We start from the raw sequence: 57,671 nt of genomic DNA, 5'->3' as shown, positions 1-57,671 counted from the left end.
CATCAGTATGATGGTGTTCTTGTCTAAAGTTTACTAATAATTCTTCTAGATTAGGTGAGGCACTAGAAAGTGAAATAATATCGCTCGCTTGATAGCCGCGGCGCTTAGAAATATCCGTAACTTCTGGTGCAAACACTTCTAAAATTTCATTCTTATTTTCAACAGTTAATGCATAGTTTTCATATAAATGACCAGGAAGTTTTGTAATATCCCATTTTTCATACAAAACACCTTCATTTTTTAAGAACTGCTGTACTTCTATTTCATTTTCAATACGTGTGTTAATTTCATGAATACGTATTTGCGCCATGTTGAACATCTCCTTTAATTGATAAAAGTTTAATATGGAACTGAAATAGAAATTCGTATGCTTCTAATCTTTTTTTTGTATCAAACCCATCTTTTCCCCATACGGTAATGCCGTGATTGCGAATTAAAACAGCACCTGCATCTTCATGAATATGCTTGCGGAATTCTTCACCTAAAGTTGGAATATGTGCATAATTTTCGATAATTGGAATTCGAATAGAGGCTCCTTCTTCCCAAATATTGAGCGCTTTAATAATTTCTTGATTACGGAGTACAACTTCTTGATCGTATACGTTCGTAATGACATTATTATCAGTCGTATGAATGTGTAAGACACACGCAGCATTTGTAAGGTTATAAATGTAGGTGTGCAGCAGTGTTTCGGCAGAAGGGCGTAAATCAGTTTCTAAAACAGGCTTGCTGTTTTGATCAACTAACAAAAAGTCGTCCGGCGTTGTTTTTGTTTTATCTCTTCCGCTTGCTGTAACGAGAAAGGTAAGAGGATTATCACTCACTTTTATTGAAATATTACCGCTTGTTGCTGGGAACCAATTCCGATCAGTTAATTCTTTTTTTAGTTCACTCAGTTCTTGCCACTGACGAAAGAGCTGCCTCACTTTATCACTCCTAACAATTTTTCCACTTCGTTTTGTATATCATGAAATGTTTCAAATGGTACATAAGGAATATGATGTTCTATACATTTAGTAATCAAAAAGTCACGAGCAAATACTTTGTCAGCAAGTTTTGCTGCTTGCAAATCTGTAATAGAATCACCGATTACAATATTAAAACCGCTTTGTGAACTTAAATTGCGAATAAGCGTTGATTTACAGAGACCACATTTATTTTCACAATGCTCATCGCACGAATGCGGCCAATTTACTTGAATTGTGTCGTTGGAAAAATCAGTTGTATTACAGTAAATTTGTTCAAAATCAACTAGTCCTTCGAGAAGAGGATAAACAAAAAAGTCCATTCCTCCTGATATGATATAAAGTGAGATATTATTTTGTCGTAAAAAATGTACAAATTCTGTAAAGCCAGTACGAATGACGGCGGTTTCTTTTATATAGGCTGTAATTTTATTTTGTAAACTTGAAGGCAATAGAGAAAAAAGCATTCCTACGCCTTCTTGAATAGATAGCTCTTGTGATAAAATTTGCTGTTTAATAGCTTCTGCCTCTGGTGGTGCAAATTTTTGTATAATGGCAACAATGTTATCATTATTTGTAATTGTGCCATCGAAGTCACAAAAAATTTGAATGCTCATGCTTTCACCTCTTTAGTAGGATTGCCCCAGAGACGCAAAGCAGCTTGTAAATAAGAATCATCAACCTCATGAAGCGGCGTGTTGGTTAAAGCTGCATCGATAGCAGCTCGAAATGCTTTTCCACCCCCCTGTGCACCGGATGGATGGCCGTGAATACCGCCGCCAGCATTAATGACACATTGCTCACCGAAGTCACGAATCAGTAGTGGGACAAGTCCTGGATGAATACCAGCAGATGGAACCGGAAAGCTACGCTTAAATGGTTCATTTTCATCTGTAAGCGCTTTGGCTAAATGAAGTGCTTCTTCTTGTTGTAAAGCGACATTTCCATAAGGTGATGGAAATAGTGAGAAATCTGCACCAGCATAGCGAAGGAGCTTGCCGAGTAATAAAGAAGAAGATACCCCATATAATTTAGATGTTATGTAAGTTCCACTTACTGCTGGATGTGCCATAATTGGGATAGAAATATTATTATCTTCCGCTAGGGCTTGCAACACATCAAGTCCATATGCGAATACGTTGAAAAGTAAAAGGTCAGCCCCGGCATCAACGGCTTGTTTTGCTTTTTCTTTTAAATCATAAGTCCGTCCTGAAAGATTAACAGCATATAACGTTTTATGACCGTATGTTTCATAAACAGATTGCAATACTTCTTTCCCAGCGTGAATGCGTTCTGATAACGGTGTTAACGGATTATCAAATAAAATCTCATCATCTTTTACAATGTCAACGCCGCCGTTCGCTTGATCGCGGAGCTGTGTTTTTAAATAACCGATATTCCGGCCGATCATTCCTTTGAAAATACTCATGAGCAGGGGGCGATTGTGAACATTCAAATTGTTTCGTATTTTATCAATACCAAATTTAGGACCAGGGAAGCTCTTTTTAATCTCATCAGAAAATGTTAAATCAATTAATTTTATTTCTCCGTCCAAAGATAATTTTCCGAAAACAGTTGTAAAAATTGCTGGTAAGTCGGTTGTGAAGTTAGCGGATGGATAATGAATTTTAATAAATCCGCGTGTTACTTTTTTATTAAGGTATATGTTTGTATTTTCATCAGTTTCTAATTTTTCTACGCTAACGACTGAGCCTTTATGTCGTCTTAATTGTTCTTGTAATAAGTGTGGTAAATGTGTCCACGAACCAACTGTTAAACCGAGAGCAATTTGCTCTGCTTTTTTGATTAAATTATGAGAATCATCGTGAATGAAGTAAGTTGCTGTTATTCCGCTCATTTTCATAACCTCCTAGTTGAATAAAAAAACCTCTCAGCTAAGGAGAGGTTTTTTACAACCAGCTCCTTATCTGTCAGCATAACGCTGCGAGAATTAGCACCGTGCCTACATAAAGTAGATCGGTTGCCGGGTTTCATCGGGCTCGTCCCTCCACCAGCTCTTGATAAGAAGTATTTGGAAATGTTTAAAATTTTTGATAACTGAATTTTGACAGAGAATTTTTACGTTGTCAATTGTTTTTTGAAAATTTTTAATTTAGCGATTCTATGAATTGCTTCTTGAAGGCGTTCCTCTGAATGTAATAAACCGACGCGAATATAACCTTCCCCGTGTTTGCCGAAGCCGATGCCTGGAGCGACAGCAACGTGCGCTTGTTTTAATAGTACATCAGCAAATTCCTCTGACGTATACCCATTTGGAACAGGGAGCCAGGCAAAGAAAGAACCTTTTGGTGAAGTGACATTCCAGCCGATAGAACGACAAGCAGTAATGAAAGCATTTCTTCGAGATTCATAGCGTTCTACGAGTTCATCGACACAAGTTTGCGGGCTTAATAATGCTTCGCGAGCAGCTTCTTGTACAGCACCAAAAATACTAACATACATATGATCTTGTAATAAGTTAATCGTTTCAATAACACTTTCATTTCCGGCGGCAAATGCAATGCGCCAACCTGCCATATTATACGTTTTGGACAACGTATATATTTCAATGCCAACATTTTTTGCTCCATCAGTTTGTAAGAAACTAATTGGTTTTTTAGCGTCAAAACCAATCGCTCCATACGCAAAATCATGACAGACTAAAATGTCATGTTTATTTGCAAACGATACAGTATCCTCAAAGAACTTTGGTGTTGCAACAGCTCCGGTTGGATTGTTCGGATAGTTTAAAAACATTAATTTTGCCTTTTCAACCGCTTGTGCATCAATCTTTGTGTAATCAGGTAAAAATTGATTTTCTGATAATAGTGGCATTGTAGCAATCTTTGTTTTTGCTAAGGCTATCCCTGATAAATAATCTGGATAACCTGGATCAGGAACGAGGATTGTATCACCTGGATTCGTAAAACAAAGTGGTAACTCAACTAAGCCAGCTTTTCCACCAAATAGAATAGCTACTTCTGTTTTGGGATTTAATTGTACACCGTACTCACGCTCATAAAATGTAGCGATAGCCTCTTTTAAACTATCATGTCCTCGAAATGGCGGGTATTTATGATGAATAGGGTGCTTTGCTGCACGTTGTAATGCTATTACGATGTGATCTGGTGTTGGTTGATCAGGATTTCCTTGTCCTAAGTTAATAACATCATGACCAGCTTGCATTACTCCATTTACTTTGGCGACAAGGGAGGCAAAAAATTGTGTTGGTAATGATGTTAATATCTCGGAAGGTTGAAAATGTTTCATACTTTCCACCTCTTTTGAAAGTTGTTACAATTATAGTGACAAATGATATAGTCTTTCCAACTTTTTGTAAAGAAAAAAATAAAAAGGAAGAAGGAAGAGAGTAATGAAAATTGCTTGTGTACAAATGAATATCACTTTTGGCGATGTTGAAAAAAATATAGAACATGCTGAAAAAAAAATAAGCGAAGCGATAAAGGAAAATCCAGATGTTCTTGTATTACCAGAGTTATGGACAACAGGTTATGATTTAGAGCGCCTTCCTGAAATTGCGGATTTAGATGGGAATTATACGAAATGTTTATTATCAAAGTGGAGTAAGCAAAACGACGTAAATATTGTCGGTGGTTCAATCGCTAAACAGACAGAGAATGGTGTTACAAATACGATGTATGTTAGTGATCGAAATGGAAACATTGTAGCTGAATATAGTAAAGTGCATTTGTTTCAACTGATGGATGAGCATAAATACTTAATTGCTGGAAATGAAACGGGGCATTTTCTACTGGAGGATATACCATGCGCAGGAACAATTTGCTATGATATTCGTTTTCCAGAATGGATGCGCGTTCATACCGCGCACGGGGCAACTGTATTATTTGTTGTAGCAGAGTGGCCGCTTGTTCGTTTAGCACATTGGCGGTTATTGCTTCAGGCAAGAGCGATTGAAAATCAATGTTTTGTTGTGGCATGCAATCGTGCTGGGAGTGACCCTAATAATGTATTTGCAGGACATTCTCTTATTATTGATCCTTGGGGAGAAATTGTTACTGAAGCTGATGAAACAGAAACAATTTTGTTTGGAACATTAGATACAAACAAAATCTCAGAAGTGCGAAAGGGGATTCCTGTTTTTTTTGATCGACGTCCAGAATTGTACGCGCAAAAAAAAAGTTGACAAGCCAATTTTATTCTTGATATAGTCAGAACTGAAAATGGAAAATTCGGACAACTATATACTCTTATCAAGAGCAGGTGGAGGGATTTGGCCCGATGAAACCCAGCAACCGACCGTAATACCATTGTGAAATGGGGCGCATAATTGGCGCCTAGTAAGGAACGGTGCTAATTCCAACAGAAAGAGAGACTTTCTGATAGATAAGAGGGGAGAAGTGAATCTTCAAACCTCTTTCGTTGTAGAAAGGGGTTTTCTTATGATGAAAAGCCCTAATATATTAGGGGGGAAACAAAGTGGGATACAAGTAGTTAACAGAAAAAACAGCTGAAATGATTTAGTTTGTTTTTAGTTACCACTTTTTTGTCTCTTCACTTATTTATAATAAGAAGGGAGGAGACAACGATGGAGGAATGGATATCAGTTATTGGCAATGTCGGCTTTCCGATTGTTGTTACACTATACTTACTTCATAGAATTGAAAGTAAGTTAGATAGCGTTATTGTTGCGATTGAGAAGTTACCAAAGCAAATGCAAGGATATGAATCTCCAAAGGAAAATATGTAACGGAAACGGATTGTGCGGAAGAGGCACAATCCGTTTTTGGGTTGGTGAATATATCCAAATTTAAAGAACAACATAAAAACCTCTTTCTTTTTGGGGAGGACAAGAGCATCTGGCCGTGTGTAGAAGCGGTCAGGGCCTATTTTTGCCACATGTGAGATTTCAAACAAAGGGAGGAAGCGAATACAGGTACATATTTTGGTCTGCATAGCGGCGACTTATATATCGGAAAATTAAAGTTGATTTATAGAGAAAGAAAATAGTTTGTTGAATTTTACTGCGCTGTATAACCACCATCAATGACAACAGCTTGTCCTGTAATTCCTTTTGCTTTTTCGCTTGCCAAAAATAAGGCGTAGTTTGAAATTTCTTCTGTATGTAATAATCGTTGTTGTGGTACAAGTGGGTAAATGACTTCTTCTAGTACATGTTCAAGCGGTACGTTTCTTGTTGTAGCTAAATCTTGAAGTTGATTACGAACAAGCGGGGTATCAACATAGCCTGGACAAAGTGCATTTACGGTAATACCGTACTCAGCGCCCTCTAATGCAGCGACTTTTGTAAGCCCAATTACTCCATGCTTGGCGCTATTATATGCAGATTTGCCTGCAAAGCCAACGAGACCATTAATAGAAGCAATGTTCATGATGCGACCGTATCGTTGTTTTTTCATAATAGGAAATGTATGTTTTATTGCAATAAACGGTGCAATTTGCATGATTTTAATCAACATTTCAAACTTTTCGGTTGGGAAATCTTCAATTGGAGAAACGTATTGCATACCTGCATTATTAACTAATACATCAAGTGAACCAAATCGTGTAACAGTTTCAGCGATAGCTCGTTCAATCTCACGTTCTACTGTTACATCACATTGCATTCCAAATACTTTATATCCTTCGTTTTGTAATTGTTGCACTGCCTCTTGTACTCGGTTCTCTAACCGATCCGTAATCATTACAGTTGCACCTTCTTTCGCAAAGGCTTTTCCTATTTCATATCCAATTCCGCTTGCTGCACCTGTTAAAAATACAACGCGATTTTTAAACATGTTTTATTCCATCTCCTCTATGAATATAGTTAGCTCTATTGCTCTATTTATAGAAGCGAAATAGGAAATCCTGCAAGTTTCTAGAGAAGGGGGAAAAGTTTTTAGTTAATACGAAGGTGTATTTATTAACAAAAGGAATAAAAGAAGTTATAAAACCTTTTAGAGTAGAAGAAAGAAATGATTTATATAAATTCATGGTGATTTTTCAACATATAAGTCGCTGCTTTGCAGAATACAACATGGCCGCTACTTGTTTTCTTGTTTTGTTTTCATCCTTGCATGTGGTAGGAAAAGGCCCTGACCGTTTCTATGCGTGGCCAGATGCTCTCGTCCTTCTAAAAAGAAAAGAGTTTTTATATCGGCTCTTTGACTTGTATATATAGAAGTAATTATAATAGTTACTCTTTTTCTATACGCAATAAAGGACTTTGTAAAGATAATTCTCTTTGTGTATTCGTTAATAAGGAATCTATTTTTGATTTATGAGGGGGAGGAATGATGTAATGCATAAGGTTTGTAGGAGAAGGATGGTGCTCGGAACCGTTTGGACACTCGGGATCTGCAATTGTAAGCTTGTCCTGTACACGTCGCGTGAATAAAATGTGGCCAAGTTCGTGTGCAAGTGTGTACATGTTCTGCGAAGCTGATGCGGCATTTGTTAATACAATATAACCTTTAATTTGTGTGTGAACGGCTAAAGAATAGGCGCAAGCGATAATGGAGTTTTCTTGAAAATAATTACTGCCGATATAACAAATATAAATATCACATTGCGGTGCATGATCCCTGCATTCAGCAAATAAAGAAGTCAACTTCGGTTGTGATTTTAACGAAGATACGTAACTAATTTCACCATCATAAAAACGATATGGCTCATCTAGTACATTGACATTCTCAATTTTAAATAGGATAGGATGCCAAATATATTCAGCAATTGCAATGTCTTTAGCAATACGTTCATCATCAATATGAGATCCGGGAGTAATGCAAATACATATGTTAACGTAAGGACACATAGGAAACACCTCAAATATAATGAACTTTTTTATCTGGATAAAGAGGAAATGTACTTAACGATTGAAAAAAGGGGGGATATATGTTTTTAATGTATTTAAATTGTTTTTTTGTCGAACAAAGTAAGGAGAACATTCTTTATTTGATAAGAACTGCGGAAGTATATGATCCTCTTTATTTAATAAGCTATTAAAATTTGTTATCATATGTGTGAACTGTTCATCAGTAATCATACCGCTCGTATGCCAATAACACATCATTGCACAAGCAATGGAACTTGTATCGACGGTGACGTTCACATTAACATTAGAATTTCCGCTATTTGAAATATTAGAGCTATTTCGCCGCATGGTCAATCCTCCTTACAAAAATAGGCTACTTTTAGTAGCCTATTCATCTAAATTGTTTTTGTTTTGGCTTTGGTTACTCTGCTGGGGTTGGGTAGCATTATTTAATGCATTTGTTAAGAATGGAAGCAGGGCTGCTAATAGTTGGTTTGTAACATCTGTGTTCGATTGCCCTTGTGCAGGCCTCTGTGTCTGAGTCTGTTCTTGTTCTACATCATTAGACTGACTATTAGAAGAAGCTGTTTCAGAATCTATATCAGAGTCTACGTTTAAATTTACGTGAGAATTTCCACTATCTGAAATTTGAGCAACGTTGTGATTGTGTGTATGTTCTTTTGGTATTGGGTCTTGGGAATCGGGCTGTTTATAATTATTATTATTATCATTACATTGGAGTTTCTTTCGGCTGCAACCGTGAAAATAATACAAGAGAATCCTCTCCTTTAATAGCTACATAAAATGTCTATAGGATACTTTATGTAAAAAGAGAAAAAGTGTATGGACAAATGAACTATCATTTTGTGTTGTTTTTATCCCGCTATTCGCGGGCGGTAATACTCCCGCCTCAAAATTCAGCGGAAGCATTGTCCAGCTTTAGCGGCTAGAATCTTCGGTCGTTTCGCCCCCTCGGACGAGGCAAAAAGCTCCTCTCCGCCCTGTGCGTGGGCGTCCTGCGATTCTGAGCGAGCCGCTTCCGCTTTTCTTAAGAAGTTAGGCGGGAGATAAACTGCCCGTAAAAGCCCGATTGGTGAGGGCTGATAATCAGTGGGGGGTGAAGAAAACCCCACTGATTAAAGTTTCGCTTTATCCTGTTATAACGTGAGTTAATAATAATTTATTATATTTACATGAATGTGTGAAAAGTTTTAATACAAAAATAGGTGTATTTGTATTAGCGGTTGTATTTCAGATAAAAGATTTGTTCATTTTATCTGAAACTTGAGGATGCGGCTTTACTATTCGTAAATTGCAGAATAAGAAATGATGAAAAGAAGTCAGAAAATAGTCAAACTTCGACATATTTATATACCTATTTTTTGTTATAGTAAAAAGAAAAGGGGGAAAAAACATGTATACACTTAAAATTGTTTCAGATCGTGAAGCTATTTATCAATTTGCGAGTTATGCTCAAGTGGTACAAGGGGTAGAAAATGTATGTGTGGAAGTGCAGGAATCGTTGTATGAGAACCCGCTTATGAAGTTTTATGTTCATATCACTATCAAAGAAGGGTATGAACAAGGAAAAGTATTGCGGGAAATTGCACGTTTAGTAGGGTTAGGACGTTTTACATATGTTCATTACCAGGATGAAGAAATTGAAAAAGCATTTGAGGACGTAAAATACGAAAGTCATATAGGCTAGATAATAAGCAGGGAAGAGGCTAATGTGAGTTAGCCTCTTTTTATGCATCTAAATATTTTATATGTATCAAACAAATAAAGAATTTTGCTATTATAGGAGAGAAAAAGAAAGGAGAGTTACATAATGGGGTATATACAGGAACTAAGGAAATTAATTGGAACAAAACCACTAATAATAGTAGGATCGGCAATTATTGTTTTAAATGAAAAGAATGAAGTGTTATTACAACTTCGATCTGATACATATGATTGGGGATTACCAGGGGGAGCGATGGAATTAGGTGAAACAATTGAAGAGACCGCAGAAAGAGAATTAAGAGAAGAAACAGGGTTACAAACAGATTCCTTACAGTTTCTCGGCGTGCTCTCTGGTCAAGATTTATATTATCGTTTTCCGCATGGAGACGAAATTTATAATGTAATCAATGTATTTCAGGCGCATCGTGTAAGCGGTGAAATACATTGTGATGAAGAAGGATTGGATATACGATATTTTCCAATTGATAAATTGCCAAAATTGAATACAACGACAGAAAAAATCTTTCAAAAATTTTTATTAGCGCTGACAGAATAGGGGCGATTATCTTTTTATTTTATTGAGTATTTTGATTTTTTGATTTCTTCGTAATATAATAGACATAGATATTCATCTTATGGTATTCCATCCGAAGTTTACTAGGATACATAAGAGAGGAGAAAGTACACGATGCGTAATGTAGTCGTAACAGCGGCAGTTCGTTCGCCAATTGGAACGTTTGGAGGAGCCTTCAAAAGTGTAAAACCAACTGAACTTATAGTTCCTGTATTGCAGGAAGTTGTAAAAAGAGGCGGTGTGTCGCCTAGTGAAGTAGATGAAGTGATTTTAGGTCACTGTATTCAGCGAACAGATGAGGCAAATACAGCAAGAACAGCAGCTCTTATGGCGGGATTTCCCGATACGGTTACTGGCTATACAATTCAGCGTCAATGTGCTTCAGGTATGCAGGCGCTAATTTCAGCAGCAATGCAAATTCAATTAGGTGTAAGTGATGTTGTTGTTGCAGGAGGAGTAGAAGCGATGAGCTCTAGTCCGTATGTATTAAAAGAAAACCGCTGGGGACAACGACTACAACATGGAGAAATTCGTGATATGGTATGGGAAGTGTTAGAAGATCCAATCCATCATTTTATGATGGGAGAAACTGCAGAAAATCTTGCCGAGCAATATGAAATTTCTCGCGAAGAACAAGATGAAGTAGCGTTGTTAAGCCATCAACGTGCTCTTCATGCAATCGAAGCGGGCTATTTTGATGAGCAAATTGTTCCGATTACGAAAAAGGAACGGAGAAAAGAGATTGTCATTTCTAAAGATGAACATCCTCGTGCAGATATTACGGCAGAAAAACTTTCGGGTTTAAAAGCAGCTTTTCGCAAAGGTGGAACAGTAACTGCAGGAAACGCATCGGGTATTAATGACGGAAGTGCAGCGTTAGTCTTAATGAGTGAAGAAAAAGCAAAAGAAAAAGGGCTTCAAGCATTAGCAAGAATTGTTGGATACTCTGTAGCGGGTGTTGATCCGAAATTTATGGGGATAGGGCCAGTGCCAGCAATTCAAAAAGGACTGCAAAATGTAAATTGGTCAGTAAATGATGCAGATTTATTTGAAATTAATGAAGCATTTGCTGCACAATATTTAGCGGTAGAGAAAGAATTAGGTTTAAATCGTGAAAAAGTAAATGTAAACGGCAGTGGAATTGGTCTTGGTCATCCAATTGGGTGTACAGGAGCACGGATTACAGTAAGCTTAATTCATGAATTAAGAAGACGGGGATTAGAAAAAGGAATTGCTTCTCTTTGCGTCGGCGGCGGTATGGGAGTAGCGTTATTTATAGAAGCATTATAATAAACAAAACCAGCTAGTAGATACACTAGCTGGTTTTGTTTATGAACGGAATAGATGATGGAGTAGTCTTTCGTAAACTTCAAAAAAAGAGCTTCTAAATATATATAGTATAATAGTACATGAAATGATAGTTTCATAGTATATAGTGACAGGAGAAAGATGATGAAAATCAGGAATGTATTTTATATTTTATGCAGCATTCTTATAATTTTAAGTGGGTGTGCAAAGCAAGAAAAAGTGAAGCAACCGAAGAAACAGGCTATTCCTGAGACAAATGAATATGGCGGTTTACAACTAACAAAAGTAGGGCAAGAGATTAAGCAAAAAAACTGGGGAACTTTAAAATTAGAACAAATAAAACATGTAAATGAAACATTTACAGTTGGAACGATGAAAATCTATGTAGAAAATATCAGAGTGATTACATTATCAAATATGAAAACCGACACAAAAGAGACGCTAAAAATGTATACAAAATTAACTCCAGAAGAAGTACAACGTCGCTTAAATGAGACATTGGAGCAAACGGAAGCAGAATTGTATGCATCATTAAGTGGACAGGATATCGATGCTGCTGCTAAATATATTGAAATTACATATAAGGTTGAAAATGCAAGTGACAAAGAGATGCAGTTTTTTTCTATGAATAATGTAACTGTAAATGAAACGCAATCATTTCATGTACCAACGAAAAACTTTTTATATGCAGAAGATACGCTTATTGGTACAAGAAGTGTATCGAGAGAGGATTATAGTTCTGGTGAAAAAAGGGATGGCTTAATTGGGCTTGTACTAAGTGATCCTAATGAAAAAGTAAAAAAAGTTTCTTTTACAACAGATGTATTGGCGGCAGGAGACACACATGAAAAAATAGCAGAACCACAAACATTTACCATTTCATTATAATAGTGAAATGGTTTTTCGTTGTTATATAAGTTAAAAAGGGTGTAAAGACCATTTTTTGGGGGAGAACGATTATAGGTTATGTTGTATCGCTACAAAGTATCGACCTAAATGTCGTAGAGGAGATATGTCGTTTTATAGAGAATTTATATTTATATAGTAATTTGCAGGGAGATGAAAAAATGTATATTGTCAAAGCGAATGTAAATGATGCAACAGAACTCGCGCGTGTTCATGTTGATAGTTGGAGAGAGACATATGAAGGGATTATGCCAAAAGAAGTGCTAGATAAAAAATCATATAAGAAGCGAGAAGGATTATGGAGAAAAATATTACAGGAACAGCATTCACATGTTTATGTTGCTAAAACAGTTGACGGAAAAATAATCGGTTTTGCAGATGGAGGGAAAGAAAGAACAGGTAGTTATGGATATGACGGAGAGTTATATGCGATATATATTTTAAAAGAATACCAGCGAAATCAGCTCGGGAAAAGATTGCTAAAAGCGGTAGCAGTGGATTTATATGAAAATGGCTGCTATTCTATGCTTGTTTGGGTAGTGGCAAGTAATCCTTCTAAATATTTTTATGAAGCATTACAAGGCTCTTTTGTAGACAAGAAACAAATTGAAGAATTACACGTAGAAGAAACTGCATACGGCTGGAAAGATATAAAAACTCTTCTTAAGTAGTACAACCCCCCGCTCGTTTTATCGCTTCTTGAATATAATGAAGTGAATAGAGTGAAAGGGGAGACAATCCGTGAGGGGATTCACGGTGTTAATCGGAGTTATGTTAGCGGTTTGTTTTCAAATAGGCTTATTATATATGTTACAACGAATCGTGCAGTTATCACTTATTCATCTTTTATATGAAATTGTATGTATAGGAGTACTATTTGGGATAGGGATGAGTATTGCACATTATTTTTATAAATACAAAATTTATATATTTATATTGATGTTTGTTTTTTTCTATGGCTATGGATATTATAACGGTGAGAGTGTTCAAGTCACTTTGCAATTGCATATTGGATTGATTCAACGGGCATTCATATTATTATTTTGTATTATGTTTGGAACTATTGTGTATGGAATGTTGTTTTACAAAGAAAATTAATGAGAAAAAGGTCAAATGACACATTTGGCCTTTTTTAAGATTTTTGTTTTTTATAGTAAGTTTTCACGTTCTGTAATTGTTCTGAGATACGAAATTCGTGTTTTTGTTCTTCAAATTGTTTTTTTGTATAGGGACCAAATCGGCGGTTGTTTTTTAAATCAATAATCCAATAATTTTCTATCGCTTGATTGGTAATTGAGGCGTCAGGGTTGTTAGGGTCATCTGTTTGGTCTATTTGTTTAGCTAAAATATAAGCGTCGTTCCAAGCAATTTCTACAATTTTTGCTGGAATATATTGAGAAGCATACAAGGCGTCTGATTTTGGAAAAAGTTCTAGGGCGTCACTAGTAACAGCAATAAGCTCATATTCATCACCAATACTGTAATGAGAGTGCTTAGAATCTGTTGAACAACTAGCTAAAAGTATGAAAGAGCAGAAGATGATGAATCGTTTCAATATGAGCTCCTCCTTCCGAAATATGATTGATACATATTGTACAGGAAAAGATAGTAAAACACCAATTTATGCGTTGTTTACAACTGTTTTTAGACATGATAGGATGAAACATAAAGGATAGAAAAAGGAGTCGACACAACATGAAGCTGAAAATACATCGTCCGACGATCGTTATGAATCGCATAGGGGCTGCAATTATCGATATGTTTTTCATTTCTGTTCTGTACGGTGCTATAGTCGCGATCACAACAGGAAACTATAAGGCGATTTTGAATCGTTTTAATGTAAGTTTAGGAGATATTCGTTATGATCTTGGACTAGTATGTTTATTAATGGCACTTTATTTTATTGTTCTACCATTTATTTGGAATGGATATACACCAGGGAAAAAATTTACACGTACAAAACTTGTAGCACTTACAAATGAAAAGTTAACGCTTGGAATATTAACAATGAGGTTTATTGTATTATTAATACCAAATATTTTATTTCTTGGAATTCCAATAATATGTAATATATACATGATGCTGTTTAGAAGTGATAATAGCGGGTATCATGATCTTATAGTAAAAACTAGAGTTATAAGCATTGTATAAAGTGAAACTTTAATCAGTGGGGGTTTTCTTCATTCCCCACTGATTATCAACCCTTACCAATCGGGCTTTTACGAACAGTTTATCTCCCACCTAACATTCTAGCCACTGGAACTGAACACTGCTTTCACTGAATTTTGAGGTGGGAGTATTACTGCCCACGAATAGCGGGATAAAGAAAGAGGAGTAACTACTTCTCTTTCTTTATTATTGTCAAAATTTGTTTTTGGTAATTTGGTAAAGAGGGATCGTTTTAATAAAAAATTTCATCGAGTATAAATTTTTACAAAATTCGATAAATTTAATTGATATAATAGAATTTATATAGGACAGGCATCTCCTATATAGTACCCTCCATATTAATGGCGCGTCACGGAAAGGCGCGCTTTTTTTAATTGGAATGAAAATTTTTAAAATGATATATTTATAATGAAGGGTACTAATTTTACATTTGGGGAAATTCTTATATTTGTCGGTCTAAGAAATGATGTTAACAGATTTACCGACTTCTGGTGTTATAGGAACAAAGCAACAACCATTTCATACAGCAGAGGTAATATTATAATGGAAAACCGTCCATGAATATGGACGGTTTCTTTGTATTTAGCGAATGCGATTTTCGGTTTTTACATCAAAGAAGTGCGCTTTGTTCATATCAAATGCAAGCTGGATTTGATCACCGTTTGTAAACGTATGTCTCGCATCGACACGTGCTACAAAATCTTGATTTCCAAGTTTCATATATAAAATGGATTCCGCACCTAATAGTTCAGCAACTTCAATTTTTGTTGTAAATGTTGTATCTTGTGAAGCTTCTAAAAATAAGAGTTCATCATGAATATCTTCTGGACGTATTCCTAAAATAATTTCTTGGTTAATGTAGCCTTGTTCGCTCAGTAGTTTCATTTTTCCTTCAGATACTTTAATTTTAACTTTATTGTCTACTACAAAGTGACTTTCTGTTAACTGACCACGTAAGAAGTTCATCGCAGGAGAACCAATAAATCCGCCAACGAAAATATTTTCAGGTGTTTCGTATACTTCTTTTGGTGTTCCAATCTGCTGTATTTTCCCATCTTTCATAACAACAAGGCGCGATGCCATTGTCATAGCCTCTGTTTGGTCATGTGTTACATAAATAGTTGTTGTTCCAAGTCTTTGGTGCAGCTTAGAAATTTCTGAACGCATTGTTACTCGTAATTTTGCATCAAGGTTTGATAATGGCTCGTCCATTAAGAAGACTTTTGCATCACGAACAATGGCACGTCCTAATGCAACACGTTGCCGCTGTCCTCCTGATAATGCTTTTGGTTTTCGGTTTAAATAATCTTCAAGCCCTAAAATACGGGCTGCATCTTTCACGCGGCGATCAATTTCGTCTTTTGATATTTTACGAAGCTTTAAGCCAAATGCCATGTTATCATAAACACTCATATGCGGATAGAGTGCATAGTTTTGAAAGACCATTGCAATGTCGCGATCTTTCGGAGGAACGTCATTCATTAATTTGCCATCAATTGAAAATTCACCTTTTGAAATATCTTCTAAACCAGCAACCATCCGTAATGTTGTGGATTTCCCGCATCCAGATGGACCAACGAATACGATAAACTCTTTATCTTGTATGTGTAAATTGAAGTCTGTTACTGCTGTTACATCATTATCATATATTTTGTAAATGTTTTCTAATTTTAGTTCTGCCATTGATTTTTCCCCCCAGCAAAAATGTGAAAACGTTTTCTTTCGTTTTATTATAAATGAGTGCATAAAAAAAATAAATAAAAAAATTAAAACGTTTGCATATTTTTTAAAATTACGGTTTAAGTATTGTGTTCTTATTAATTAAATACTGCGTTCTTATTATTGGTAGAACGCTGGTTTTACAACTGTTTGATCATAGTAAAGAGTGTAAGTTTGTTTTCATTTTGTCTATAATCTGTTATTATTCACTCATGAAAACGTTTGCGCTATTTTGTGAATAAATAATGAGATGGGGGATTATGATGGAGAAACAATGGTGGAGAGAAAGTGTTGTATATCAAATTTATCCGCGTAGCTTTATGGATAGTAATGGTGATGGAATTGGTGATCTTCGCGGAATTATTTCAAAGCTTGATTATTTACAAGAACTAGGTATAGATGTAATTTGGTTGTCGCCAGTTTACGAATCTCCAAACGATGATAATGGTTATGATATTAGCGATTATCGTAAGATTATGGATGAATTTGGGACGATGAATGATTGGGATAAATTGTTAAGTGAAATGCATAAACGTAATATGAAATTAATGATGGATTTAGTAGTTAATCATACTTCAGATGAACATCATTGGTTTGTTGAATCTCGGAAGTCAAAAGATAATCCTTTTAGAGATTACTATATTTGGCGTAAAGGAAAAGATGGAAAAGAGCCCAATAACTGGGGAGCTGCTTTTAGTGGGTCGGCTTGGCAATATGATGAAACGACAGATGAATATTATTTACATTTATTTTCAAAAAAGCAACCGGATCTAAACTGGGATAATGAGAATGTACGTAAAGAGATTTATGAGATGATGAAATTTTGGCTTGATAAAGGAATTGATGGTTTCCGTATGGATGTTATTAATTTTATTTCAAAAACAGAGGGGCTCCCAGCTGTTGATGTTGAAACGGAAGGGTATGTATCTGGACATCAATACTTTATGAATGGACCTAATATTCATCCATATTTACATGAAATGAATCAAGAAGTGCTATCTAAATATGACATTATGACAGTTGGTGAGATGCCAGGTGCAACAACGGAAGAAGCTAAACTTTATACAGCTGAAGAGCGTCAGGAATTGCAGATGGTATTTCAATTTGAACATATGGATTTAGATTCTGGAGAAAATGGTAAATGGGATGTGATACCATGTTCGCTCCTTACGTTAAAGCAGAATTTAACAAAGTGGCAAAAAGCATTAGAGCGTACAGGATGGAATAGTTTGTATTGGAATAATCATGATCAGCCGCGTGTTGTATCTCGTTTTGGTAACGATAAATTGTATCGTATTCCATCAGCGAAAATGTTAGCGACGGTACTTCATATGATGAAAGGAACTCCTTATATTTATCAAGGTGAAGAGATTGGGATGACAAATGTCCAATTTGATTCAATTGAGGATTACCGTGATATTGAAACCTTGAATATGTACCGTGAAAAAGTAATGGAACGTGGTGAAAATCATGAAATAGTAATGCAATCTATTTATACAAAAGGACGCGATAATGCTCGGACGCCGATGCAATGGGAAGACAGTGAACATGCTGGATTTACAACCGGAAAGCCGTGGCTAAAAGTAAATCCTAATTATAAAGATATCAATGCATGGCAGGCATTACATGACCCAAATTCTATTTTCTATTACTACAAGAAATTGATTGAACTTCGTAAAAATCATGAGATTATTGTATATGGTACATATGACTTAATTCTAGAAGATCATCCATCGATTTTTGCTTATTTGAGAACATGGAAAAATGAGAAATTACTTGTTATTGCAAACTTTAATGAGGAATCATGTGTTTTTGCGTTGCCAACAGAGATCACATATAGTAGTTCAGAGTTATTAATACACAATTATGATGTTCAGAGTGAATTGATTAGAAATATTGCTTTACAGCCTTATGAAACGAGGGTGTATAAACTGAAATGAGAAGATAGAAGTTATAGAATATAACACATCTCAAACAAATAGCGAAAAAGCCTTGTTTTTTATACAAGGCTTTTCTTATTTACCATGTCAAAATTGAAAATCCGTACGGTGGAAGTGTAATTTGCAGTGAGTTTGTTTCTGCAGAAAACTCTTCTTTTGTATATAAGTTGGTAATCTTTTTACCAGCGATATCATAAGGGATAGGAGCTGTAACTTTCTGATTTGTTGGATTTAAAACAAAAAAGATTGTTTTCTTCTTGTATGTTTTTATATAAGAAATATAGTTGTGCTTGTCGTTTGCTTCAATCCATTGAAATGAACCGTGTCCACTAAAGGCTTTATATTGCTTACGTAGTGAATTTAATGTTTGTATATGTTGGAATAATTCTTTATCTTGTTTATCCTCTTCCCAAATCATACATTTTCGGCAGCCTGGATCCATGCCGCCCTCCATTCCGATTTCGTCACCGTAATAAATACATGGCGAACCGATAAAGGAAAGTTGGAATACATAAAGTAATTTCACTTTTTCTTTATTACCGTTGCAGGTCGTTAAAATTCGCGGTGTATCGTGGCTATCTAATAGATGAAAAGCAGCTTCGTTTACATTCATGGAATATGAATGCAAAGATGCTGTGATTTGTTCCATAAATTCACTAGCCTTAATTGTTTCGTGTGCAAAATAAGAAAGAAGAGCATTTGTAACAGGGTAACTCATAACAGCGTCAAATTGATCCCCCTGTAACCACGGCAATGCATCATGCCAAATTTCTCCTAAAATATATACTTCAGGGTTAATTGCTTTTATTTCACTGCGGAATTCTCTCCAAAAGCTATGGTCAATTTCATTTGCAACATCAAGTCGCCAACCGTCTATGTGAAACTCTCGAACCCAATAGCGCCCTACTTCTAGTAAGTATTCTTTTACATCTGGATGAGCAGTATTTAGTTTCGGCATATCGGGTGTAAAAGCGAATGTATCATAATTAGGCATAGGTTCAGCTTTAATCGGAAATTCATGAATATGAAACCAATCTTTATAAGGAGAGCATTCTTCTTTTTCAAGAACATCTTGAAATTTATCAAAAAAGTATCCGCTATGATTAAACACGGCATCTAGCATAATTTTAATACCCCGTTGATGACATGCTTCTACCAGTTTTTGAAATGTTTCTTTCGTTCCAAATTGCGGATCGATTTCCATATAGTCAATTGTATCGTATTTATGATTCGAATGTGCCGCAAAGATTGGAGTGAAATAAATTCCGGAAATACCGAGTGCCACAAGATAATCAAGATGCTGCATAATACCAGCAAAATCTCCACCAAAAAAATTTGTCGGAGTGGGCTCTGCGCTGCCCCAAGGAAGAGTGTTCGTTGGATTACATGTATCATCTCCGTTCGCAAAACGTTCCGGGAAAATTTGATACCACACTGTATCTTTTATCCATGAAGGAGCTGTAAAAACATCCTTTTCATGAATAAATGGGAAGCAAAAGTAATGGCCGACGTCATCGGTAGGTGCTTCAGAGAAAAATCCTCTTTCTGTATAAACGATAGTTTCCGTCTTATTTTGTAGTTCGAATCCATATCGTAAGCGCTTAAATTTCGGGTCAATTGACACAAACCAATAATCGAATAAATGCGTCGAACCACTCTTTTTCATTGTCATTTTCGCTGTGAGCCACTTCTTATTCTGCCATTCATATGGGTCCCCATAAATGAGGGAAACTACATCTACATCGTCTTTTTTTGTACGTAGTCGAATATGAAGTGTTTTTTTATTGTAAGCGTATGCAAAATTATCTTTTGGTCTATGGTATATTGCTTCTTTTAACATGTGAAAAATCCCCCTTAACTATTAAAGAAAATAACTATATACTGCACACGATTGCTTTTTACATAACTTTAATATTGTTTATAAGAGTAGTACTCATTTTATATAAAGTCAATGACAATAGAGAATGATTACGTAAATTTTTTGAAAAATAATATTGCAAAATCTATAAAAGAATGTATAATGAAAAACAAATAGCGCAAACGTTTTCATAGATTGAAAGATTGTTTGTGCTTCTATTAAATTCCTATATGCAAACGTTTTCATTTTAATTGAAGTATGATGTACATAATTTGGGAGGTAGTTAGGGATGAAGAAGAAAGCGTTATCATTATTAACAGTTTCAGCTTTGACAATCGGAATGTTATCCGCGTGTGGTCCGAAAGATTCAGGGAAAAAAGAAGCGAGCAAGGAGAAGAAAGATTATGATCTTCTTGTTTGGGAAGATCAGAAAAAAGGTGTTGGTTTAGATCCAGCCGTAAAAAGTTTTGAAAAGAAATATAATGTAAAAGTAAAAGTTGTAGAAGTTCAGATGACAGAGCAGGTGAAAAAACTTCGTCTTGACGGTCCAGCTGGTACAGGACCAGATGTTGTAACATTGCCGCATGATCAAATTGGAAATGCAGCAACAGAGGGGCTACTTTCTGAATTAAAAGTAGATGATTCTGTAAAGAGTAAGTTTACTGATTTATCACTAAAAGCACAAACATATGATGGAAAATTATATGGTTTACCAAAGGCTATTGAAACACCTGTATTCATTTACAATAAAAAATTAATGCCAAAAGCACCAGAAACGATGGATGAACTATTTAATTTTTCAAAAGGGTTTACGAAGGACGGAAAATATGGATTTTTAGCATTAGGAGATAACTTCTATTTTGCAAATGCATTTATGGCTGGTATGGGCGGTTATGTATTTGGTGAGAAAGACGGTCAACCAAATCCAGCTGATATTGGATTAAACAATAGCGGTGCAGTACAAGGGGCAGAATTTATTCAAAAATGGTATAAAGAAAAACTATTCCCAGAAGGAATTATCGGTGAGTCTGGCGGATCAGCTGCAGATGGATTATTTAATGAAGGAAAAGCAGCTTCTATTATGAACGGTCCGTGGGCATTTCAAGCGATTGAAAAAGCAAAGATTGATTATGGCGTAGCTCCAATGCCAAAATTACCGAATGGTCAACCGATGAAAACATTTGTTGGTGTAAAAGGATGGCATGTAACTAGCTTCTCAAAAAATAAAGATTTAGCAGCAAAATTCACTGATTGGGTAACAAATGAAGAAAATGCAAAAATTCGTTTTGAAAAAACAAAAGAAATTCCTCCAGTGAAATCAGTGATGGAAGATTCAGTTATTAAAGATAACGAAGCTGCAAAAGCAGTAGTAGCACAAGCTGAAAATAGTGTTCCAATGCCTAACATTCCAGAAATGCAAGAAGTTTGGAAGCCAGCTGCTGATGCGTTGCAATTAGTTGTAACAAACAAACAAAATCCAAAAGCGGCACTTGATGGAGCTGTGAAACAAATTAAAGGAAACATTGAAGCAAATCATAGTAAGAAAAAATAATATAGAAATTGTGTCTCTTATTTTCAAGAGACACAATTTCTCCTCCTTCCAAGGGGAAGAAAAAAAGGGGGAAGAAACATGCAGACATCCTTTGAACCAGCTCATGTAGGAAACAGTTCAAAGCACCGAAAGACAGCGGCAACATTGTCTATTATTCCTGGTATTGGTCAACTGTACAATAAACAATATGTAAAAGGTATTATTTTTCTAGTATTAACTTGTTCATTTTTTGTAGCTTTTGCTGATTTATTAAATATTGGGTTGTGGGGGATTGTAACGCTCGGTACAGAGGTTCCTCGTGATCACTCTATCTTTCTATTAGTAAAAGGGATATTAGCGCTTATTGTTACTGTATTTGGATTAGGTATATATGCTTTTAATATATATGATGCGTATCAAAATGGAAAAAAGCGTGATGAAGGAATACCGTTACACTCTGTAAAAGAGCAGTACCATCATTTATTAGATCAAGGTTTTCCGTATATGATGGTTTCGCCAGGATTTCTGTTATTAATCTTTGTTGTTGTACTTCCAATTATTTTCGTCATATTAATTGCATTTACAAACTATGATTTATATCATTCTCCTCCTGCAAAACTTGTAGATTGGGTTGGTTTTAAAAACTTTGTTGATATTTTCACATTACCAATGTGGCGAAACACATTTATAAGTGTATTTTCTTGGACTATCATTTGGACGTTTTTGGCAACGACATTGCAAGTATCGCTTGGAATTTTCTTGGCAATCTTAGTGAATCAACCAGGAATTAAAGGAAAAGCGATCATTCGTACAATCTTTATTTTACCTTGGGCTGTTCCAGCATTCGTATCTATTCTCGTATTTGCTGGTATGTTTAACGAATCATTTGGAGCAATTAACAATCAAGTTTTAGCTCTATTTGGAATTAAAGGAATTGCTTGGATGACAGATCCGTTTTGGACGAAAGTCGCTTTAATCTTCATTCAAACATGGCTCGGTTTTCCTTTTATCTTTGCAATGACGACGGGTATACTGCAATCGATTCCAAGTGAATTGTATGAGGCAGCGACGGTAGATGGTGCGACAGCTTGGCAACAATTTCGTAAAATTACATTACCGCTCGTTTTATATGCGACTGCTCCTATTTTAATTACGCAATATACGTTCAACTTTAACAATTTCAGTATTATTTATCTGTTTAATGGCGGTGGTCCGGCTGTAGCGGGACAAGATGCAGGCGGGACAGATATTTTAATTTCTTGGATTTATAAGTTGACGATGACATCGGCTCAATATGGGAAAGCAGCAGCACTTACGATGATTTTATCGTTAATTGTTATTTCAGTTGCTTTATGGCAATTTAAAAGAACAAAATCATTCCAAGAAGAGGATATGATGTAAATGAACATAAAACGACAGAAGATATTACGTCTTTCATTAAGTTATTTTGTAATTTTCATGGTGTGTGTGATTATTTTCTATCCATTATTATGGATTATAGGATCATCGTTTAATCCAGGAGATAGTCTCTCTGGCTCAAGTATAATTCCTAAAAATGCAACGCTGGACCATTACAAAAAACTACTTGATCTCTCGCAAAGTAACTATTTACTTTGGTATAAAAATACGTTGAAAGTTAGTGTTTTGACAATGATTTTCTCTGTATTGTCAATTAGTTTTACAGCATATGCATTTTCGAGATATCGTTTTGTCGGAAGAAAGAATGGGCTACTAACATTTTTAATTCTCCAAATGATCCCAAACTTTTCAGCGTTAATTGCATTGTATATTTTAGCGCAGCTAACAGGATTAATGGATACACATATAGCGCTGATTTTAATTTATGTTGGCGGTGCAATTCCGATGAATACATGGCTCATGAAAGGATACTTTGATACGATTCCAAAAGAATTAGACGAATCAGCCCGTATGGACGGAGCAGGGCATTTTCGGATTTTTTGGCAAATTGTTATGCCTTTGGCAAAACCAATTGTTGCGGTTGTAGCGTTATTTACTTTTATTGGTCCATTTACTGATTTTATTTTGGCGAGTATCATTTTACGTACGCCAGAAAATTATACATTAGCTGTTGGGTTGTATGAAATGGTAGCGAAAAAATTCGGTAATGAATTTACGACATTTGCAGCGGGATCGGTATTAATTGCGATACCAATTTCAATTTTATTCTTATCTTTGCAAAAATATTTTATTTCTGGTTTAACAGCTGGAGGAACGAAGGGATAAATGGGACGTTATGTCCTATTTATCTTTTTTTATCCAGCTATTGGCGGATCGTTAGAATCCTACCTTAAGATTCAGAGAAAAGTGAAGAGGAAAGGCGGGGAATAACTGTTCGTAAAAAAACGATTGGGAGGCTTTCCGTCAGCGGGGGCTGAAGAACCTCCTGCTGATGGAAGTTTCGTTTTGTTGAAGAATCGATTTAGAAAGTATAGGAACAAAGAAAAATTCAAAAAAATAGTATATAGTATAGGAAAATAACCATCTATCCTTTACAATACATGAAGAGGGAGAATATAGATCGACATTAATATAGGTTTTTGCGAATGGAATAATGTATATATATCCAAGTTAAAAAAGCGACATAAAAACCACTTTCTTCTTAGGAAGGGACAAGAGCATCGAAGCGACTTATATGCGGGAAATTTAAATGGATTTATATAGAATATCTATTTTCTTCGTTTTCTCTAAATATTAAGGTGGAAATCTTATTGACTGTAAATGCACGATGAATATAGAAGTAATTTGTACAAATCATGTAAATAAAAGAAGAGAGGAGGAACAAATTTATGACAGTTACAATTAAAGATGTAGCAAAAAAAGCAAATGTTGCTCCTTCTACGGTTTCACGTGTAATTGCTGATAATCCGAGCATTAGTGAGAAAACAAAACGACGTGTTCGTAAAGTAATGACTGAATTAGGCTATCACCCGAATTTAAATGCGCGAAGTCTTGCAAATCAAACAACAAAAACAATTGGACTCGTTATGCCGAGTTCTGCGAGTAAAGCCTTTCAAAACCCATTTTTTCCAGAAGTGATTCGAGGAATAAGTTCATTTGCACATGGAGAAGAATATTCATTGTATATGTCAACTGGAGAAACGGAAGAAGAGATTTTTAACGGTGTTGTGAAAATGGTACAAGGAAGACAAATAGGTGGTATTATTCTTTTATATTCTCGTATGAATGACCGTATTTTAGAATATTTACATGAACAAAATTTCCCATTTGTTCTTATAGGTAAGCCATACGAGCGAAAAGATGAGATTACATATATTGATAATGATAACTATACGGCGGCTCGAGAAGTAACGGAATATTTAATTTCACTTGGGCATGAACGAATTGCTTTTATTGGTGGGGATTCAGATTTACTCGTTACGAAAGATCGCCTTGCTGGAATGACAGATGCATTAAAATTGGCTGATATTTCTTTGCCACCTGAGTATATTTTAAATCTTGAGTTTTTACGAGAAAGTGGTCAAAAAGCAGTAGAAAAACTTATGACACTTAGCGAACAGCCAACAGCTATTATCGCGACCGATGATTTAATTGCATTAGGTGTATTAAGTGCTTTATCAGAAAAAGGAATCTCCGTACCGAAAGATATTTCGATTGTTAGCTTTAATAATGTATTATTATCTGAAATGGCAAATCCACCATTAACAACGATAGATGTAAATATTTATCAATTAGGCTACGAAGCGGCTAGATATTTAGTTGATAAAGTTGAACATTGTGAAGTTGCACCAAAGTGTATTATTATTCCTCATAAATTGGTGAAGCGTCAAACTTGTAGTGGAAATGAAAAAAACTAAGAGAAGAATTTTCTCTTAGTTTTTTTGTTGTATAAATGTTTCTAAACGGTCACAGCCTGCTTTCAGCATTTCCATGCTATAAGCATATGAAATACGAATGTACCCTTCACCATATTCAGAAAATGCGGAGCCTGGAACAACAGCGAGTTTAGCTTCTTTCACAAGTTCCATTGCAAAATCAAAAGAAGAAGAAGAGAAATCACCGATATAAGGGAAGAGATAAAATGCTCCTGTTGGTTTTTCTACAGTTAATCCCATTTGTACAAGACGGTTGTATACATAATCAAGGCGCTTTTGGTATTGATGACGCATCATACGGGGAGCGTCTTTAGCTGCTGTTAATGCTTCAATTGCCGCATATTGTGCAATTGAAGTTGCACATGTAACATTATATTGATGAACTTTTAAGATTTGACTTGCCAAAAAGCTTGGTGCAAATAAAAAACCGATACGCCATCCTGTCATAGAATGAGATTTTGATAAACCGTTAATGACAATTGTTTTATTGCGCATCTCTGGGAAATTTGCAATAGAAATATGTTCATGCTCATATACAAGTTCACTGTAAATTTCATCGGAAAGAACAAATATATCTTTATTCTTTAATACTGCTACAATTTCTTCGAGTTCTTCTTTGGATAATGTTACGCCAGTTGGATTTGATGGATATGGTAATACGACGCAACGTGTTTTGTCTGTAATTGCTTCTTCAATTGCTTTTGCAGTTAAACGAAAGCCAGTATTACGAACATCTACAAAAACAGGCTTTGCACCGCACAGGCGAATGATAGGTTCATATCCTGGATAGACAGGAGCTGGTAAAATTACTTCTGTTCCTTCTTCCAAAATTGTCCGAAAGGCAATATCGATTGCCTCACTTGCTCCAATAGTGACAATTGCTTCATTCTCAGGAGAATATATTAAATCATAGCGTTCTTTTAAAAAATCACATGCGGCTTGACGAAGTGGTAATAAGCCTGCATTATGTGTATAACTTGTAAAATTTTCTACAATGGCCCGTTTAGCGGCCTCCTTCACTAAAGAAGGCGTTGGAAAGTCAGGTTGTCCGATTGTGAGTGAAATAAGATCGTCATAATTTTGAATCATGTTAGAAAATTGACGAATTCCAGATATTTGAATGTCCTTTACACGAGGGTTAATAAATTGTTCCATTTTGTCTCCCTTTCTTCCGTTGTAAAATATATTTTATTTTATCATATTTATCATACAATCGCTTTGAAAAGCTACAAACAAAAAAGGCCGCTAAAGCGACCTTTTGTTTAATAACCGTATTCCCAATCGATTTCGTCTTCACTCCAAAGAACAGAAGAAACTTTCCCCAAATGCACTACCGAGTTGTTTACACAGCAGGTACAATCTTTTGTACCTGTTCGTCCTTGTAATTCTTCGTACACTGACTTTTCAATATTTTCTAATACAACAAGGTTTTCTTCGTTTAAAACGAGTGCAGTTCCAGTCATTTTATCTTCCTCCAATCGATTTCTTATCCTGTACTTATTGTATATGGCATTAGGATAATTTGATACATGGTTTACAATCATTTCGAAAAGTTGTAACAGTTGTGAAGTAATCTTCACAATTTATTTACGGAAATGTTTAGAATAATCTAAAAAATAAAACAAAATTGTCAATAAAATGATATAATCATATCAAAATGAATATAGGGGATGAGGAGATGGGACTTATCCGTGATTTAATGATTCAAGTAGCTATCATCATTTTGCCGCTATTTTTGTATGAAGCAATTCGTTTAAATCGCTATCAAAGTATGCATCAAAAGCCTAATCGCTATTTTATTGTATTATTATCAACAATTACGCTTATCCTATCGATGACATATCCGATTTGTGTTTGGGAAACTTGTAATTATGATTTTCATCAAATTTCTATTATTAGCGCATTTTTGTATGGTGGCATAGTTGGTATTATTCCAGCTCTAATCGCTATTTTATACGATGGATTTCTCAATGGTTTAAGTTGGCTCCGTGCACTAGAAGTTATTTTTATCTCTGTTATTCCTTTTTTATTGTCTAAAAAGTGGAGTACATTTTCGAGACAGAAAAAAATCGTTTTATCTTTTATGTTGGCATCTTTTTATACTCTTATTTCTTTAGGATTTGAAGTGTTTGGATTGCTGTTTGGGAAGGGACTTACACCAATGATATCTTATTTATATAGTGAATACATATTTGCTTCATTCATTATGATTATGACAATGACCTTCCAAGTTTACTTAACAGAATATTTATATGAAAATGCAATGTTACGAACAGAAATGCAAAAGTCTGAGAAATTAAATATTGTTAGTGAGTTAGCAGCGAGCGTAGCTCATGAAGTTCGTAATCCACTTACAGTTGTACGCGGGTTTATTCAATTACTAGAAAGTACAGAAGATGTGAGAAATAAAGAATACATGCATCTTGTTTTAGCTGAATTAGACCGGGCAGAACAAATTATTTCAGACTATCTAAATTTAGCGAGGCCACAAATTGATAAGAAAGAACATATTTGTTTATCAGCGCAACTTATTGAAATGGCTACGTTAATGTCTTCATTTGCTGCGATGAGAGGCGTATATTTACAAGTCGAAATTGCAGAAAATTTATATACGATAGGTGATAAAACAAAATTAAAACAAGCGATTATGAATGTCGTGAAGAATGGAATTGAAGCAATTCAAGAAAATAAAGGATACTTAAAGGTAACTGCATGGCAAAAAGATGAATCTATCGTTATTCGTGTTAAAGATAGCGGTGTTGGTATGACGAAAGAGCAACTTGCAAGACTTGGACAACCATATTATTCATTGAAAGAGAAAGGAACAGGGCTTGGGTTAATGGTTACATTTAGTATTTTGCAAGCTCATAGTGGTACACTTGAATATAAAAGTGAAATAGGAAAAGGTACGGAAGCGATCATTACATTACCAGATGCAATGCAAAACATAATACATAAAAAATGAAAGTTACCAAAAAATGGTAACTTTTATTTATTGATTTCTCCTGTTTTTTCAGATTTAAAACGAACAAATAAACTTTTAAACGATTTTAAGAAACTTTGTTCTTGCGAAGCGGCAATTAACCGTTTTGTTTCTTGTATTTCTCGAATTACTTGCATGAGTTGGGCATCACGATTACTTTCTTTATTATAAACTTGATTCATAAGTTTGTTCATTTTTTCTTCTTGTTTGGATTCTCGTTTATACATATGATTCATGAGTAGATCCATTTTTTCTTTTTGCAGCGCATCATTGTCTGCGGCATGATCCACAAGATTTTGTAGCATTTCTTCCTGTTTTACCTCTTTTACATATACTTGTTGCATTAATTCATTTAGCTTTTCATCTTTTAACCGATTTTGTGTAATAAGGGTGGAATTTTGATGAATAATGGCTTCATTTAATTGTGCGAGCATATCTAATTTGTGCATGAATTCTTCAAATTTTTTGCTTTGTTCATTCAGTTGCAGGTTTTTATTTTCCTCTACAATAGTAGGAGATGCTGCTGGAGCCTCTTCTTCTTTTAGTATGAATGCAATTGTTTCCATAATATCTTCTTTCAATGAAGCAGCTCGTTCGTGAATTAATTTTAATATCCGTACATCATCCAGTTTATACGTGCGAGATTGTGCTGTTTTATCAATAAAATAGCCATGTTCTTCTAAAAGTTGGCTATATTTACGAACTACATTTTTGGGGATTCCCGTTTTATTTGTGACATCTTTCGTTTTATAAGTTCCATTCATGACATTTCCTCCCTAAAAAGTATCATGTATATCAATTCCATTTCTTGTTTTGTACTTCCTTTGAAAAAAAATGTCGGAAGGTTTAAAGTTTTCTACATGATTAGTGAAATGCTGCACGAAACAGCATGATTTTGATGAAAAAGAAGATGGGAATATAGAATAATGTCTGAAAACATAAGAATATGAAATTTGTTATAATGACAGAAAGAGGAGGAGAATCGTTCCATATTAGCGGCAAGAAAATGGAGGATTTAGTTTAGATGAAACAAGTTAAAAGTATTTTAATTACAATTGCTGCAGTCCTTTTGTTATTAATTGGTGTATACGAATTTTTGATGGCACCAGAACAAGGGGATAAGAAAGACATAGCATACGACCAAGTTCTTGAGTTCCCGAAAAAACAGTATCCTGAAACAGGAAAACATATCGCAAATGCAATGCAAGAAGGTCATTCTCAAATTTGTACGATTGATCGAAAGGGTGCTGCGGATAGAAGAAAGCAATCACTAGCTCCATATCCATCAAAGAAGGGCTATGATCGTGATGAATGGCCAATGGCGATGTGTAAAGAAGGTGGAAAAGGAGCACACATTGAATATATTAGCCCTTCAGATAACCGAGGTGCAGGTTCTTGGGTCGGAAATCAATTAGATCAATATCCAGATGGAACACGTGTGAAATTTATTGTGAAATAATATCGTATCTTGTATTAAAGGAGTGAAAAGGGTGGAGTTAACAATTTCCTATTCGCAATTAATGGTGATGAATCAAGATGTGACACCTCCGCATGTAGACTGGACGGATAAAGATTTTGAAAGAGGTTATGCTGAGAGCGGAGACGCGATTATATTTGAAGCAATATCTGATTATACGTGTGAAATCATGGTGTATACTCAAAAGTTTGTAGAAAACAAAGAAGCAGTGCGAATCGTGTCAGCTCCGTTTACAGTGTTACAAGAACGGGTGTATATAAGTAGTGTATTAACAAGTAAACTTCCTTTCTTAGTTCCTTCAGGGAATTACATAGTAACTATGCAAGCAGTTCCGCTCGAAGAACTTTCAGCAGATAACTTGTACAAAGTAAAGTATGAATTGTTCTTTGAAGAGAACTAATATAAATATAAATTGAAGAACTGACATCAAAATCCCTTTCTTTTTAGGAGAGGACGAGAGCGTCTGACCGTGCATTTTCCTATCACATGCGAGGTTCAAAACAAAGGCAGAATGCAAGTATAGGACATATTTTGTTCTGCGTTCAGCAACTTATATGGATAAAATAGAAAACTACTGCCCTTTGGACAGTAGTTTTCTATTTTATCCAGTTATTCACAGGTGGTAAGCTCCCGAATGAGAGAAGGATATCCTCATTATCGCGCGCTTGTTTGTAAAAGTTGCCGTGCTTTTATAGCTGCTTTTACCATATGTTCTAGTGCAGGAATAACTTCTTCTGTTTTTCTTGTTTTTAAGCCACAATCTGGATTAATCCAGAAGTATTTTGGATTACACACCTGTAATGATTGCTCTACAATTACATACATTTCATCGATACTTGGTACACGTGGACTATGAATGTCATATACACCAAGGCCAATTCCCTTTTCATATGGATGTTCTTTTAATGTATCAATAAACTCCCCGTGGCTTCTTGATGTTTCAATGGAAATAACATCTGCATCAAGTTGACGGATTGATTCAACGATATCTTCAAAATTACTGTAGCACATATGCGTGTGGATTTGTGTTTCATTTTCCACTGAAGAAGTAGAAAGGCGGAATGCTTTTACAGCCCACGTTAAATATGTTTCCCAATCTTTTTCTTTTAACGGCATTCCTTCACGTAGTGCAGGCTCATCAACTTGAATGATATGAATACCGGATGATTCAAGTAATTTAATTTCATTACGAAGTGCTAGAGCAATTTGATATGCCACTTCTTTTCTAGAAATATCATTTCGAACGAAAGACCAATTTAAAATTGTGACAGGGCCAGTTAACATGCCTTTCACAACTTTATTCGTACAACTTTGCGCAAATGCTGTTTCTTTTACTGTCATACCATTGATAAACGCAACGTCACCATAAATAACAGGAGGTTTCACGCAGCGAGAACCGTACGATTGGACCCAACCGTTTTTCGTAAAGGAGAAACCAGCAAGTTTTTCACCGAAATATTCCACCATATCTGTTCGTTCAAATTCACCGTGAACGAGGACATCAAGCCCGATTTCTTCTTGATATTGAATCCATTTTTTTGTTTCTGCTTCAATAAATCTTTCGTATTGCTCATTTGAAATATCACCGCTGCGCCATTGTTTTCTAGTTTGACGAACTTCATGTGTTTGCGGGAAGCTACCGATTGTTGTTGTTGGAAGTAATGGTAGATTCAGAGCTTTTTGCTGTAAGGTAAAGCGTTTTTCAAATGAAAGAGGACGAGAAAAGTCTTCTTCTTGTAATGTTGAAAGTATAGATTGTACATCCTTACGATTACGAGCTGCTGAAGTGCGAATTGCGTCATGCGCACGTCCAGATGCTTGTAATTCATGAGAAATACTTTCTGTCCCATGTACGAGAGCTTTTTGTAAAATAGTAACTTCTTCTAATTTTTGATTTGCAAAAGCAAGCACATCGTATAATTCGTCTACAAGGTGCGCTTCATTTGTCTTGTCAATAGGAGTATGAAGTAAACTACAGGACGGTTGTAAAATCCAAGCTTTCGGTTGTACGGCTTCTTGCAATGTATGGAAAAGAGAGAGAGTTTTGTCAAGGTTCGCTCTCCATATATTACGGCCATCGATACAACCAAACCCTAATACTTTATCAGATGGGAATCCATGTTGTAGTAAGGCACGCAAATTGCCTTCTTTACCGTGTACAAAATCAAGTCCGATCCCAGTAACTGGGAATGAAATGACTTCTTCATAGTTTTCTTCTATGCTATCAAAGTACGTTTGAAGCATAATAGATAGATTTGGAACAGCTTTACAGATTGTTTCATATAATTTTTTTGCGATACTAATTTCGTGTTTTGATAGAGAAGTAAGGATTGGTTCATCAATTTGAACCCAGCGTACACCAGCATCTTGCAATTCTTGTAACAATTGAATGTACGGTTCTGTTAATTTTTGTAAAATGATTGCGAATTGTTCCTTTTTATAACCTTTGGCTAAGCTTAAAAATGTATAAGGTCCTAAAATGACAGGCTTACCGTCAATGCCTAGTTCTTGTTTTGCTTCTTCATATAAACGAAGTGGACGATTTTCTTTAAGAGAAATATGTAAATCTTCCTCATATTCTGGAACGATATAATGATAATTTGTATTAAACCATTTCGTCATTTCAGAAGCAACGTGATCTTTTGAACCGCGTGCGATGCCAAAGTATACGTCAAGTTCTGATGTATACTTTGAAAACCGAGAAGGGATAAACCCGAGCATATATGCTGTATCAAGGACGTGGTCATAGTATGAAAAATCACCGATTGGAATGAGATCGATTCCTTTTTCTTGTTGTACTTTTAGATGTTGAAGGCGAATCTCTTTCATTTGTTTTACAAATTGCCCTTCATCCACTTTGTTTGCCCAAAAAGATTCTAACGTTTTTTTCCATTCGCGCTGTAATCCAATTCTTGGATATCCTAAGTTACTTGTTAAAAGTGTCATTGAAAATTCCTCCCTAAATAAAAGTAAGCATTTCCGTTTACTCGGAAATGCCTTTAACGAAAAGTAGTCATAGAAGCAGAAAATACTTCTCTTTCGTTAAAAACACCTCCTCATCATCCGTGAGTCTATCAGTGCCGTTAAAATAGGCAGGTCTCCTGGCTCATGCATCAGCGATTTCAATCACCTTCCCGTTTTCACAGTGGTATATAGAAAGAAATCTTTGCACTTACAGTGGCGGGACCGCGTTGGTTTTTCACCAAACTTCCCTATTAAACACGAAAATATTTTTTCGTGTACCTATCTCCTTTTGGAAAGGAATGTAACTAGCGTATATGATATTGAAACAGATTTTATCTTATATTTTTGAAAATGTCTACTATTTTAAAAAATAAGATAATTCATTTTATTAAAACAAAAAATTTTCTAAATGCCACCACCAATGTGAGGGGGGATATGTATGTGAAAAAACAGAGTAGGAATATTGTATTCGTTTATATATATCGCGAGCGTAATGAAAGAGTAAACGGTCATAGGAGAGTAGTTCCAGTTGTTCTTTTGGGTGTAATGAATGGGACTGAAAAGCGATTTCACTGCGAAGCAATAGTATGTATAAGATTTGTTTTTGTAAATTAGAATGGTAGTATACGGAGAATCCGTATTGCTTAATTAAATGACCTTTCATAAGATTTCGCCTCCTTTATATATTTGTATTGTAATGAAAAAGGAGAGGGGTTACAAAAAAGAAAAATGGAAAAAAGCGCTTTAGAAAATCCATTTTTATGAATAGAAAAAACAGTCACTTTCGGTGACTGTTTATATATTAGTTTAATTCTGTATTGAATTTTGAAAGTTTTTCTATTCTTGCCTCTTTATATAGTTGTTTTAACGATCGAAGTCGAGCAGAAGCATGATCAATAACATTTTCCAAAATATAAAGCTGTGTCCGGAGAATGTTAACTCACTTGTTTTTGTTTCTTGTTTGCTGGTACAACTAATCGGTCTTTTCCCATTAATAAGATGCATATAATGCTAAGCGATGCAGGAATAAGTGTCCATAAAAATGTGTCAGCGATAGAGTTTGCTAGCACCTCTTTAATGCCATGTAAAATTTCTGGTGGTATTTTTTCAGTAGCATTTGGAGATAATAAGAAACTTGTATCGCCACCTTTTGGAGCCATTTTTGCTAGTTCCGGCGGGAAAATAGATTTTAGTTTATCTGTAAATGCATGATTTTGGATGGTACCAAAAATCGTTACACCAAGTGTCATGCCAAGTGAACGGAAGAAAGAGTTTGTTGATGTTGCAGAGCCGCGCTCTCTCATACTTAAATTATGAATAGAAGCCATACTTAAGACAGAGAAGGAAAACCCAACGCCAAGTCCAGCTAAAATCATAAAGACTGTTACCATCGCGCGTGAGGTATCTATAGTTAATGTACTTAACAAATACATACCAAGAATAAAGAAAATACCAGAGATAGTCATAATGTTACGATAACTTGTACGCGTTGATAATTGTCCGCCTATTTGACTTCCAATAACAGATCCTACCATCATTGGTGTTAAAATTAATCCAGCATTTGCTGCAGATCCACCAAGAACACCTTGTACGTAAATCGGAATATAAACTGTGCAAATAATAAACGTTGCACCATAGAAGAAGGCAACGCCTTGACTCGCTGCAAATAATCGTTTTCGGAATAAATGGAAAGAAATAATCGGTTCTTCCACTTTTCGTTCAATAAAGAAAAAGATAATAAGCATAACAGTAAATGTAGCAAATAAGCTAATAATTACACTTGAATCCCAATCGTACTTTTTACCACCAAGTTCCAAAGCAAACATGAGAGAAACGATCCCGATAATTAAAGTAATGGCACCTGCCCAATCAATTTTTTGTTTACTATATTGTAAAGATTCTTTATAGTACTTTGTAATGAAAAACAGCGAGATAATTCCGAGTGGGATATTAATATAAAATACCCAGTGCCAACTAATATAGTCGGTAATATACGCACCTAGAAGTGGGCCAAATACGCTTGACGTTCCAAAAACAGCTCCAAATAGTCCTGTCATTTTACCGCGTTTTTCTGCTGGGAAAATGTCATACATAATTGTAAAAGCGATTGGCATTAGAGCGCCTCCGCCAATACCTTGAATTGCGCGATATATACTTAATTGTTCAATGCTGTTGGCAGTGCCGCAAAGCATTGAACCAGCTAAAAATAGAAGCAATCCTCCTATGTAAAAGCGTTTACGTCCATACATATCTGATAGCTTTCCGAAGATAGGCATCCCAGCCATAGTAGCTACCATATAGGCAGAAGTAACCCATACAAACTTATCAAATCCGCCTAAATCACCTACAATGGTAGCCATTGCAGTAGCAACAATTGTATTATCCATTGATGCTAATAGTATTCCAAGTAACAATCCAGTTACAACAAACTTTGTATTGCTCGCTTGCTTTTGAGTTAATTGTTCCTCCAAGTATAATCCTCCTTTATATACCAATAAGAAAGTGAAACTTTCATTAGTGTTTTCTCATCCCTTCTGTTGGTTAGAACGGGATAAATTATATTATAGTTAAATTTGACTAAATCACAAATGATTTCATTCAGTAAAATTATTTTGCCGTCTGTATGAATCATTTAGTTGAAAATTACATATTTTCATCAATAGGAGAGTTTTTATTTTCAGTTGGTAGAGAATAAAGAAATACAAGAAAAAGCTGTACATGATGTGCAGCTTTTTTAGAATGATTTTTTCTTTTGTTTATTGAATATTATATAAGGTAAAAAGGACAAAAAGGATAAATTTTTGTTGAGAGCGATTTATGAAAGATGTGAGACTGTTATACATTCAATATGAGAATGGGGTGAATTTGTATGGTGAGATATTGCGAGGAGTTAGAAAACCGAAACAAGTTTACGTTGAGTATACAACCTGCTTTATGGTCAGGGAGTATTGACAAAGATTTAGCTTATAAGCAATACATTCCTCGTATAGAAGTAGCGCTTACAGTGTGCAATGTGAAACAGCAATCTTCGTTTTCCCGCAGTATTTATTATGAAATCCAAGATATAATTGCACTTCAAATTGAAGTGGATAATCAAGGAGAAGAGTCTGTTTCTCACATATGTGTTAGTCATATGATTAGAGATCAGTTATCGTATGTCCCCAATACTTTAACATCCGACAATGGGGAAAATGAATTTCTATTTCAACTTGTTCGTTGGCGCATTGATAACTTATTACCGAAAGAAAAGGCATGTTTAGTATGGCACGTAAAAGTTGAGCAAAACAGTACATTACCTTCTTTGCCTCTTCGGGCTACGTACACATTTCAACATAATCACCAAGTGTATGGACCATTGCAAACAAAGGAAGTTCTGCTGATAAAAAGGAATAATGAAACCGACTGAAAATAAATTTATGTATAAATACAAATTGAAAAAACGAGAAACCTTTGGAAACTGGGAATTAGATACGATTGTTTCAAGTCATGAGAAAAGAAAAGGGAGATTCGCAACATTTGTAGGACGTAAAACACGATATGATTAAGCCGATGTAATCATGATTGAACAGTGGAATCTATGGGGCATATCCTTCTTTATTATTCAGAAACATTTTTTGCAGTTTTGTTACAAGGAATTGTATATTTTGTAACAACCCCCTTTAAAAATGTAGTTAATCATCATATAATAAACGATAGGCGTATCAGTACATTTTGCACAATGATTTCTCATTAAAAGTGTAGAGTTGGAAAAACCTCTACACTTTTCCTTTTGAAGATAATTGGGTCATACTCGGAATTTATTATTACGTCGATTCTTTTATGCTGTGTAAAATGAAAAAAGTACAGATGTATAGAAAAATAGAAAGGAAATGATAGAATGGTAGACGTTACGAACCGTCGCTCTACAATAATTAAGCAATTGGGTATTGCTATTATCGTAATATGTATTGTAGCAGCAGGATTTTTTATGTTTCAATCCATCACTTCTCCTGCAAAAGCAGTTGCGAATCAAGAAAATACTATTCAGTTCGCCAGTGAACAACCAAAAGTAGAACTGAGAAAAGAAGTGCCAGACAAATATAACGGACAAATGCGTAAAATAGTATACTTAACATTTGATGACGGTCCAAGCGAATTTCAAAAGGAAATTTTAGATATTTTAAAGAAGAATAAGATAAAGGGTACATTCTTTATGATTGGTGGAAATATTCCGGCTCATAAGGATAGTGTTAAGCGTCTAGTAAAAGAGGGACATTATCCAGGTGTTCATAGCATGACGCATAATTATAACAAACTGTATAAAGAAGGTAAATTTGTTGAGGAAATGAAACGTGCTCAGGATATTATGAAAGAGGTAACAGGTATTCATCCGAACCTTGTTCGTTGTCCATATGGAAGTATGCCGGGTCTTACTCAAGAATTGCGAGATCAAATGACATCTGTTGATATGAAAGAATGGGATTGGACTGTTGATTCTTTAGATTGGAAATTACCAGGAAATCCTAATGGGGTCATTCAAAATGTTGTTTCTCATGTTAATAAAGAACGAGAAGTTGTTTTAATGCATGAAAAGAAGCAAACAGTGGAAGCTTTGCAAACAATCATTGATGATCTTCGTAAAAAAGGGTATGACTTTGAAGTATATGATGAAGCAAATCATTTCTCATTAAATTTTTGGCATGATAATCGCATATAAAATAGGAGGAATTGAAGTTGAAATATAAAAAAGTAGCAATAGTAGCAGCTATATCAATGAGTTTACTTGCAGGTTGCTTCGGACCTAAACCGGAAGAAGAGTTGTACGTGGCATTTGAGAATGCAGCAAAAAAAGAAAAAACAATCTTTGAAGATGCGAAAACATTAGAAACATTAGAAAAGCAAGGGCAAGAATTGTATAGCCAGATTGTAAAAGACGGAAAAGATAACAATCAAGTGGTAAAAGAGAAGTTAGATCAAGCTGTAAAAAGCGTTGCTGATCGTGAAAAAGTGTTAGATAAAGAAAAAGAAACGTTAGATAAAGCGCAAACAGAAACAAAAGATGTTGATAAATATGTAAAAGAACTTGAGGATAAAAAGTTACAAGAACAAGCAAAGAAAGTACAAGCTGCATATAAAGGCCGTTATGATACTTTCAAAAAGATGTATGATAGCTATAAAAAGTCATTAAAACTAGAAAAAGAATTATATACGATGTTGCAATCGAAAGATGAAAAATTAAAAGCGATTAGCGAAAAAGTAAAAGGTGTAAATCAATCTTATCAAGAGATTGATGCTCCAAAAAATAAATTTAATGAATATACGAAGCAGTATAATGAAGAAAAACTATCTTTCTACAAGCAAGCAAACATTAAAATAAAAGAAGATAAAAAATAAAAAAGTTTTGGCCGTTTCGGCCAAAACTTTTTTATTTTTGTGTATAAGTACGACGATACCAAGGAGTTGGTTCGCTTAACTTTTTTTCTTGTTGAAATGCCTCTTTCCCAATATACTGCTGAAGCATTTTTTTAGCAGAGGTTAAGGGTAGATGTGTTTTTGGGTTTCGATAGGCACAATCAAGATTGCCGAGATGTGGAAGGTTACGAAAATCGTCTTTCGTTGGAGGGATATGGAAGTAATAATTACCTGCCCGGACAAGAACGTCAGATTGTTGCTGGCTAAAGCGTGGGTTTTTGGAAAAATGTAAACCTTCTTTCGTAGCTTGTTTTTCTGTAATTAATCGTTCTAAAGCTGTCTTTTTTAGCCAATATAAATATTTCGGATTTGTAGCAGATTTTGCATGTCGGTTGACAGTGAAAATTGCTTCTGCAAGTTGATGAACTGAAAATTGATTATAAGAATTAGACTGAGATTGGGAAGATTTCACCTTAGCACTCCTTTCTTGTCTACATTATCATAATTCAATAAAAGTTAGCAATTTTTCTATGTAAAAAGCTAAAATAAGTATTTTCAATATTGAAGCAATGTTGTGACAAAAAACAACTATTTTGTATAATATATAAATACAAATTGAAAAGACAACATAAAAACCCCTCTTTCTTTTTCGATAGGCAAGAGCATCTAACTATGCATAGTAGTATGCATTTATATAGTTATATCTTTCTTAAAAGTAAGTCAATACTATTATTATTGAGAGATAAAACTGAGATGGGGCTTTTATCCCGTTATTCGCGGGCGTCCTGCGATTCTGGACGAGCCGCTTCCGCTTTTCTTAAGAAGTTAGACGGGAGATATACTGCCCATCAAAGCCCGATTGGTGAGAGCTGATTCAAGTTTCACTTTATTAATTCATTTAGATGCTTTTATGCAATGGTGGATGAGTTTTGAAATGTTAAAAACGAGATAATGAAACGAAGAAAAGGATGACGAGAGCGTTGAAAAAACAATATGGGATTATTGATATCGGATCGAACACAATGAGATTAGTTATTTATGAAAAACAAGGTGGTGGCTTTTACAAAGAAATTGAAAATACAAAGGTAGTTGCGCGCCTACGGAATTATTTAATAGATGGTTCTTTAAGTGAAGAAGGGATTCGTAAATTGTTATACACTTTGTTACAATTTCAAGAAAGCACGCGGTTTCATCAGTTACATAAAGTGTTGTGCGTTGCAACAGCAACAATTCGACAGGCTAAAAACCAAATGGAGATTAAATCTCTTGTTGAAGAGAGCACTGATTTTAAGCTTCGAATATTATCGGAATATGAAGAAGCACAGTATGGATATATAGCTGTTACGAATTCTACATCTTTCACAGAAGGAATTACTGTTGACATTGGAGGAGGAAGTACAGAAGTTACGTATTTTCAAAATCGAGAAATTGTAAACTATCATAGTTTTCCGTTCGGCGCGCTCTCGTTAAAACAACAATTTTTTCGTAATGAAACGCCAACTTCAGAAGAACTAGAAGAGTTAAGAAGGTATTTATGGTATCAGTTCCAATTTATTCCATGGCTTAAAGATAAGAAATTACCGCTAATTGCTATTGGAGGTAGTGCACGTAATATGGTGAATATTCACCAAAACCTCATTTCTTATCCAATTTCTGGATTGCATTTATATAAGATGAAGACAACGGATATTGAATATGTACACGAACATTTATTAAGGCTTTCTTTTGCAGAATTGCAAAAGTTAGAGGGGCTTGCTAAAGACCGAGCAGATACTATTATTCCGGCAGTAGAAGTATTTAAGATGTTAACAACTATTATAGAAGCCTCGTCCTTTGTATTAAGTAGAAAAGGACTACGCGAAGGTGTTTTTTATGAAGAATTAGTTAGTTCACTTGGCATTACTTATTATCCAAATGTAGTGGAAGAAAGCTTACACTTACTTTCTCATGAATACGAGATGGATATGAGCTTTGTAATACAGCTTATAAAAAATGCGACGATGATTTGTAAAGAATTAGAAAAAAATGAGGTTGTTTCTTTCGAGAATGAGGATTGGACTGCGTTGCATAGAGCGGCGAAAGTATTTAATATTGGAAGATATATTGATGAAGAGTCAAGCAGACAGCATACATTTTATTTATTAGCAAATAAAACGATAGATGGCATGATGCATAAAGAACGGATTAAATTAGCATTAATTGCTTCTTATAAATCGAAATTGCTCTTTAAACAATGCATCGAACCATTTGCCGGTTGGTTTGAAAAAGACGAACAAAGACAAATACGATTATTAGGATCGGTTTTGCAATTTTCAGCAGCATTAAATGTGTCTAATCGTAATCTTATTGAATCTGTTCGTATTGTAAAAAGAGAAGGTGGGCTTGATTTTTATATTTACTGTAAGCAATCAGCGTTATCTGAAGAAGTACAAGCAGAAAAGCAGAAAAAGCAGATAGAGAAAATCTTAAAGGTGAACATTGATCTTTATTTTAAAGAGGAATGTTAAGTTGTACGAACTTCTTTACAAAAAATTTACATTTATTCCAGTAAAAATTTGTTAAAATAAATATAACTAAATTATATTGAGAAAGCTTTAGGGGGAAGTGTAAAGGGGATATGGAAGTGATGAAAAATAGTCTTATAAACTTGAATGATACAGCCTATTATAACAATCGTGAATTAAGCTGGCTTGCCTTTAATGAACGAGTATTACAAGAAGCACAAGATGACAGTAATCCATTACTAGAGAGATTAAAGTTTATTAGTATCTTCAGCTCAAATTTAGATGAATTTTTCATGGTGCGTGTTGCAGGATTAAAAGATCAGGTGAAAGCTGGATTTAATCAACCGGAAAATAAAGCGGGACTAACGCCAAAAAAACAATTAGAAAAAATTTCGTATAAGGCACATGAATTAATGCAAGTGCAGTATGATACTTATCAAAATGTTCTTCTTCCTGCACTGCAGGAAGAAGGAATCGAACAATTGTCGTTTCATGATTTAACGAAAGAACAACGAGAATTTATTGAAGAATATTTTGATGAGCAAATTTTCCCTGTGTTAACACCTGTAGCAATTGATGCGTATCGACCGTTTCCTATGTTATTAAATAAAAGCCTAAATTTAGCTGCTATATTATATGACGAAAGACAAACAGTAGAAGAAAACCGGACAAAGCTTGGCATTGTTCAAGTACCATCATTATTAGAACGTTTTATTTTTTTACCAAATGAAGATAAGAAGCAAAAATTTATTTTTTTAGAAGACGTGATTAGTAACTTTACTCATAAATTATTTACTGGATACACAGTATCCTCTGTTACGCGTTTTCGAATTACACGTAATGCAGATTTAACAATTCATGAGGAAGGCGCACGCGATTTATTGAAAGTCATTGAGAAAGAATTAAAAAAACGAAAATGGGGAGCGGCGGTTCGTTTAGAAGTTGGAATGGATAATTTAGATGAACGAGTATTGTCTCTATTATACGAAGTGTTAGAAGTGAAAGATGAGGATGTATATATGATTGGGGGCCCGCTTGATTTAACATGTTTATTTGTGCTCTATAAAAAGTTAGCATCTACATATGAACATCTCAGCTATCCTGCATTTATTCCGCAGCCACCTCAAGATTTAGATGATGCAGAAGATATATTTGAAAAAGTGTTAGAACAAGATATTCTATTGCATCATCCGTTTGAGTCATTTCATCCTGTCATTGACTTTGTAGCAGAGGCAGCTGAAGATCCAGATGTATTAGCAATTAAACAAACACTATATCGTGTAAGTGGGGATTCCCCTGTTATTCAAGCATTAAAAACAGCTGCAGAAAATGGGAAGCAAGTGACAGTACTTGTGGAATTAAAGGCACGTTTTGATGAAGAAAATAATGTCCAATGGGCAAAAGAATTAGAAAAAGCAGGTTGTCATGTGATTTATGGTGTTAGCCATTTAAAGACACATAGTAAAATTACGCTTGTTGTAAGGCGGAAGCACGGGAAAATTGAGCGATTTGTTCATTTAGGAACAGGGAACTATAATGATGCAACAGCGAAACTATATACTGACTTTGGATATATTACATCACGCAAAGATTTCGGAATTGATGCAACAAACTTTTTTAACTATTTAAGTGGATATACGATGAAACCACACTTTCATCAATTATCCGTTGCCCCGTTTGATATTCGTCAGCAATTTAGTGAACTCATTGATGAAGAGATCCGCTATCATAAACAATACGGAAATGGCTATATTATAGCGAAAATGAATTCGTTAACAGATAAGCCGCTCATTCAAAAATTATACGAAGCATCGCAAGCTGGTGTAAAAGTGGACCTCATTGTGAGAGGGATTTGCTGTTTACGTCCTCAAATCTTAGGTGTAAGTGATAATATTCGTGTTATTAGTTTAGTAGGGCGTTATTTAGAGCATAGTCGTATTTATTATTTTCACCATAATGGCGAGGAAAAAATATTTTTATCTTCAGCCGATTGGATGACGCGTAATATGGAAAAACGTGTAGAAATTTCATTTCCTATTTTAGGACTTGATATGAAAACACGAATTAAAGATGTTTTACAACTTATTTTAGATGATAATGTAAAATCTCGTGAACAAAATGAACGCGGTGAATATCATTATGTGGTAAGGGACCTTATCGAAAATATTGAAAGTCAAGTGCAACTCTTTCAAATGGCATATGTACACACCGAAGAGGAATAAAGTAAAATGAGAATTCTCTATAAATATAAAAGAAAACGATATAAAAACGCCTTTTCCTTTTAGGGGGAGGCCATGCATAGAAGCGGTCAGGACCTTTTCCTACCACATGCGAGGCTTAAAACAAAGGAAGAAAGCAAGTAGCGGTCATGTTGGGTTCTGCATAGCCGCAGGAGCTAGACAAAGATGCCGAAAAATGAAAATGGATATATTTGTACGTAATGGAATAAGAGATACATAGAGAAAAAGGCCTCGATTTGAGGCCTTTTTTACATAGTAGTTTCTACTTACATTAATAATAGAATGGTGTTGGACAAGGAGGGCCGTAGCAAGGGTAAAATGGAGGTGGATAGTATGGTCTAGGCCCAAATGCCAGTGCCCCGCCGAGTAACCCGCCTGCAAGACCGGCTAAAAAAGGAAATCCAAAAAACGGTATGAATCGTGAATTTCCGATTGGACCAACTGGAACTGAACGGAATGGAAATGGCTGATATTGTGGATACATGTTAAAACCTCCTTCAATGAACTCATTGTTATCATATGGGGAAAAAGCGTGAAAGAGCGAGTACAAGAGAGAATGATGCAGAAAATAGGCGAAAAACATTCTTATATTATGTCGATTGTAAAGTGAAGAGTGTAATTTCCGGCTTTGCTAAAAATCGAAATGGTATACGTGTTGTTCCAATGCCTCGATTTACATACAATAACAATTCATACTTTTTCTTAATATGATAAAAACCTTCAATATAGTGCTTTGCCAGTGTAGGAGTAATAATGGCACCAAAGAAAGGGAGTTGCACTTGTCCACCGTGACTGTGTCCAGAAAGTTGTAAATTAATAGGGAAATTTGCAATATGCGATGCAACATCTGGTTCATGTACGAGAACAATCGTATAAAGATGATCTTGCGCTTGTTTTAAGATACCATGTATATCAGGGTTTCCGAGCATAATATCGTCAATACCGAAAATAGAAATTTCACTTCCATCTAGTAGACGAATGCGTTTTTCAGCATTTTGTAATACTTCAAATCCGGATTGCTTCATGATGTGACTATAGTATTCTGTTCCGTAACCACCATGATCGTGATTACCGAAAATAGCAAATTTACCGAGCGGGGCATGAATCGTTTGTAGAATTGACGATACAAATGGAGTACCTTCATATGTTTGATAATCATCGATTAAGTCCCCAGTAAAGAATACGATGTCGGGTTTTTTTTCATTTATTTTTGCAACTACTTTAGAAAGCTGCTGCAGTGAGTAATAATACCCTAAATGTAAATCGCTAAATTGAACAATTTTAATGCCGTTAAATCCATGTGGGATAAGTGGAGAGTGAAGTGTGTGATTCGTAAAAGAGAGAAGGGATGGTTCTATAAACTTTGCATAATAGTAACCTGTACCAGTCGTTATACACGTATATAATAGTGTACGAATGCCTTTTTTTATAAAGTTTCTTCTTGTTATTTGATTCATATTCATATGAGCGAGATGATAGAAAATGATAATAGTAGAAAGATATGATCGTTAGAATAAGTCGCTGCGTATCTTCTCTCCTTTCGTAAATTAATAGTGTATTTTATTAAAAGATATCAGAAAAATTTAAATTTATAAAGAATTCTGTTGTATAAAGTGATAAAATGAATATGTATTCATTTTAGGGAGGGGAAATTATGAAAGAAAAAGTAGTTGTAATTACAGGTGGTTCAAGTGGAATGGGAAAAGGAATGGCAACTCGTTTTGCAAAAGAAGGAGCGCGAGTTGTAATTACAGGACGTACACTAGAAAAGTTAGAAGAGGCTAAGAAAGAAATTGAACAATTTGAAGGACAAGTATTACCTGTACAAATGGATGTACGTAATATTGAGGATATAAAAGGAATGATTGAAAAAATCGATAAAGAATTTGGACGCATCGATGTACTTGTAAATAATGCTGCGGGAAATTTTCTTTGTCATGCTGAAGACTTATCGCCAAATGGTTGGAATTCGGTTATTAACATCGTGTTAAATGGGACATTTTATTGCAGTCAATCTATCGGTAAATACTGGATTGAAAAAGGGATAAAAGGAACAATTATTAATATGGTTGCAACTTATGCATGGGATGCAGGTCCAGGTGTTATTCATTCTGCAGCAGCAAAAGCGGGTGTATTAGCGATGACGAGAACGCTTGCTGTTGAGTGGGGACGTAAATATGGAATTCGTGTAAATGCAATTGCTCCAGGGCCAATTGAACGTACAGGGGGAGCTGATAAGTTATGGATATCTGAAGAAGCAGCGAAGCGTACATTACATAGCGTACCACTTGGCAGACTTGGTACACCTGAAGAAATTGCTGGCCTTGCTTTTTATTTATGCTCTGAAGAAGCAGCGTACATAAATGGAGCTTGTATTACAATGGATGGTGGTCAACATTTGCATCAATATCCGTTTTAAGTGAGGGGTTAATTGTGACAGAATTGTGACATATGGAAAGAGGGGCTTTACAAGAAAACTGTTTATAAGGTATATTTAATATCTCTTTTTTCTTCATAGTAGAATTGCTAATTCCCCTTAGCATTTTACCCCTCTAATCCCTTCAGGAAACTGAAGGGATTTTTTTTATTATTTTTTCTACATAACATGTTATAATCTTGAAAAGTAAAGGGGGGAGCGCTATGGTAGATGCATTAGATGTGATGAGTAATTTGGATAAAGTCCTTCCTTATTATCAAGCTATTTTTAGTGCGGATGAACATACTGTAATTGGATATGAAGTAGTAGGACGTATTCAAACAGAAGAAGGGATTCACAGTCTTGCTACATTTTTTCATGATGATTCGATTCCACATGAATTTCAACTTGAGGTAGATAATGTCATTTTAGGAAAAGCATTGGATCGGTATTTGGAAACAGATCAATCATTTTTATTATTTGTGCATCGTAATGCCCATGTATTAATGAGCGATGAAAGTGAAAGTTTATTGGAGTTATTATTAACGTATGAGAAAAAAGGACTATGTTTAAATCGTATTGTATTAGAAACAACAGAACATGATTTTAAAGAAGATATTGAACAGTTTAACCATTTGCTTATGTATTACCGTACATATGGTATTCAAGTTGCGATTAATAAAGTAGGAACAGGCACAAGTAATCTCGAACGAATTAGTATATTAACTCCCGATATTCTAAAAGTAGATTTAACAAACTTACGTCAAACGGCGTTGTTACAATCGTACCAGGATATTTTGTATTCGTTATCACTCTTGGCGAGACGCATTGGAGCAACATTATTGTATGAAGATATTGATGCATTCTATCAGTTGCAATATGCGTGGAAAAATGGAGGGAGATATTACCAAGGGGATTATTTGAAAGAATTTTTGCCTAATTTTATTGATAAAGACATTTTGAAAGAGCGCCTTGGCAATGAGTGTCATCAATTTATTCAGCGTGAAAAACGAAAATTACAAAAGGTTTATGAATTGACAGAAACGCTTCGAGAATATGTTGGGAATGTATTAGCAAAACAGAGAAAAATAGAAGATTTTAATAAATGGCTAATGAATTTTAGTCAACAAGTAACACATTGTAGCTTTCGTATTTTTATTTGTAATGAAGACGGATTTCAAAAATCAGGCAATGTAATGAAGAAAGACGGGGAATGGGTGTTAATGCCAGAGTATTATATGAAAAATTGGAGCTGGCGTCCGTACTTTTTAGAAAACATTATGAAGCTACGCGTTGAGCAAAAGGGAAGATTGTCTGATTTATATGGAGATCTTGAAACTAGTGAATTGGTTCGGACTTTTTCATTTCCTATTGATGATGAGCATTATTTATTTATTGATTTATCTTATGAATTTTTATATGAAGAAGATGTTTTATTGTAATGCACGAAATATTTCGTGCATTTTTTTGTTTGTTTTTATCATAAATTGGTAATAGTGACAACTATGATAAGAATGATGTCTATCGTTGTAAACATTTTACGAACGATAGTTACTTTTTTTATGCATAATCATTGCTACAATGAATAGTAGAAGGATAAGCTCTTTTTACAGGGAGGGTGCGAAAATGAGGAAATACGGGATTTGGATTGTGCTATTTCTTTTCGTTGCATTTGTAATTGGACAAGGTGTGACAACGGTTCTTGGAAAAGAAGAAACAAAAATTGATCAAAATGAAATATTTGTAACGATTCAAAAGGGATATGAAGCGCAGTTTGCTATTCGTGGTAAGCGACTATCAATGGATAAAATGTATGATACATTATCTCCTTATTTCACGGATAACTTCCTTCAAGTTTTTACGGATGAAAATAATCAGGATGTGAAACGGAGTGCTCAATATTTATTACCGGCTAAAGAAGCACCATTTACTTTTTCGTCAAATACAAAAATTGTATACAATGAGGAGCATAATTTGTTATATGTGTATGAACGTAATATAAAAACGGATGAGTATCAAATTATAACACTGCAAAAAAATGGTGATAAATGGAAATTGGCGGGTTATCATGAAAATAAGCAGCTATTATCTGAAATTAAAAAATACGAAAAAGAGTAAAGAGAAACTCTTGTCATTGAGGGACCATCCTAAAATGACAAGAGTTTCATCGTATCGTCTCCATTTTTGTGTCTTTAAAGTGTTGAGGATAAATTTCACCATTTGTGGATAGGAAAAAGTGACGTACATACTGTCACTTTTTTTATTGTTCTAATCCTAAAAGTTGTTGTAATTCTTCAATTTGAAATCCTGCTACAACTTTTCCGTCTACAACAACAGTTGGCGTTGAATAGGAATCATAATCATAAAGAAGACGATTGCGAGCAGCAGTATCTTTTTTGACATCATATTCTGTAAAAGCAACATGATTATGTTTTAAAAATTCTTTAATAATTTGGCATGGTGGGCAATTAGGTTGTGTGTATATATCTACTTTCTTCATGTACTTCCTCCTCTTCAGCTCATTTTTATTATATTCTCGTATAAAAAAAACTTCAATAAAGCAAAATTTGTATTAACATGGCGACTTTTTTATTGAATATGAATTAAATAACCCTTATTTATCTCTATTCATAATATTGATGATATGTGGATTTATCTTGATTTTTCGACATAAGGATTGCTGCTAAGTAGAAAAAGGGTGCCCTTACTTGCTATGTCTCTTTGTTTTTGCATCGCATGTGGCCTGATTGCTTCTATACATGGCTAGATAAAAAGAATGTTTTTTGTCGTTTTTTAATGTGAATATATATAATTTTTTTTGTTAAATGTGTAAAAAAAGTAGTAGAAGTGTGTATTTCGGCTTTTTGTATGTTTTTTCGACAAATTTTAGTTGAGTTTCTTGCTCATAAGCATTATCCTAGGGTGTGGGACATTTTTTCAGTTATGACGGATAGAATGAGTATTGCTGTAAAACCTATTCGTAGGAACATTAGAGAAAGGGGAGATTTCATGTCTCTGCTCCAAGGAATTTTAACTCGTCTTGTTAGCCTAAAAGAACAAGCTGAAAGCGGCGAAGTAGCACAACGCTATTTTGAAGTGAACGGTGAACGCAAGTGTAGCGTAAAATATTTTGATAAAAGCGATATGTACGAGCTAGAAGTGTATCAACAAGGAGAAAAACCACAAGTATATCAATTCGATAATATTGATATGGTTGCAATCGAAATTTACGATATTCTTTCTTGATACATAAAAAGAAGGTGCCTCAAAAAAATGAAGGCACCTTCTTTTTTTTGTGATGAATAAGATTCACTCTCTGACCCTAAACTGATAACGCATTCTACAGAGTGTAGTATTCATTAATTGCACTCTTATGGACAGGTAACCTTAAGATAGAGTCCTGCTCATAAACAGTGACATAAAGAGGTGAGAAAAGTGGAAAAAATGCCTATTGTTGTATGTCCAAAATGTCATAAACAGTCAGAGATTACACATGTGTTAACAGCGCAGTCTAATCAAAATGTTATTTTCAAATGTCCGTTTTGTACATATTTAATACGGAATATCGAAACGAGCAAAGGATAAGTAAGTCATATTTTATTACTTTGTCCCATACAATGATAATACGAAAGTCTGTCTATGAGAAGGGACGTGACTGTATGGGCGGAGAATATCAATTTTACAACTTATCAGAGCGACACATGAGTTTCGAAACTGTATTTTTAAGAATTTGTCATTTTATTCAAAGTGCACCGCGCAACATGTATCGATTATCAATTGGAACAGATTCACAAGTACATCATAATAATACACGTTTTATTACAGCTATTCATTTGCATCGCGTTGGAAAAGGAGCTTGGGGGTGTTTATACCACCAAATGATAAAGCGAAAGCCCCCAAGTTTACGGGAAAAAATTTATTTGGAAACACAATTTAGTCAAGAGATTGCTTATTTATTTACCCCTGATCGCATACAACAACTTTGGGATATTCTTTATCCATACCGTGAAGAAGGTGCTGAATTTGTTATGGAGATTCATTTGGATATTGGAAAATATGGTTTAACGAGAGAGTTTATTGCGGATATGACAAATAAAATTACAGCAATGGGATTAACACCTAAAATTAAGCCTGATGCATATGCGGCGTTTAGCTATGCAAATCGGTACACGAAATGATTTTCCGTGCTGAATTTTCAGTCTATTAAATAAAAGGAATATTATATATAATAAATAATTAGGACGGTTGAATAAGGGGAGGAGAAAATGAGTAGAGAAATTGATTTAACGAAAGAGGAACAAAACTTATTGTTAGATGTGTTGTTCCGGCAAAATTATGCGAGTGAAATACTTTCCGTTGAACTTTCTGATATCGAAAACGGGCGAAAGAAAACAGACGTATCTCATTATAAACAAGTTACAAACTTATTTGCTCGTCTGAAGAATGAAGGATATTAAGGCTGCCAGAAAGGTGGTCTTTTCTTTTGTTTCTATGGTAAAATGAACTGTGATCAAAATAAGAAAATAAGGACAGATAATAATATGTAAACGCTGTCATAAACTAAAAATAGAAATGAGAAAGTAAAACATTACTTGAACGAATTGTTTTTTACGATTGGTTTACAATTGCTACTTGTTAGAATGAGTTAAAGTGGGGGATATCAATATGATTAGCATTCCAAAAGAAGAGTTTCAGCAAGTTATTGTAAAGGATTTAATGATTTCATCGGAAAAAGTAGCACATGTTCAAATTGGAAATAGTCTAGAGCACGCTTTACTTGTTTTAGTGAAATCTGGTTATTCAGCAATTCCAGTATTAGATCCGATGTACAAATTACATGGATTAGTAAGTACAGCGATGATTTTGGACGGTATATTAGGCCTAGAGCGAATTGAATTTGAAAAATTAGAGGATATGAAAGTAGAAAGTGTGATGAAAGGAGATATTCCACGCCTTAAGTTACAGGATTCATTTTCAAAGGCACTAGAGATGACAATTGATCATCCATTTGTATGTGTTGAAAATGAGGAAGGGTGTTTTGAAGGGATTTTGACGCGTCGTGCGATTTTAAAATTACTAAATAAAACAGTGAGACGATTTAATCGATAATGTTGGAAAAGGCGACTTCAACTGAAAGAAGAAGTCGCTTTTATCGTTTAGTTGTAACGAAAGAAGGGGAAAATATTGCAAATTGATGATTTTCATATGATGGTTATCTTAGCGCAAGAGTTAAATATGCGAAAGGCCTCGGAGCGCTTATTTGTATCACAACCAGCGCTTAGTCAAAGGCTTCAATCGATGGAAAAACAATGGGGGATGAAATTTTTTATTCGCTCTCAAAAAGGATTAACGATTACACCAGAAGGCGAAAAAGTAGCGAATTATGCTAAAGATATGTTGGAAAGAGAGGAAGCGATTAAGAGTGAACTAGCAACTTTCCAAACGGAAACATATGGAACTTTAAAGATTGCTGTTGCTTCTGTCATTGGGCAATATTGGTTGCCACCAGTTTTAAAGATGTTTGTACAAAAGTATCCATTCGTCAAAATTTCTCTCTTTACAGGCTGGAGTAGTGAAGTGCAAAATCACTTTTACGAAGGTGATGTTCATGTAGCGATTTTACGAGGGACACAAGAATATAAAGGTTATAAGCAACAGTTATTTGAAGATGAGTTGTATTTAGTCGATACAGAAATTAAGGATATTTCCATGTTAAAAGATACCAATAGGCCGTTCATTCAATTTAAAAGTGATTCAACATATTATGGACAAATTCAAAATTGGTGGTATGGTTTATTTTCTAATCCCCCTAAACGTACGATTGTTGTCGATCAAATTGAAACGTGTAAACAACTTGTTTTAAATGGTATTGGTTATGCTCTTTTACCGTCTACTGTTTTAAGGGAAGTAAGAGAAAAGACATATAAAACCCCAGTACAGCTGACGAGAGAAACGTGGTTATTAACAAGTGAATCGGCTAGACAATTGAAACAAGTACAGGCGTTTTTAGATATTATTGAAGAAATTCAAGCAGGAAAATAAGATTATTTTCTTGCGAGGAGTCTTTTCGTTTGGTAGAGTAACAGTATAAATGGATTTAGGAGGCAACAAGCATGAAAATGATGGATGCAAACGAGATTATCTCGTTTATTCAAAAAAGTGAGAAGAAAACTCCTGTAAAGGTATACATAAAAGGGGATTTAAAAGAAATTACATTCCCTGAAACAGTACAAGCGTTTGTAAATAAAAAATCAGGCGTATTATTCGGGGAATGGTCTGAAATTAAGACAATCCTTGAAGAAAATAAAAAACATGTTGCAGATTACGTTGTAGAAAATGATCGCCGTAACTCTGCAATCCCAATGCTTGACTTAAAAGGCATTAAAGCACGTATTGAACCAGGTGCTATTATTCGTGATCAGGTTGAAATTGGTGATAATGCAGTTATTATGATGAACGCAACAATTAACATTGGTGCTGTAATTGGTGAAGGTTCAATGATTGACATGAACGCAGTGCTTGGTGGACGTGCAACAGTAGGTAAGAACTGTCACGTTGGAGCAGGAGCTGTCCTTGCAGGCGTTATCGAGCCGCCATCTGCAAAACCAGTTATCGTTGAAGATGATGTTGTAATTGGTGCAAACGTAGTAGTTCTAGAAGGTGTTACAGTAGGTAAAGGTGCAGTTGTTGCAGCGGGTGCAGTTGTAACAGAAGACGTACCACCATACACAGTTGTTGCAGGAACACCAGCACGCGTTATTAAGGAAATTGACGAAAAAACTAAAGCGAAAACAGAAATTAAACAAGAGCTTCGTCAATTAAATCCAGAAGAATAAAAAAGAAAGCGTAAGGGCTTGTAGGCTCTTACGCTTTTTATCAATGGTGGTGAAATGATGATAAATAAATTTATTCAAATGCGCAGAGATTTACATCAAATTCCAGAGATTGGTTTTCAAGAATGGAAAACACAGCAATATATTTTAAATTATATAAATACCCTTCCAAGTGAGTATATGGAAGTAAAGACTTGGAAAACTGGTGTCATTGTAAAAATACATGGTCGTAATCCAGAAAAAACAATTGGTTATCGCGCTGATATTGACGGACTTCCAATTACAGAAGAGACAGGATATGAATTTTCCTCACTACATGAAGGGATGATGCATGCATGCGGACATGATATCCATACGACAATTGGCCTTGGGTTATTAACAGCTTTTGTTACAGAGCGAATTGACGATGACCTCGTGTTTATTTTTCAACCAGCTGAGGAAGGACCGGGTGGTGCTCTTCCGTTATTACAAAGTGAGGAATTACAAGTATGGAAACCAGATATGATTTTGGGACTCCATATTGCACCAGAATATCCAGTAGGGTCAATTGCGACAAAAGAGGGATTGCTTTTTGCGAATACATCCGAGCTCTACATTGATTTGAAAGGGAAAGGTGGACATGCAGCATATCCGCATACAGCGAACGATATGATTGTTGCCGCAAGCCATCTTGTTACGCAACTACAATCTGTTATTAGTCGCAATGTGAATCCGCTCGATAGTGCAGTTATTACAATCGGGAAAATTACTGGTGGAACAGTACAAAATATTATTGCGGAAAAGGCTCGTTTAGAAGGAACGATTCGTACATTATCTGTTGAATCTATGAAACGAGTAAAGGGGCGGATTGAAGCAATTGTTGCTGGAATCGAAACGTCTTTTGGGTGTACAGCGCAGATTGATTACGGAGCGATGTATCATCAAGTGTATAATGATGAAACGTTAACGAAGGAATTCATGGCGTTTACGGATCAACATACAGATATGAATGTTATCACTTGCACAGAAGCGATGACAGGAGAGGATTTTGGATATATGCTGCGTGAGATCCCGGGTTTAATGTTTTGGCTTGGTGTTGAATCTGAATACGGTCTACATCATGCAAAATTACAGCCAGATGAATCAGCAATTGAAAAAGCGATAATATTTTTAACAACATACGTAAAATGGAAAGGGAACAGGGCGTAATGCTTGTTCCTTTTTTTGTATAAGAAAATTTGTATAAATAGTGCGATTTTTTTGAAATTCTAGCACAATGCTTTATAATGGTAGATGGGAGAAGGAGTTGATAGTTAGTTTATTTATAATAACTATTAAATGATATTGACTAAAAACTATTTTTCCTATATAATAGAAAAGTATACAAAAATAACTAAAAATTAACGGAGGTTGGTACATATGACAGAACGTATGGTAGCAAAACAAGCTCCACGCTTTGAGATGGATGCTGTTATGCCAAACAAAGAATTTGGTAAAGTAAGCCTTGAAGAGATTATGAAACAAGACAAATGGACAGTGCTTTTCTTCTATCCAATGGATTTCACTTTCGTATGTCCAACAGAAATTATCGCACTTTCTGATCGTTATGATGAGTTCGAAGATTTAGATGCAGAAGTTATTGGTGTATCAACTGATACAATCCATACTCATTTAGCATGGATTAACACTGACCGTACGAAAAATGGTTTAGGCGAGTTAAACTATCCATTAGCTGCTGATACAAATCATGCAGTATCTCGTGATTATGGTGTATTACTTGAAGAAGAAGGAATCGCACTTCGTGGTCTATTCATTATTAGCCCAGAAGGCGAATTAATGTATCAAGTTGTCCATCATAACAACATTGGACGGGAAGTTGACGAAGTACTCCGTGTTCTTCAAGCACTTCAAACTGGCGGACTTTGCCCTGCAAACTGGAAACCAGGTCAAGAAACTTTAAACGTTTAATTTTTGAATAAGTGAACAAGGTCTAGCAAATTGTTGTTAGACCTTTCTCTACATAATATAAGGAGGAAATGTTATGAAATTACGTGAACCAATGCCTTCCTTAGAAGGAGCAACGACTGTGCTAAATGGAGAAGTAGTCAAGGAATCGCTAATTGGCGATAAACCAACATTGATTCATTTTTGGTCTGTTAGCTGTCATTTATGTAAAGAAGCCATGCCGAGTATTAATGAATTCCGTGATAACTATAAAGATAAATTAAATGTAATTGCTGTACATATGCCGCGTTCAGAAGAAGATTTAGATCTTGAAAACGTGAAAGCAGTAGCAGCGGAGCACGGAATTGTACAACCTATTTTGGTAGACAATCAGCATGCGATTACAGACTCTTTTGAAAATCAATATGTACCAGCATATTACGTGTTTGATAAAAACGGTGTATTGCGTCATTTCCAAGCGGGCGGTAGTGGTATGCAAATGTTAACAAAACGAGTAAATCGCGTTCTTGATGAAGCTGAAAAAACAGCTGAATAAAGGAAAACCTCCCTTGAACGGGGAGGTTTTTTAGTTTACATTTTATATGAAAATTGTGTAAAATCAATATGGTACATAGAGAAAAAAAGGTAGGGGATAGTGTGCAAATCGTAAGTACTATATTGTGTTTCTTTTTATATACATATGTAATTGTAGCAGCAATTTATTTTGGTGTTAGTTTTTATACATATTGTTTAGCGAAAAAAGAAAACCATACGAACACATATGAGTGGGTGAGAGAGTATTTATCACCTGTTGCAGAAATTATGAATGCATTTGCTTTATTTTTATTTGTTGGTTTAATCGCTTTTTCAACGAGCTTAGTTGGAAATAAAATGACTTTATTTATCCTTGGGGCCATTATTTTTATGTTGTTAGGAATTCGAATTGGTAATATGGTCTTTTGGAATAAGAAGTTGGTGGAAGGATATACTGGCCTATGTATTCCAGGGCTGTTAGCTGCAATCGTTACTAATATAGAGCATGAGTATTATCAGCTTCATTTTTGGTTAATTATTATTTTAACGATTGTATCGGTCTTATATATAAGTGCGACTTTTTTAACATATTGCGCATATAAACGAAAAGACAGGAATGCGATATTACTCTTTCGAAAGTGGGCTTTATTTTGGAGCGTTCAAACGATGATTGTTATAGGAGCAATTGCTATTGTTATGAACGGGTTTGAGATTGTAGGATGGCAAAAGATGATGGAAACGTGGTGGGTGTTTATTGTTTCATTTGCTGGTTTTTTAGGAGCAACTCATTATTTATTTCATCAGCATCACTATCAGCTTGCGATATTATTTGCTTTTATAAATTTATTATTTGCTTTTTTTGGACAAGAAACATTAATGTTTGTATTTCAAACGTTCAGTTCATTTGGAAATATATTCATTTTTGGTATGTTAATATGCATGCTAGCTTTTTATTTACAGCAATTTTTTTATATTCAAAAACAAAAATAAAAACGGACAGACAATCATTACAGCATTTGTTACGTAAAACTACTAAGTTTAAGTATGTAGTGAATATAGAATGGTAACTGTTGGTGAAACTTCCATCATTAGGAATGAAAAGACAATGATGGAAGTTTCACTTTATAAAATATGCTACAATGATAGTGGATTATGGTGTATAAGGTCCAAAGCCTTCACATCAAGTTTTTGAAGAGTTAAAGAAGATAGGTGGAAGATAAAGAAATTCCACTGATAAAAGTTTCATTTGATATGATTTAATATTACTGGAGGAGTTTGTGTGGGTACGAAGGAAAAAGAATTTGCTGTTATTGGTCTTGGTCGATTTGGTGGGAGTATTTGTAGAGAATTAGCGCAATTAGGAATGGAAGTTATGGCGATTGATATGGATGAAGATCGTGTAAATGAGTTTGCAAATATTGCATCTCATGCTGTAATTGCGGATTCTACAGATGAGATGGTATTAAAAAGTCTTGGAATTCGAAATTTTGAGCATGTAGTGATTGCAATTGGGGATAATATTCAATCAAGTATTTTAACAACCCTTATCTTGAAAGAGCTAGGTGTGAAAAATATTACTGTAAAAGCACAAAATGATTATCATGAAAAAGTTCTTCGGAAAATTGGAGCGGATCAAATTGTTCACCCTGAGCGCGATATGGGGAAAAGAATCGCCAATAATATTGCCTCAAGTAGCGTTTTGGACTATTTAGAGCTTTCAGATGAGCATAGTATTGTTGAGATTATTGCGAACGAAAAGATTGATGGTCATTCATTGATTGAATTAGACATTCGTGCGAAGTTTGGATTAAACATTGTAGCAATTAAGCGTGGGAAGGAAGTTCTTGTTTCACCGCGTGCGACAGAAAATATTCAAAAGGGAGACATTTTAATTGTAATTGGTCACGATAATGATGTAGACCGTTTCGAAATATTTTTAGCGAAATAATAAAAAGGACAATGCCGGCAAAGCGGCATTGTCCTTTTTATTTAAATTTCCATAATGATTGGTAAAATCATTGGTCGACGTTTCGTTTTTTCATATAAGAATGGAGCCAATGTATCTGTAATTTCATTTTTGATTTCAGACCACTGTGTTGTTTTGCGCTCCATTACTTTTTCTAAATGAGTTGTAATTAATGTTTGTGCATCGTTAATTAAATCGCTACTTTCGCGCATATAAACGAATCCACGAGAAATGATATCTGGCCCAGCCGCTACTTGGAAATCCTTCATATCGATGCTAACAACAACGATAACAAGTCCCTCTTCTGAAAGAATGCGACGATCGCGAAGTACAATGTTACCGATATCGCCGATGCCATTTCCATCGATATAGACAGAACCAGACGGAATCTTTCCTGCGATTGCTGCTTCATCTTCACGAAGTGCAAGTACGTCACCATTATCGATTATAAAGCAATTTTCATCGGGGATACCACAATCGTTTGCTAATTTTGCATGCATTCGTTGCATACGGTATTCACCGTGAATTGGCATGAAATATTTTGGTTTAATAAGACGTAACATTAGTTTCTGTTCTTCTTGTCCACCGTGTCCACTTGTATGAATATCAGTCAATGGTCCGTGAATAACTTCAGCACCTGCACGATATAACATGTTAATGGTACGGCTTACACTTACCGTGTTTCCTGGGATTGGAGACGAAGAAAAGACTACAGTATCACCTGGAATAATTTGAATTTGACGGTGTGTACCGTTAGCGATGCGAGATAATGCAGCCATCGGTTCCCCTTGACTCCCTGTACATAAAATCACAACCTGATTTGCTGGTATGCGATTTAACTGCGAGGATTCAATAATTGTATCTTTCGGACAGCGAATATAGCCAAGATTTTGTCCGATTTCCATTGCAGCTTCCATACTTCGACCAAAAACAGCAATTTTCCGATTGTTTGCTACTGCAGCTTCGACAACTTGTTGCAGTCGATGAATATTAGAAGCAAATGTTGCAAATATAATACGGCCTTCTACTTTACGGAAAATATCCTGGATGCTGTCACCAACGCGGCGCTCAGACATCGTAAAGTGAGGGACTTCGCTA

At 35.1% G+C, this 57,671-nt stretch carries 60 protein-coding genes, 1 pseudogene and 3 riboswitches (2 of these 64 running past the window's edge); of the genes and pseudogenes, 38 read left to right on the top strand and 23 right to left on the bottom strand.

Features of this window, described 5'->3' with window-relative positions; all coding sequences use genetic code 11:
* From BR72_RS01375 to BR72_RS01355, 5 genes are all read right to left on the bottom strand, one after another.
* Nucleotides 1-310 carry the 5' portion of a cupin domain-containing protein gene (locus BR72_RS01375; RefSeq protein ID WP_051957195.1) on the bottom strand. The gene continues 260 nt to the left of window position 1, outside the view, so only the first 310 of its 570 coding nucleotides appear in the window; it begins with the start codon at nt 308-310; the stop codon falls past the left edge of the window.
* Nucleotides 288-926: a methylthioribulose 1-phosphate dehydratase gene (locus tag BR72_RS01370; protein WP_035429311.1), complete on the bottom strand. Its 639-nt coding sequence runs from the start codon at nt 924-926 to the stop codon at nt 288-290. The genes BR72_RS01375 and BR72_RS01370 overlap by 23 nt, the downstream gene beginning before the upstream one ends.
* Nucleotides 923-1,582: a 2-hydroxy-3-keto-5-methylthiopentenyl-1-phosphate phosphatase gene (locus tag BR72_RS01365; RefSeq protein ID WP_035429309.1), complete on the bottom strand. Its 660-nt coding sequence runs from the start codon at nt 1,580-1,582 to the stop codon at nt 923-925. Before BR72_RS01365 ends, BR72_RS01370 begins: the two co-directional genes overlap by 4 nt.
* On the bottom strand, nt 1,579-2,823 hold the full coding sequence (mtnW, locus tag BR72_RS01360; RefSeq protein WP_035429308.1) for a 2,3-diketo-5-methylthiopentyl-1-phosphate enolase: 1,245 nt from the start codon (nt 2,821-2,823) through the stop codon (nt 1,579-1,581). Before mtnW ends, BR72_RS01365 begins: the two co-directional genes overlap by 4 nt.
* A gap of 63 nt (nt 2,824-2,886) precedes the next feature.
* A riboswitch (SAM riboswitch) is annotated at nt 2,887-2,993 on the bottom strand.
* A 51-nt stretch (nt 2,994-3,044) separates the two neighbouring features.
* A complete protein-coding gene (locus tag BR72_RS01355) occupies nt 3,045-4,244 on the bottom strand; it encodes a pyridoxal phosphate-dependent aminotransferase (RefSeq protein ID WP_035429306.1) in 1,200 nt (399 codons plus the stop codon).
* Between the two features lie 94 nt (nt 4,245-4,338).
* Between BR72_RS01355 and BR72_RS01350 the strand changes: the two genes are divergently transcribed.
* Together BR72_RS01350 and BR72_RS01345 are read left to right on the top strand one after the other, a co-directional pair.
* A complete protein-coding gene (locus tag BR72_RS01350) occupies nt 4,339-5,130 on the top strand; it encodes a carbon-nitrogen family hydrolase (RefSeq protein WP_035429304.1) in 792 nt (263 codons plus the stop codon).
* Between the two features lie 61 nt (nt 5,131-5,191).
* A riboswitch (SAM riboswitch) is annotated at nt 5,192-5,337 on the top strand.
* A gap of 195 nt (nt 5,338-5,532) precedes the next feature.
* On the top strand, nt 5,533-5,694 hold the full coding sequence (locus tag BR72_RS01345; RefSeq protein ID WP_035429302.1) for a YvrJ family protein: 162 nt from the start codon (nt 5,533-5,535) through the stop codon (nt 5,692-5,694).
* A 271-nt stretch (nt 5,695-5,965) separates the two neighbouring features.
* On the opposite strand, the gene BR72_RS01340 is transcribed toward BR72_RS01345, so the two are convergent.
* The 4 genes from BR72_RS01340 to BR72_RS01320 form a co-directional block, all read right to left on the bottom strand.
* On the bottom strand, nt 5,966-6,742 hold the full coding sequence (locus tag BR72_RS01340) for a 3-hydroxybutyrate dehydrogenase (RefSeq protein ID WP_035429300.1): 777 nt from the start codon (nt 6,740-6,742) through the stop codon (nt 5,966-5,968).
* A 398-nt stretch (nt 6,743-7,140) separates the two neighbouring features.
* On the bottom strand, nt 7,141-7,758 hold the full coding sequence (locus BR72_RS01330) for an ImmA/IrrE family metallo-endopeptidase (protein WP_035429296.1): 618 nt from the start codon (nt 7,756-7,758) through the stop codon (nt 7,141-7,143).
* A gap of 54 nt (nt 7,759-7,812) precedes the next feature.
* Nucleotides 7,813-8,106 carry a hypothetical protein gene (locus BR72_RS01325; protein ID WP_035429295.1) on the bottom strand — a complete coding sequence of 98 codons (294 nt, stop codon included), beginning with the start codon at nt 8,104-8,106 and terminating at the stop codon, nt 7,813-7,815.
* 39 nt (nt 8,107-8,145) lie between these two features.
* Nucleotides 8,146-8,532 (bottom strand): hypothetical protein, encoded by a 387-nt coding sequence (locus BR72_RS01320; RefSeq protein ID WP_035429293.1) that lies wholly within the window; start codon nt 8,530-8,532, stop codon nt 8,146-8,148.
* Between the two features lie 640 nt (nt 8,533-9,172).
* Here BR72_RS01320 and BR72_RS01315 point away from each other — a divergent pair.
* The 6 genes from BR72_RS01315 (at nt 9,173) to BR72_RS01290 (ending at nt 13,369) form a co-directional block, all read left to right on the top strand.
* Complete coding sequence (locus BR72_RS01315; RefSeq protein ID WP_035429291.1) at nt 9,173-9,466, top strand: DUF3928 family protein; 294 nt, start codon at nt 9,173-9,175, stop codon at nt 9,464-9,466.
* Nucleotides 9,467-9,589: 123 nt separating this feature from the next.
* Nucleotides 9,590-10,039 carry an NUDIX hydrolase gene (locus BR72_RS01310; RefSeq protein WP_035429289.1) on the top strand — a complete coding sequence of 150 codons (450 nt, stop codon included), beginning with the start codon at nt 9,590-9,592 and terminating at the stop codon, nt 10,037-10,039.
* 132 nt (nt 10,040-10,171) lie between these two features.
* Entirely contained in the window at nt 10,172-11,347 is a 1,176-nt protein-coding gene (locus BR72_RS01305) for an acetyl-CoA C-acetyltransferase (RefSeq protein WP_035429288.1), read from the top strand.
* 159 nt (nt 11,348-11,506) lie between these two features.
* Nucleotides 11,507-12,253: a hypothetical protein gene (locus BR72_RS01300; RefSeq protein WP_035429286.1), complete on the top strand. Its 747-nt coding sequence runs from the start codon at nt 11,507-11,509 to the stop codon at nt 12,251-12,253.
* Nucleotides 12,254-12,432: 179 nt separating this feature from the next.
* Nucleotides 12,433-12,942, top strand: coding sequence for a GNAT family N-acetyltransferase (locus BR72_RS01295; RefSeq protein WP_035429284.1), 510 nt, complete (start codon nt 12,433-12,435; stop codon nt 12,940-12,942).
* 85 nt (nt 12,943-13,027) lie between these two features.
* On the top strand, nt 13,028-13,369 hold the full coding sequence (locus BR72_RS01290) for a hypothetical protein (RefSeq protein ID WP_035429282.1): 342 nt from the start codon (nt 13,028-13,030) through the stop codon (nt 13,367-13,369).
* A gap of 34 nt (nt 13,370-13,403) precedes the next feature.
* Here the strand turns inward: BR72_RS01290 and BR72_RS01285 are convergent, their stop codons facing one another.
* Nucleotides 13,404-13,826: a DUF3997 domain-containing protein gene (locus BR72_RS01285; RefSeq protein ID WP_035429281.1), complete on the bottom strand. Its 423-nt coding sequence runs from the start codon at nt 13,824-13,826 to the stop codon at nt 13,404-13,406.
* Between the two features lie 140 nt (nt 13,827-13,966).
* Between BR72_RS01285 and BR72_RS01280 the strand changes: the two genes are divergently transcribed.
* Nucleotides 13,967-14,422 carry an RDD family protein gene (locus BR72_RS01280; protein WP_035429279.1) on the top strand — a complete coding sequence of 152 codons (456 nt, stop codon included), beginning with the start codon at nt 13,967-13,969 and terminating at the stop codon, nt 14,420-14,422.
* A gap of 600 nt (nt 14,423-15,022) precedes the next feature.
* Here the strand turns inward: BR72_RS01280 and BR72_RS01275 are convergent.
* Nucleotides 15,023-16,123 (bottom strand): ABC transporter ATP-binding protein, encoded by a 1,101-nt coding sequence (locus BR72_RS01275; protein WP_035429278.1) that lies wholly within the window; start codon nt 16,121-16,123, stop codon nt 15,023-15,025.
* 299 nt (nt 16,124-16,422) lie between these two features.
* Here BR72_RS01275 and BR72_RS01270 point away from each other — a divergent pair, with 299 nt between their 5' ends.
* Complete coding sequence (locus BR72_RS01270) at nt 16,423-18,099, top strand: glycoside hydrolase family 13 protein (protein WP_035429276.1); 1,677 nt, start codon at nt 16,423-16,425, stop codon at nt 18,097-18,099.
* A gap of 79 nt (nt 18,100-18,178) precedes the next feature.
* On the opposite strand, the gene BR72_RS01265 is transcribed toward BR72_RS01270, so the two are convergent.
* Complete coding sequence (locus tag BR72_RS01265; protein ID WP_035429275.1) at nt 18,179-19,939, bottom strand: alpha-glycosidase; 1,761 nt, start codon at nt 19,937-19,939, stop codon at nt 18,179-18,181.
* Between the two features lie 307 nt (nt 19,940-20,246).
* Between BR72_RS01265 and BR72_RS01260 the strand changes: the two genes are divergently transcribed.
* The 4 genes from BR72_RS01260 to BR72_RS01245 all read left to right on the top strand — a co-directional run bounded on the left by BR72_RS01260 (nt 20,247) and on the right by BR72_RS01245 (nt 25,324).
* A complete protein-coding gene (locus BR72_RS01260; RefSeq protein WP_035429274.1) occupies nt 20,247-21,509 on the top strand; it encodes a sugar ABC transporter substrate-binding protein in 1,263 nt (420 codons plus the stop codon).
* A gap of 78 nt (nt 21,510-21,587) precedes the next feature.
* Nucleotides 21,588-22,889 carry a sugar ABC transporter permease gene (locus BR72_RS01255; RefSeq protein ID WP_035429272.1) on the top strand — a complete coding sequence of 434 codons (1,302 nt, stop codon included), beginning with the start codon at nt 21,588-21,590 and terminating at the stop codon, nt 22,887-22,889.
* Nucleotides 22,890-23,732, top strand: a complete 843-nt coding sequence (malD, locus tag BR72_RS01250; RefSeq protein ID WP_035429270.1) for a maltosaccharide ABC transporter permease MalD — start codon at nt 22,890-22,892, stop codon at nt 23,730-23,732.
* Nucleotides 23,733-24,295: 563 nt separating this feature from the next.
* Nucleotides 24,296-25,324: a LacI family DNA-binding transcriptional regulator gene (locus tag BR72_RS01245; protein WP_035429269.1), complete on the top strand. Its 1,029-nt coding sequence runs from the start codon at nt 24,296-24,298 to the stop codon at nt 25,322-25,324.
* 15 nt (nt 25,325-25,339) lie between these two features.
* On the opposite strand, the gene BR72_RS01240 is transcribed toward BR72_RS01245, so the two are convergent.
* Both BR72_RS01240 and BR72_RS01235 read right to left on the bottom strand, forming a co-directional pair.
* Nucleotides 25,340-26,497 carry an aminotransferase A gene (locus BR72_RS01240; protein WP_035429267.1) on the bottom strand — a complete coding sequence of 386 codons (1,158 nt, stop codon included), beginning with the start codon at nt 26,495-26,497 and terminating at the stop codon, nt 25,340-25,342.
* A gap of 107 nt (nt 26,498-26,604) precedes the next feature.
* Entirely contained in the window at nt 26,605-26,805 is a 201-nt protein-coding gene (locus tag BR72_RS01235; protein ID WP_035429266.1) for a hypothetical protein, read from the bottom strand.
* Nucleotides 26,806-27,020: 215 nt separating this feature from the next.
* Here BR72_RS01235 and BR72_RS01230 point away from each other — a divergent pair, with 215 nt between their 5' ends.
* Complete coding sequence (locus tag BR72_RS01230; RefSeq protein WP_035429265.1) at nt 27,021-28,307, top strand: ATP-binding protein; 1,287 nt, start codon at nt 27,021-27,023, stop codon at nt 28,305-28,307.
* 23 nt (nt 28,308-28,330) lie between these two features.
* Here the strand turns inward: BR72_RS01230 and BR72_RS01225 are convergent, their stop codons facing one another.
* The gene (locus BR72_RS01225) at nt 28,331-29,089 is read right to left on the bottom strand and encodes a DUF3967 domain-containing protein (protein WP_035429264.1); all 759 of its coding nucleotides are present in this window, start codon (nt 29,087-29,089) and stop codon (nt 28,331-28,333) included.
* 260 nt (nt 29,090-29,349) lie between these two features.
* Here BR72_RS01225 and BR72_RS01220 point away from each other — a divergent pair, with 260 nt between their 5' ends.
* Both BR72_RS01220 and comJ read left to right on the top strand, forming a co-directional pair.
* The gene (locus BR72_RS01220) at nt 29,350-29,784 is read left to right on the top strand and encodes a NucA/NucB deoxyribonuclease domain-containing protein (RefSeq protein ID WP_035429263.1); all 435 of its coding nucleotides are present in this window, start codon (nt 29,350-29,352) and stop codon (nt 29,782-29,784) included.
* Nucleotides 29,785-29,815: 31 nt separating this feature from the next.
* On the top strand, nt 29,816-30,202 hold the full coding sequence (comJ, locus tag BR72_RS01215; protein WP_035429261.1) for a competence protein ComJ: 387 nt from the start codon (nt 29,816-29,818) through the stop codon (nt 30,200-30,202).
* Between the two features lie 254 nt (nt 30,203-30,456).
* On the opposite strand, the gene metE is transcribed toward comJ, so the two are convergent.
* From metE to BR72_RS01205, 3 genes are all read right to left on the bottom strand, one after another.
* Nucleotides 30,457-32,748: a 5-methyltetrahydropteroyltriglutamate--homocysteine S-methyltransferase gene (metE, locus tag BR72_RS01210; RefSeq protein WP_035429260.1), complete on the bottom strand. Its 2,292-nt coding sequence runs from the start codon at nt 32,746-32,748 to the stop codon at nt 30,457-30,459.
* Nucleotides 32,749-32,876: 128 nt separating this feature from the next.
* Nucleotides 32,877-33,064: riboswitch (cobalamin riboswitch) on the bottom strand.
* 90 nt (nt 33,065-33,154) lie between these two features.
* Entirely contained in the window at nt 33,155-33,430 is a 276-nt protein-coding gene (locus BR72_RS26190; protein WP_156107883.1) for a hypothetical protein, read from the bottom strand.
* Nucleotides 33,431-33,701: 271 nt separating this feature from the next.
* Nucleotides 33,702-35,237 carry an MDR family MFS transporter gene (locus BR72_RS01205; protein WP_035429259.1) on the bottom strand — a complete coding sequence of 512 codons (1,536 nt, stop codon included), beginning with the start codon at nt 35,235-35,237 and terminating at the stop codon, nt 33,702-33,704.
* A 398-nt stretch (nt 35,238-35,635) separates the two neighbouring features.
* Here BR72_RS01205 and BR72_RS01200 point away from each other — a divergent pair, with 398 nt between their 5' ends.
* From BR72_RS01200 to BR72_RS01190, 4 genes and pseudogenes are all read left to right on the top strand, one after another.
* The gene (locus BR72_RS01200) at nt 35,636-36,172 is read left to right on the top strand and encodes a hypothetical protein (protein ID WP_051957194.1); all 537 of its coding nucleotides are present in this window, start codon (nt 35,636-35,638) and stop codon (nt 36,170-36,172) included.
* Nucleotides 36,173-36,194: 22 nt separating this feature from the next.
* Nucleotides 36,195-36,305, top strand: a pseudogene (locus tag BR72_RS26925) (IS30 family transposase); the annotation flags it as partial.
* 338 nt (nt 36,306-36,643) lie between these two features.
* On the top strand, nt 36,644-37,462 hold the full coding sequence (locus BR72_RS01195) for a peptidoglycan-N-acetylglucosamine deacetylase (RefSeq protein WP_177206864.1): 819 nt from the start codon (nt 36,644-36,646) through the stop codon (nt 37,460-37,462).
* A 56-nt stretch (nt 37,463-37,518) separates the two neighbouring features.
* Nucleotides 37,519-38,139 carry a YkyA family protein gene (locus tag BR72_RS01190; protein ID WP_051957201.1) on the top strand — a complete coding sequence of 207 codons (621 nt, stop codon included), beginning with the start codon at nt 37,519-37,521 and terminating at the stop codon, nt 38,137-38,139.
* Between the two features lie 31 nt (nt 38,140-38,170).
* Here BR72_RS01190 and BR72_RS01185 read toward each other — a convergent pair whose 3' ends face one another.
* Nucleotides 38,171-38,629, bottom strand: a complete 459-nt coding sequence (locus BR72_RS01185) for a YkyB family protein (RefSeq protein WP_035429257.1) — start codon at nt 38,627-38,629, stop codon at nt 38,171-38,173.
* Between the two features lie 496 nt (nt 38,630-39,125).
* Between BR72_RS01185 and BR72_RS01180 the strand changes: the two genes are divergently transcribed.
* Together BR72_RS01180 and BR72_RS01175 are read left to right on the top strand one after the other, a co-directional pair.
* Complete coding sequence (locus tag BR72_RS01180) at nt 39,126-40,664, top strand: Ppx/GppA family phosphatase (RefSeq protein WP_035429256.1); 1,539 nt, start codon at nt 39,126-39,128, stop codon at nt 40,662-40,664.
* Between the two features lie 110 nt (nt 40,665-40,774).
* Complete coding sequence (locus tag BR72_RS01175; RefSeq protein ID WP_035429255.1) at nt 40,775-42,883, top strand: RNA degradosome polyphosphate kinase; 2,109 nt, start codon at nt 40,775-40,777, stop codon at nt 42,881-42,883.
* Nucleotides 42,884-43,172: 289 nt separating this feature from the next.
* Here BR72_RS01175 and BR72_RS01170 read toward each other — a convergent pair whose 3' ends face one another.
* Both BR72_RS01170 and BR72_RS01165 read right to left on the bottom strand, forming a co-directional pair.
* Complete coding sequence (locus BR72_RS01170; RefSeq protein ID WP_035429253.1) at nt 43,173-43,385, bottom strand: hypothetical protein; 213 nt, start codon at nt 43,383-43,385, stop codon at nt 43,173-43,175.
* A gap of 106 nt (nt 43,386-43,491) precedes the next feature.
* On the bottom strand, nt 43,492-44,358 hold the full coding sequence (locus BR72_RS01165; protein WP_035429251.1) for a metallophosphoesterase: 867 nt from the start codon (nt 44,356-44,358) through the stop codon (nt 43,492-43,494).
* Between the two features lie 197 nt (nt 44,359-44,555).
* On the opposite strand from BR72_RS01165, the gene fadH reads away from it, so the two are divergent.
* The 3 genes from fadH to BR72_RS01150 all read left to right on the top strand — a co-directional run bounded on the left by fadH (nt 44,556) and on the right by BR72_RS01150 (nt 47,435).
* Nucleotides 44,556-45,320 (top strand): 2,4-dienoyl-CoA reductase, encoded by a 765-nt coding sequence (gene fadH / locus BR72_RS01160; RefSeq protein WP_035429250.1) that lies wholly within the window; start codon nt 44,556-44,558, stop codon nt 45,318-45,320.
* 221 nt (nt 45,321-45,541) lie between these two features.
* On the top strand, nt 45,542-46,759 hold the full coding sequence (locus tag BR72_RS01155) for an EAL domain-containing protein (RefSeq protein WP_035429248.1): 1,218 nt from the start codon (nt 45,542-45,544) through the stop codon (nt 46,757-46,759).
* A 184-nt stretch (nt 46,760-46,943) separates the two neighbouring features.
* Complete coding sequence (locus tag BR72_RS01150; protein ID WP_035429246.1) at nt 46,944-47,435, top strand: DUF3993 domain-containing protein; 492 nt, start codon at nt 46,944-46,946, stop codon at nt 47,433-47,435.
* A 142-nt stretch (nt 47,436-47,577) separates the two neighbouring features.
* Here BR72_RS01150 and BR72_RS01145 read toward each other — a convergent pair whose 3' ends face one another.
* A complete protein-coding gene (locus BR72_RS01145; RefSeq protein ID WP_035429245.1) occupies nt 47,578-47,817 on the bottom strand; it encodes a glutaredoxin domain-containing protein in 240 nt (79 codons plus the stop codon).
* Nucleotides 47,818-48,326: 509 nt separating this feature from the next.
* Here BR72_RS01145 and BR72_RS01140 point away from each other — a divergent pair.
* The 12 genes from BR72_RS01140 (at nt 48,327) to BR72_RS01090 (ending at nt 56,555) form a co-directional block, all read left to right on the top strand.
* Nucleotides 48,327-48,563 (top strand): YkuJ family protein, encoded by a 237-nt coding sequence (locus BR72_RS01140; protein ID WP_020059327.1) that lies wholly within the window; start codon nt 48,327-48,329, stop codon nt 48,561-48,563.
* A 189-nt stretch (nt 48,564-48,752) separates the two neighbouring features.
* Entirely contained in the window at nt 48,753-48,902 is a 150-nt protein-coding gene (locus BR72_RS26185) for a hypothetical protein (protein WP_090994623.1), read from the top strand.
* A 74-nt stretch (nt 48,903-48,976) separates the two neighbouring features.
* Complete coding sequence (locus BR72_RS01135; protein ID WP_035429244.1) at nt 48,977-49,495, top strand: ribonuclease H-like YkuK family protein; 519 nt, start codon at nt 48,977-48,979, stop codon at nt 49,493-49,495.
* Between the two features lie 87 nt (nt 49,496-49,582).
* Nucleotides 49,583-49,774 carry an antirepressor AbbA gene (gene abbA, locus BR72_RS01130; RefSeq protein WP_035429243.1) on the top strand — a complete coding sequence of 64 codons (192 nt, stop codon included), beginning with the start codon at nt 49,583-49,585 and terminating at the stop codon, nt 49,772-49,774.
* Between the two features lie 208 nt (nt 49,775-49,982).
* The gene (gene cbpB, locus BR72_RS01125) at nt 49,983-50,426 is read left to right on the top strand and encodes a cyclic-di-AMP-binding protein CbpB (protein ID WP_035429242.1); all 444 of its coding nucleotides are present in this window, start codon (nt 49,983-49,985) and stop codon (nt 50,424-50,426) included.
* 96 nt (nt 50,427-50,522) lie between these two features.
* A complete protein-coding gene (locus tag BR72_RS01120) occupies nt 50,523-51,359 on the top strand; it encodes a LysR family transcriptional regulator (protein ID WP_090994990.1) in 837 nt (278 codons plus the stop codon).
* Nucleotides 51,360-51,430: 71 nt separating this feature from the next.
* A complete protein-coding gene (gene dapD / locus BR72_RS01115; RefSeq protein WP_035429240.1) occupies nt 51,431-52,153 on the top strand; it encodes a 2,3,4,5-tetrahydropyridine-2,6-dicarboxylate N-acetyltransferase in 723 nt (240 codons plus the stop codon).
* Between the two features lie 54 nt (nt 52,154-52,207).
* The gene (locus BR72_RS01110) at nt 52,208-53,338 is read left to right on the top strand and encodes an N-acetyldiaminopimelate deacetylase (RefSeq protein ID WP_035429239.1); all 1,131 of its coding nucleotides are present in this window, start codon (nt 52,208-52,210) and stop codon (nt 53,336-53,338) included.
* 210 nt (nt 53,339-53,548) lie between these two features.
* The gene (locus tag BR72_RS01105) at nt 53,549-54,097 is read left to right on the top strand and encodes a peroxiredoxin (protein ID WP_035429238.1); all 549 of its coding nucleotides are present in this window, start codon (nt 53,549-53,551) and stop codon (nt 54,095-54,097) included.
* A 73-nt stretch (nt 54,098-54,170) separates the two neighbouring features.
* The gene (locus BR72_RS01100) at nt 54,171-54,629 is read left to right on the top strand and encodes a TlpA disulfide reductase family protein (protein WP_035429237.1); all 459 of its coding nucleotides are present in this window, start codon (nt 54,171-54,173) and stop codon (nt 54,627-54,629) included.
* 101 nt (nt 54,630-54,730) lie between these two features.
* Nucleotides 54,731-55,597: a cytochrome c oxidase assembly protein gene (locus BR72_RS01095; RefSeq protein WP_035429236.1), complete on the top strand. Its 867-nt coding sequence runs from the start codon at nt 54,731-54,733 to the stop codon at nt 55,595-55,597.
* A gap of 289 nt (nt 55,598-55,886) precedes the next feature.
* Complete coding sequence (locus tag BR72_RS01090; RefSeq protein ID WP_035429234.1) at nt 55,887-56,555, top strand: potassium channel family protein; 669 nt, start codon at nt 55,887-55,889, stop codon at nt 56,553-56,555.
* A gap of 41 nt (nt 56,556-56,596) precedes the next feature.
* Here the strand turns inward: BR72_RS01090 and rnjA are convergent, their stop codons facing one another.
* Nucleotides 56,597-57,671, bottom strand: partial view of a ribonuclease J1 gene (rnjA, locus tag BR72_RS01085; protein ID WP_035429233.1) — the 3' portion only. The gene runs 593 nt beyond the window's last position; only the last 1,075 of its 1,668 coding nucleotides appear in the window; the start codon falls outside the window, past its right edge; its stop codon occupies nt 56,597-56,599.

This window comes from Bacillus sp. UNC322MFChir4.1 (assembly GCF_000746135.1).
GTDB lineage: Bacteria > Bacillota > Bacilli > Bacillales > Bacillaceae_G > Bacillus_A.
This window is presented reverse-complemented; position numbering and strand designations above follow the sequence as displayed.

Excerpts from the sequence above, each read along its gene's own strand:
- BR72_RS01365 (WP_035429309.1), bottom strand. The coding sequence starts at position 1,582 with ATGAGCATTCAAATTTTTTGTGACTTCGATGGCACAATTACAAATAAT.
- mtnW (WP_035429308.1), bottom strand. The coding sequence starts at position 2,823 with ATGAGCGGAATAACAGCAACTTACTTCATTCACGATGATTCTCATAAT.
- BR72_RS01350 (WP_035429304.1), top strand. The coding sequence starts at position 4,339 with ATGAAAATTGCTTGTGTACAAATGAATATCACTTTTGGCGATGTTGAA.
- BR72_RS01345 (WP_035429302.1), top strand. The coding sequence starts at position 5,533 with ATGGAGGAATGGATATCAGTTATTGGCAATGTCGGCTTTCCGATTGTT.
- BR72_RS01340 (WP_035429300.1), bottom strand. The coding sequence starts at position 6,742 with ATGTTTAAAAATCGCGTTGTATTTTTAACAGGTGCAGCAAGCGGAATT.
- BR72_RS01330 (WP_035429296.1), bottom strand. The coding sequence starts at position 7,758 with ATGTGTCCTTACGTTAACATATGTATTTGCATTACTCCCGGATCTCAT.
- BR72_RS01325 (WP_035429295.1), bottom strand. The coding sequence starts at position 8,106 with ATGCGGCGAAATAGCTCTAATATTTCAAATAGCGGAAATTCTAATGTT.
- BR72_RS01315 (WP_035429291.1), top strand. The coding sequence starts at position 9,173 with ATGTATACACTTAAAATTGTTTCAGATCGTGAAGCTATTTATCAATTT.
- BR72_RS01310 (WP_035429289.1), top strand. The coding sequence starts at position 9,590 with ATGGGGTATATACAGGAACTAAGGAAATTAATTGGAACAAAACCACTA.
- BR72_RS01305 (WP_035429288.1), top strand. The coding sequence starts at position 10,172 with ATGCGTAATGTAGTCGTAACAGCGGCAGTTCGTTCGCCAATTGGAACG.
- BR72_RS01300 (WP_035429286.1), top strand. The coding sequence starts at position 11,507 with ATGATGAAAATCAGGAATGTATTTTATATTTTATGCAGCATTCTTATA.
- BR72_RS01295 (WP_035429284.1), top strand. The coding sequence starts at position 12,433 with ATGTATATTGTCAAAGCGAATGTAAATGATGCAACAGAACTCGCGCGT.
- BR72_RS01280 (WP_035429279.1), top strand. The coding sequence starts at position 13,967 with ATGAAGCTGAAAATACATCGTCCGACGATCGTTATGAATCGCATAGGG.
- BR72_RS01275 (WP_035429278.1), bottom strand. The coding sequence starts at position 16,123 with ATGGCAGAACTAAAATTAGAAAACATTTACAAAATATATGATAATGAT.
- BR72_RS01270 (WP_035429276.1), top strand. The coding sequence starts at position 16,423 with ATGGAGAAACAATGGTGGAGAGAAAGTGTTGTATATCAAATTTATCCG.
- BR72_RS01265 (WP_035429275.1), bottom strand. The coding sequence starts at position 19,939 with ATGTTAAAAGAAGCAATATACCATAGACCAAAAGATAATTTTGCATAC.
- BR72_RS01260 (WP_035429274.1), top strand. The coding sequence starts at position 20,247 with ATGAAGAAGAAAGCGTTATCATTATTAACAGTTTCAGCTTTGACAATC.
- BR72_RS01255 (WP_035429272.1), top strand. The coding sequence starts at position 21,588 with ATGCAGACATCCTTTGAACCAGCTCATGTAGGAAACAGTTCAAAGCAC.
- malD (WP_035429270.1), top strand. The coding sequence starts at position 22,890 with ATGAACATAAAACGACAGAAGATATTACGTCTTTCATTAAGTTATTTT.
- BR72_RS01245 (WP_035429269.1), top strand. The coding sequence starts at position 24,296 with ATGACAGTTACAATTAAAGATGTAGCAAAAAAAGCAAATGTTGCTCCT.
- BR72_RS01240 (WP_035429267.1), bottom strand. The coding sequence starts at position 26,497 with ATGGAACAATTTATTAACCCTCGTGTAAAGGACATTCAAATATCTGGA.
- BR72_RS01235 (WP_035429266.1), bottom strand. The coding sequence starts at position 26,805 with ATGACTGGAACTGCACTCGTTTTAAACGAAGAAAACCTTGTTGTATTA.
- BR72_RS01230 (WP_035429265.1), top strand. The coding sequence starts at position 27,021 with ATGGGACTTATCCGTGATTTAATGATTCAAGTAGCTATCATCATTTTG.
- BR72_RS01225 (WP_035429264.1), bottom strand. The coding sequence starts at position 29,089 with ATGAATGGAACTTATAAAACGAAAGATGTCACAAATAAAACGGGAATC.
- BR72_RS01220 (WP_035429263.1), top strand. The coding sequence starts at position 29,350 with ATGAAACAAGTTAAAAGTATTTTAATTACAATTGCTGCAGTCCTTTTG.
- metE (WP_035429260.1), bottom strand. The coding sequence starts at position 32,748 with ATGACACTTTTAACAAGTAACTTAGGATATCCAAGAATTGGATTACAG.
- BR72_RS26190 (WP_156107883.1), bottom strand. The coding sequence starts at position 33,430 with ATGAAAGGTCATTTAATTAAGCAATACGGATTCTCCGTATACTACCAT.
- BR72_RS01200 (WP_051957194.1), top strand. The coding sequence starts at position 35,636 with ATGGTGAGATATTGCGAGGAGTTAGAAAACCGAAACAAGTTTACGTTG.
- BR72_RS01195 (WP_177206864.1), top strand. The coding sequence starts at position 36,644 with ATGGTAGACGTTACGAACCGTCGCTCTACAATAATTAAGCAATTGGGT.
- BR72_RS01190 (WP_051957201.1), top strand. The coding sequence starts at position 37,519 with ATGAGTTTACTTGCAGGTTGCTTCGGACCTAAACCGGAAGAAGAGTTG.
- BR72_RS01180 (WP_035429256.1), top strand. The coding sequence starts at position 39,126 with ATGACGAGAGCGTTGAAAAAACAATATGGGATTATTGATATCGGATCG.
- BR72_RS01175 (WP_035429255.1), top strand. The coding sequence starts at position 40,775 with ATGGAAGTGATGAAAAATAGTCTTATAAACTTGAATGATACAGCCTAT.
- BR72_RS01170 (WP_035429253.1), bottom strand. The coding sequence starts at position 43,385 with ATGTATCCACAATATCAGCCATTTCCATTCCGTTCAGTTCCAGTTGGT.
- BR72_RS01165 (WP_035429251.1), bottom strand. The coding sequence starts at position 44,358 with ATGAATCAAATAACAAGAAGAAACTTTATAAAAAAAGGCATTCGTACA.
- fadH (WP_035429250.1), top strand. The coding sequence starts at position 44,556 with ATGAAAGAAAAAGTAGTTGTAATTACAGGTGGTTCAAGTGGAATGGGA.
- BR72_RS01155 (WP_035429248.1), top strand. The coding sequence starts at position 45,542 with ATGGTAGATGCATTAGATGTGATGAGTAATTTGGATAAAGTCCTTCCT.
- BR72_RS01150 (WP_035429246.1), top strand. The coding sequence starts at position 46,944 with ATGAGGAAATACGGGATTTGGATTGTGCTATTTCTTTTCGTTGCATTT.
- BR72_RS01145 (WP_035429245.1), bottom strand. The coding sequence starts at position 47,817 with ATGAAGAAAGTAGATATATACACACAACCTAATTGCCCACCATGCCAA.
- BR72_RS01140 (WP_020059327.1), top strand. The coding sequence starts at position 48,327 with ATGTCTCTGCTCCAAGGAATTTTAACTCGTCTTGTTAGCCTAAAAGAA.
- BR72_RS01135 (WP_035429244.1), top strand. The coding sequence starts at position 48,977 with ATGGGCGGAGAATATCAATTTTACAACTTATCAGAGCGACACATGAGT.
- abbA (WP_035429243.1), top strand. The coding sequence starts at position 49,583 with ATGAGTAGAGAAATTGATTTAACGAAAGAGGAACAAAACTTATTGTTA.
- cbpB (WP_035429242.1), top strand. The coding sequence starts at position 49,983 with ATGATTAGCATTCCAAAAGAAGAGTTTCAGCAAGTTATTGTAAAGGAT.
- BR72_RS01120 (WP_090994990.1), top strand. The coding sequence starts at position 50,523 with ATGATGGTTATCTTAGCGCAAGAGTTAAATATGCGAAAGGCCTCGGAG.
- dapD (WP_035429240.1), top strand. The coding sequence starts at position 51,431 with ATGAAAATGATGGATGCAAACGAGATTATCTCGTTTATTCAAAAAAGT.
- BR72_RS01110 (WP_035429239.1), top strand. The coding sequence starts at position 52,208 with ATGATGATAAATAAATTTATTCAAATGCGCAGAGATTTACATCAAATT.
- BR72_RS01105 (WP_035429238.1), top strand. The coding sequence starts at position 53,549 with ATGACAGAACGTATGGTAGCAAAACAAGCTCCACGCTTTGAGATGGAT.
- BR72_RS01100 (WP_035429237.1), top strand. The coding sequence starts at position 54,171 with ATGAAATTACGTGAACCAATGCCTTCCTTAGAAGGAGCAACGACTGTG.